Here is a 54,469-nt window from a genome sequence, read left to right on the forward strand (position 1 = left end):
GAGTATTGGCCTACACCTGCGACTGCGCGATCATCGACGTCTTTTCCGACCGCGGCCGCATGCCCGGGGCGATCGCCGAACTGGAAGCACGGGCCGGACGTCTGTCGCGCGGACTGCTTCGGGTGAACTTCGCGTTCTTCGACTACACCGTGCGGCCGCGGAAAGTTGACCTCGCGTTGCGCCGGGTTTGGGGACCGCCGCCGCCGGATTATCTTGCCCACTGGACGATTTCCGCGCCGCTCTACGGACGTGCTGAGTTGTACCTGGTCAATGCGCGGTAGAAGCCATGGCTCCCTTGCGTGGCGAACGGCTCGACGGCACCGCGCAGGAAGCTGCCGCGGCGCGAGGCGAGATTTTCGACATCGAATGGCCGGAGCCGCACCGGAAATGGATTGCGACGGTCGAGGACACCTCGCAGTCGGGGTTTACTGGCTGGGGCACCGGACAGACGCGGGCGACCAGGCGGTGCTCGTCGGGAGGATCGCCGAGGTTCTCGACGGTCCGCTCGGAAAGTTGACGAACATCGTCGAGCCGGTCGCCGCGATGCCGGATCGCAGCCGGGCCGGGGCGGAGGTGTGGCAGTTGACGCGGCAGTCCCGCACTTCGCCGGGTCGTGGCTCACCGTGCGCGATCAGGCGCAGCTCGTCGCGGTCGGGAGCGGGTTTTCCCCGGCGGGGCCGCGGTTCAGCAGCATCAGCGGCGAAGAGTGCGGAGTGGACTTCACCGCGCCGTTGCGTCGGTCGCCGGTCTGGCAGATGCCGCGGCCGGAGACGGCGCACGAGGACCTGCGGAAGTTCTGAGACACCTCCCGTTCACCTGCCCTGCTTAAAGTCGGCCGCATGTTGCGGGACGTGCGGGAGTACATCGATCGGCTTGAGATCGACGGGCATTCGGTCGGCGAGGATCACGATGACGATCCCGTGTTGATCGACGCGTTCGGCAAGGCCGTCGACACCTGGCGGGAGAACTATCCCTACGACGAGCGCATGTCGCGCGAGGAGTACGACGAGACCAAGTATCTGCTGCAGGTCGAACTGCTCAAGCTGCAGAACTCGATCAGCGAGACCGGCAGCCGGCACGTCATTCTCTTCGAGGGACGCGACGCCGCGGGCAAGGGCGGCACCATCAAGCGGTTCATGGAACACCTCAACCCGCGGCACGCTCGTACGGTCGCGCTCGCCAAGCCCAGCGACCGGGAAGCGCACCAGTGGTACTTCCAGCGGTACGTCCAGCATCTGCCGACCGCAGGCGAGATGGTGTTGTTCGACCGGTCCTGGTACAACCGGGCCGGGGTCGAGCGGGTGATGGGGTTTTGCTCGCCCGAGCAGTACGAGCAGTTCATGCACCAGGTGCCGCTGTTCGAGGAAATGCTGGTGGAGAGCGGGATCACGGTCACGAAGTTCTGGTTTTCGGTGACCCAGGCCGAACAGCGCACCCGGTTCATCATCCGGCAGGTCGACCCGGTGCGGCAGTGGAAACTGTCCCCGATGGATTTGCGGTCGCTCGGCAAATGGGACGACTACACCGCGGCCAAGGAGGCGATGTTCCTCCGCACGGACAGCGATCTCGCGCCGTGGATCACGATCAAGAGCAACGACAAGAAGCGCGCCCGGATCAACGCGATGCGCTACTTCCTGTCCCGGTTCGAGTATGCGGGCAAGAACGAAAAGATAGTCGGGGAACCGGATCCGCTGATCGTGAAGCGCGGGCGGGACGCGGTCGGCGACTGAACCTCGTCAGTCCAGCACGTCGGGTTCCTGCTCGACAATCAGGTCCTCCAGCAGGCGGAAGTTGTTGCGCGCCATGTTCGCGCTGCCGAATTGCCGGGCGGCGAGCGCGGCTTCTTCGGCGGTCATCACACGAGGAGTGCCGGCGGCTTCGGCGAGGAGTTGCATCTGGCAGGCGCGTTCCATCGTGATGAACCACCACGCCGCCTCGCCGACGCTTCGGCCGACGGTCAGCAATCCGTGGTGGCGAAGGATCGCGGCGCGTTTCGAACCGAGCCGGGCGGCGATGCGCACGCCCTCGTCGCGTTCCAGGACCAGGCCCTTGTACTCGTCGAAAAGCACGTGATTTTCGTAGAACGCACAGGATTCCTGGACAATCGGGTCCAGCACACGATTCAACGCCGACCAGGCGCGGCCGTGGATCGTGTGTGCGTGCGCGACGGCGACGACGTCCTCGCGGGCTTCGTGGATGGTCGAGTGGATGGCGAAGGCGGCCTTGTTCGTGCGCCGCGTTCCCTCGACCACTTTTCCGTTCTCGTCGAGGAGAAGCAGATCGCTGACTTTGATCCGGGAGAAGTGCACCGCGTACGGGTTGACCCAGAACCGGTTCGGGAATTCCGGGTCGCGCGCGGTGAGGTGCCCGGCGATGCCCTCGTCGAAGCCGTACCGGGCGAACAGCCGGAAGGCGACGGCGAGCTGGCGTTTGCGGTGCGCGCGTTCGGCGGCGGCGGACTCCAGGTGTTCGGGCAGGGTGTCGAGGTCGAGTTCGGCTACCGGGGCGTCGGTCATCAGCATCTCCCAATGTTGCCTGTCTGGCAAACAGGGTGCCTCGGAGGCACAATGAGAGTCAAGCGATCACGACGAGGACTTCCGCGTCCGGCGCGCCGCGCAGGGTGTGGTCGGTGCTGCCGGGGAACTGCGCGGAGTCACCGGCGGCCAGGAGGTGGGTTTCGCCGGCCAGGGTCAGTTCGAGTTGACCGCTGACGACGTGCAGCCACTCTTCGCCGCGATGCCGGGTCGGCCGCGGTGGGACGGACTTGCCCCGCAGCGTCACCAGTGTCGCCTCAAGAGCAGACGACGGCGGGGACAGATGGGTCATGGAAGCGCCGCGAGTGCCGTACGTGACGGCGTCCTCGCGCTTGACGATCGGCGAGCGGCGTTCCTCGGAAGCGACGAGATCGGCGACGCTGACGTCGAGCGCCCGCGCGAGAACCACCAGCGTGCCGAGACTGGGCACCCGCTGGCCGCTTTCGACCCGGGACAGATAGCCCGGCGTGAGGTCCGCGGCGGCGGCGACCTTGTCCAAGGTGAGGCCGCGTTCCAGGCGAAGCTCACGCAATCGTCGCGTGATCCGCTGCTCGGCTTCTTCCGCCTCCTGGCTCATCCCCACACTGTATGCGGGCTCAGCCCTCCAGGAACTCCAGCCGGTTGCCGGCCGGGTCGAAGGCGTGGAACCGTCGCCTGCCTGGGATTTCCGCGGGATCGGCCCACGTCACGGGCCGTCCGGAGGCTTCGATCGCGGCGGCGACGGTGTCCACGTCGACCACGAACGCCGGGTGGGCCTTGAGCGCCGGACGGAAATCCGCCTCGACGCCGACGTGCAGTTCGCCGTCCGGGCCGCCGACGCCGGGCACCTGGAACCAGCAGCCGCCGCGAGCTGCCAGCAGCGGCGGTTTCGGCAGTTCCCTCCAGCCGAGCACGCCGGTGTAGAACGCGCGTTCGTCGTCCTCCGCGCCCGCTGGGCAGGCGACCTGCACGTGATGGATCATGCCTCGAAACCTACGCCAGCTCAGCGGGTTTTGGTTCCGGGAAAGCGTAGAACCGCACCGCCAGATCACGCGCCTCGCCGGACGGGCCGGGTTTGCGAGCGGCGTAGCGGTGCACCAGTTCCAGGTACTCCGCTTCGAACTCCTTCAAGTCCTTGTGACTCAGCCGGATGCCGGCGCGGCTGCCGGCGGTCCAGCCGTCGAAGGTGTCGCGGCGTTCAGCGGCCCAGGCCATCAGGCGCACCTCGCGGTCGTACTTCGCGTCGAGGTAGGCGGCCAGCTTCGGCCGGTCCTCCTCCGGGAAGTCCTCCGGCTTCGCTTCGTTCGTGCTCTGCGGGACGGAGTGCCAGCGGCCGTCGCGGGTGCGGCGCGTGTATCCGGCGTGGGTGAGCGTCAGCAGCGCGGCCGGGACGTCGATCGACGGGATGTGCGCGCGCAGTTCGGCCGAGGTGGCGGGCATCAGCCGGAGCAACCGCTGGTAGTTCGGGTTCGTGTGCACGGCGATGTCGCGCATGGTCAGCGGCCGCGGTCGCGCGTTGCCGGCGAGCAGAGCGCGCGCTCGCAACATCAGGAACACCGCGATCGGCACTTCCGCGAGCAGCGCGGTGCCGAGGCTGGCCCACTGGTCGGGACCGCCCCAGTCGAGGACGACGTCGAACCAGGCGTCGCAGCACAGCAGCGCGGCGGTCGCGGCCAGCATCGGCACCGAGGCGCGGCTGCGGCGCATCCCGAGCAGCACGGACGCGGCGAAACACAGCAGCAGGACGAGGTCGAAGCCGACCCAGGCGACTCGCCACTGGCTCGTGTCGAAGTGCTCGGGCAGGGTCAGCCCGAGGTAGACAGTCCACGGAACCAGGAACACCGCGATACCGGCGAGGATGGCGAGAAGCACGCGTCGGAACACTCGATCGACGCTAGCCGTGCCGGGGGCGGGCGGCATCCGGGATGATCCCGGAGATCAACCCCGGGAAACTGTCTACTGTGGCCGGTCGGCGGCGAGGGCCTGCCAGTGGTCGGCCTCGGCGGTCGCGCCGCGGGCGCGCAGCATCCGGGTCAGGCTCAGCATGCCCTGGACGTCGCCGGTTTCCGCGGCGACCCGGAAGCAGCGTTCGGCCTGTGCCAGGTCGCTGCGGGCTTCGGCGAGATGTCCCAGGTTGGTGAGCGCGGGGATGCTGCCGTGCTCGGCGGCCTTGCGGTACCAGGCCGCGGCCTCGCCGTCGTCGCGGCGATTGCGGGCGAGGACCCCGAGGTTGGTCATCGCCGCCGCGTCGCCCGCCTCGGCGGCTTCGAGGTACCAGTTCTCCGCTTCTTCGAGGTCGCCCCGGCGATGCAGCAGCAGCCCCAGCCGGACCTTCGCCTCGACGTGCCCGCCCTTCGCGCCGCGACGGAACCATCGCTCGGCGTCGCCTTCCCGGTGGGCTCGTTCCGCTTCCCGGCCCAGCAAGCAGGTCGCGGAGAGTTCGCCCGCGTCCGCCGCGGCTCGCCACCAGTGCGCCATCTCCTCGGGTGCACCGAGTTCGCGCAGGACAGCGCCGAGGTCCAGCATCGCTGTCGCGTCGCCCGCCTCGGCGGCCGCGCGGCACCAGCCCTCGGCGTCGGAGAACCGGCCGTCTTGGACCAGCAGGTGGCCCAGCAGTCCGGCCGCCTCCGTCGCGCCGGCTTGGAACGCGGCGGCGTACCAGTGCTCGGCGTCGCCGAGGTGACCCTGGTTTTCGCAGGTGCGGGCATATCCGAGCATCCCGTGCGGCTCGCCGGCCTGCGCGGCTTCGTGATACCAGCGGGCGGCTTCGTCCTCGGCTCCGCGTTCGGCCAGCAGGTGGGCCAGCGCGGTCATGGCGATCCGGTCACCGCCGGAGGCGGCCCGCCGGTACCACTCCTCGGCCTCCGCCGCATCCCCGCGTTCGCGCAGGTCAGCAGCGACCCGCGTCATCGCTACGACGTTGCCGCCCTCCGCCGCTTTCCGGCGCAGGTAGTCATCGACGCGGGTGTTCCACTTCCGCAGCCGCCCGGGCATCTCGCACCCGCTCCTTTCCGGCTCCCCACTGAAGTCAATCGTTTCGCAACGCGCGTGCGTGACACCTTCGCGAGCGTTATCCACCCCCGCTGATCTGGGCTTTTTCGTTGGCGGGCAACAACTGGTCCGACGTGGTCCTTGCCACGGCTCGGGCGCTGCCGAGAGTGTCTGCGCGATTACCGGCCCGGTGACAGGCATACTCCGGCTCCCCGAAGTCCCCGCCCGAGAGGATCCCGCGCACCATGGCCCGGCCGTTCCCCACCAAGCGCACCGTGCTGCTCGCGGTCGTGCTGCTCATCGCTGTCGTCGGGTTTTGGTACGGCCAGCGAGAAGTCGGCGACACCCAGTCCGAGGCGGCACCGGCGTCCGCCGCGGACGCGACCAAGCAGCTGTCCGAGCTGAAGATCGGCGCGCGCGGCACCATGACCGGCTATTCGCGCGACAAGTTCAAGCACTGGGACAGCCAGGGCGACAACTGCGACACCCGCGAGGCCGTTCTCAAGCGTGCGGGCAAGGACGTCAAGGCGGGCAGCGACTGCAAGCCGACCTCAGGCACCTGGCTCAGCGTGTACGACGGTCAGACCTGGACCAAGGCGACCCAGCTCGACATCGACCACATGGTCCCGCTCGGCCAGGCCTGGGTGAGCGGCGCGCGCGACTGGACGCAGGAGAAGCGCGAGCAGTTCGCGAACGACCTCACCCGGCCGCAGCTGTTCGCGGTAACGGCGAGCGTGAACCGGCAGAAGAGCGACAAGGCTCCGGACGAGTGGAAGCCGCCGCTGGTGTCGTTCTGGTGCACGTACGCGACCGACTGGGTCACGGTGAAGCACTACTACGGGCTGACGATCACTGACATGGAGAAGAACGCGCTGCAGGACATGCTGAAGCACTGCTGAGCCACGACGAGCGGCGGCGGCTGGCACCTGGTCGGCGCGCGGCTGCCGGACGTGCCGACGAAGGTCCTGCTCTTCCGCGACGACCAGTTCTTCTCCGCGGACCTGCTGCGCCGGGTCGCGCGAACGCCTCGGGGGCGGACGAGATGGCCGGTTCCCATCGCTGTTGAGCCGTCCGGACGAACTCGCTGACCGCCTAATGGCGTATTACGCGACAGTGGCTGGCTAACCAGGCGCTGTCCCAGTTGCGACATGTCACAACCGCGACACCGCGAGCTAGTGACGTGAACCCCGGCTCGCCCCGAATCTTGTGCGATGACGTGGAGATCACGAGCTATCACTCTCGGCTGCACGGGCGCACTGGTCGCGGCACTCGGCCACGCGGCGCCCGCGGCGGCCGAGCCTGCGAGCGGTTCACCGGCGCCTGGCCCCGGTGAGCGGCACACGGTCACCTTGCTCACCGGTGACGTCGTGCAAGTCGAAAGCGTCCAAGGCGGCAGGCAGATCGCGACGGTCCGGCCGGGCGAGGGGCGGGAGAACATCCGCTTCACCCAATCCGAAGTGGACGGCAAACTGCAGGTCATCCCGGCCGACGCGGTGTCGCTCGTGGCGGACCACCGCCTCGACAAAGCCCTGTTCAACGTCACCGACCTGATCGCGCAGGGGTACGCCGACGAGTCGAGCCCGACGGTGCCGATGATCGCGCACTACGCGAAGGGCGTCTCGATCGCTGCCGCGCCGACGCTCGCCGCCACTACGCTGGGCGCTGAACTGCCCAGCGTGAACGGCCGTGCGGTGCGGGAAGACAAGAAGCGCGCCGGCGAGTTCTGGCAGTCCTTCACCGGTCCGCACGCGGCTTCCGGTGCGGTGGAACGGATTACGCTGGACCGCAAGGTGCACGCGTCGCTCGACCGCAGTGTCCCGCAGATCGGGGCGCCGGAGGCGTGGGCGGCCGGATTCGACGGATCCGGCGTCGCGGTGGCCGTGCTCGACACCGGCTACGACCCCAACCACCCGGACCTCGCGGCAAGGTCGCCAAGTCGGCCAACTTCTCCACCAGCCCGGACGTCGTCGACCGGTTCGGCCACGGCACGCACGTCGCGGCGACCATCGCGGGCAGCGGCGCGGCCGCGGGCGGCACGCGCAAGGGCGCGGCTCCCGGCGCGAAGCTGTACGTCGGCAAGGTGCTCGGCGACGACGGCACGGCCTCGGCTTCCGAAGTCCTGCAAGGGATGGAGTGGGCCGCGACGTCCGGTGCCAAGGTGATCAACATGAGCCTTGGCGGCGGCGCGACCGACGGCACCGACGATCTCAGCGCCGGCCTCAACGAACTCACCGCCCGCACCGGCGCGCTGTTCGTGGTCGCCGCGGGCAACGACGGCCAGGATGGCGCGTCGACCATCGGCACGCCTGGTACCGCGGACTCCGCGCTGACCGTCGGCGCGGTTGACCGCAAGGATGAGCTGGCCCCGTTCTCCAGCATGGGCCCGCGCCAAGGCGACCAGGCCGTGAAGCCGGACATCACCGCGCCTGGCGTGGGAATTGTCGCGGCGCGCGCGGCTGGCACCTCGCTCGGTGAAGTAGTGGATCAGTACTACACCGCGGCGTCCGGCACGTCGATGGCGACGCCGCATGTCGCTGGTGCGGCGGCGATTCTGGCGCAGCGGTATCCACAATGGACGGCTCAGCAGCTCAAGGATGGCTTGGCCAGTACGTCGAAGCCCTCCGCGGGACTCAACGCGTTCCAGCAGGGCGGCGGACGGGTGGCCGTCGCGGCCGCGGCGGTGCGTCCCGGGGTCTTCGCGACCGGTACGCTGAACCTCGGCCCGGTCACCAACGACAGCGGACCGGTGCGCAAGGAAATCACTTACACCAACACGACTTCCGCGCCGATCACCATCACCCCGAAGCTCGACCTGCGCCGCGGTGACGGTGCCACGCCAGGCGACGCGGTGAAGCTCGAAAAGTCCACTGTGGAGGTTCCGGCCGGCGGGACCGCGACGATGGCGATCACCGTCGACTCGGCCGCGCTGGTGCCCGGCAACTACACCGGCAGCGTTCTCGTCGGCGCGGTGCACACGACGGTCGGTCTGGTGAAGGAACCGCCGAAGCACAAGGTGACCGTCACCGGCATCGGCCGCGACGGCAAGGCGCACCCGATGGACCTCCAGATCTTCGGCGACGACATGCGCTACGACATCGTCCGGGACGTCGTCAGCGACCATCCGTTCGTCACCGAGCTTCCGGAGGGCACCTACTACGCCCGCGCGATGTTCCACACCGGCCTGGCTCCGGACGAGGAACTCGCGATCGTGCTCAAGCCCGAGTTCACCATCACCAAGGACCTGAACCTGGTGATGGACGCGCGGAGCGCGGTGCCGGTGGAGATCAAGACACCGCGGCCGTCGACGCTGGAAAACATCATCAGCAGCTACGCGCACCGCGAATTCGGCTCGCGCAAGATCTCGAACTACGTCATGGAATTCCCCGGCGTCCGGCACATCTACGTGACGCCGACGCAGAAGGTCAAGAACGGAACCTTCGAATTCGGCACCCGGTGGCAGCTCACCGCGCCGATGCTGACCGCGACCACGTTGCCGTGGGTCGCCGTCAAGACCGAGCTGTTCTACTACGCGTCTTCTCCGGCGATTTCCGGGTTCAAGTGGCTCGGCGTCGTTCCGGTCGACGGCGGCAAACCGGAGCAGTTCGCCAAGGCGCGCGGGAAAATCGCACTGGTGATCCCCGCGAAGGACGGCACCAATCCGGATACCGCGGCCAAGCAGGCGGCCGCCGCGGGCGCCGCGATGGCGATGGTTGTCAGCCTTCCCGGCGAGCACACGTACGCACACTGGCAGCCGCGCGGCAATCGCCTGCCGATTCCCACCGTGCGGATCACGAACGAACAGGGCATGAACCTGGCCGACCGCGCCAGATTCGGTTTCACCAGCATGTTCCTCCAGGGCACGCCGGTGAGTCCGTACCTGTACGACATCATGCAGGTGACACACGACCAGATTCCGCAGAAGATCGTCTACCAGGTCAGCGAACGCAACAGTGCGACGGTCACCGCGAATTACCACGCGACCGGCAAGGACGAGTGGCTTTCCGAGCAGCGGTTCGGCTGGCGGCCGTGGGAAAAGACCGCGATCAACCAGTACCAGCGGTACGCGCACACCGGAACGGCTCGCGAGGAAATCGTTTCGACCGACGAAACGATCTGGCAGCACCGAGTGAACAACAAGCTCAGCTGGGACACTTTCCAGCCGCTGGCGGTCGGCATGCTCGACCAGCCGCACACGCTCAGCCCGGGACAGCGGGCGACGGAGAACTGGTACGCCCCAGTGGTCCGCCCGGCGATCCCGCGCGGAGCCGGACTGGAAACCTCGCGCACCGGCGACACTTTCGCCTTCCGCATCCCGGAGTTCGCCGATCCGGAAACCTCGCACTACGCGTTTTCCGAGTCGGGGATCGGCGAGGAGCCGGATCAGGTGAGCGCGAAGCTTTATCAGGACGGAAAACTCGTCAAGGAAGGCCCGGCGGCGTGGGGCAAGTTCCCCGCTTCGGCGGACCCGGCGAAGTACCGGCTCGACCTGTCGCTGACCAAGTCCACGCCGGACTGGGCCTACGGCACGCACACCGAAACGTCGTGGACCTTCGGGTCGAAGCGGCCCGCCGAAGGCACCACGGACTTGCTTCCGTTGCTGCAGGTGGATTACGGCGTGCAGACCGATCTGACGCAGAAGGCGCGCGCCGGGCGTTCGCTGCCGGTCGAGTTCACCGTCCGCAACCAGGACGGCATGGCCGCGCCGAAGAATCCGCAGCTGACCGTCGAAGTGTCCTATGACGACGGTCGCACGTGGACGAACGTCAGGCGGATGGACAGCCTCGGCGGCGGCCGCTTCCGCGCCGTGGTCGACCAGCCGCGGCTGGACCGGACCAACGGATTCGTCGCGTTGCGCGTGCACGGCTCCGACGGTGACGGGAACGCGGTGCGGCAGACGGTACTCCGCGCCTACGGGCTCTCCTGAGAAAGAGGCAGCCGGATAGCCCCTCGCGGTTATCCGGCTGCCGCGGGCTCGTCGAGCCAGCCCTGCCTGCTGACCTCCCACGCCAGCTGCATCCGGGTCTGCACGTTCATCCGGGACATCAGGTCGTGGATCCGCCGCTGCACGGTCCGCTGGCTCACCGCGAGCCGCGTCGCGATCGCCTTGTCGGTGACCCCCGCGACCAGCAACGACAACAGGTGCAACTCGTCCCGGTCCGGACCGGCGCCGCCGGCAGCGTCCTGCGGAGTCCCGTCCGCACGAAGCGGCCACGCGCGTTCCCAATAGCTTTCGAACAACGCGATCAGCGCGGCCAGCAGACTGCTCTCGCGGATCAACGCGGCGGTCGGTTCGCCGGAGCCGTCGAGATTCTGCACCAGCGGGCACAACGCGATGGTGCCGTCGGCGATCGCCAGCCGCACCGGAACCACGGTCGAGGACCGTGCCTCCTCGCCGTGCCGGATCCCGTGCGCGACGTTCTCGATCATTCCGGGCTCTTCCAGCATCGCCCGCTCGTAGACGACCCGGTACCGCACGCCGCGAGCGAGCGCGTCGTACTCGTCGGCGTTCTCGCCCGACGCCATCGCGATGTGCCCGGCCCGGCAGAACCACAGCAACTCGTGCCGGGCGCCGACCTGGATGTTCGTCAGCTGCTGCCGGATCGCCGCGCTGCCGGTGATCACCTCGACCAGCTGGGTCGCGTCGCGGCGCCGCGCACCGCCGCGGTACTCCTCGGCCATCCGGCTGACCGCGGTGCGCGCCCATTCCAGGGATTCCTGCCCGCGCATCAGCAACGGCCCGAACGCGACGTCCGGCGGCGACGGCGCGTACCTCGGCTCGTCCCCGGCGACCAGGCTGACCAGCCCCTTGGCGTGCAGCGAACGGAGGATCGCCGACACCTCTGCCGCGCTCAGCCCCAGCTGCTCGGCCACCTGACGCGGTCCGGCGTCGAACATCCCCACGAGGAGCCGGTAGACCCGCTCCTCGTCCCCAGTCACCCCGATTGCGTCCAGCATCCGGCGAGCGTAAGGCAGCCGCAATGCGGCGAACGGGATAGAGCGGAACAATGCCAGTTCGGACGCGGCCCGGACACACCGAACTACGCTGCCGCCTCGGCAACTCGATCAGGAGGTACGACGATGGCTGACGGCCCGGTTCCCCCGGCCTCCCCCGACCCGCGCGATCAGGAGTTCGTTGACCGGCTTTATCCGCGGCGCAGTTCCGCTCAGCGGCTCACGCTGGTGGCCTGGCTCGCGGCCGCGGCGGTCTTCGTCACCGGAATCGTCTTCTTTGTGCTGCCGGTGACGACTGTCTACTACCTCGACCGCGGCGAACGTCCCATCGATGTCCGAACGATCTACGGCACCCGAAGCGATCAGGCGTTGCTGCTGCCCGCGAATATGTTCGGCGAAGGCAACCCGCCCAGGACCGGTACAAGTTACCGAATCGGCTGCGGCACGGCGCTCAACTCCCCGGACAGCAAGCTGGCCGCGGAGTCGCGCGGAGCGGAAGCCTGCTCGATCGCTGAACGACCGCGGATGATCGTGGGCTGGCTCGGGGTCGGAGCAGGGGTGCTCGGCGCGGCCGGGCTCGTGGTGGGCCGACGTCGTCAGCTGAGGGCGAACGCCGCCCAGACGCACTTCCCGCCCTCAGCCGGGTCATAACCCCAGCGGCGGGACAACGCGCGCACCAGCTGAAGTCCCCGGCTGCGCGCCGCGGACGGGGCGACCGGTTCCTTCAGCTGCGGAATGGCGGCAGACGTGTCGAAGACCCGCACCATCAGTTCGCCGTTCTCCAGCCGCAGTTCCAGCCGGTCCGGCCGGTCGCCGTGCTCGAAGGCGTTCGTGACCAGCTCGGAGGTCGCCAGCAGCACGTCGTCGCGCAGCTGGGCGGGAACGTCGAGCTGCGCGAGCGCGGCGCGAACCTGGGCCCGCGCGATGGCGGGCGCGGTGACGTCGTCCGGAAGCTCCAGCAGCACGGTGGCGGCAGTCGCCCCGGTGCTCCTGGTCGGCATCCTCGACGTCGTCATGGCTTCTGCACCTCCCGGCCGCTGTGCTCGCATGTGGTGTTTACCCAACTCGGCCGAAGGCGAATCAGGTGCCCTCGGTGATGTCAGTCTCGGCCAGTCCGGTCCGGAGTTTTTTCAGCGTCGCCGCGAGCAGCCGCGACACCTGCATCTGGGAAACCCCGACGCGGCGCGCGATGTCTGACTGGCTCATCCCGGACCCGAAACGCAACGCCACGATCTTGCGCTCGCGCTCGGGCAAACTGTCCAGCATCGGCCGCAGCGCCTCGCGCAGTTCCGCCTGGCCGAGGTTCGCGTCCGGCGCGCCGAAGCGCGTGTGCGCGGAGTTCTCCAGCAGGTTGTCCAGCGAGGCTCCGTAACGGCCTTGACCGGCCCGCAGGCCCTCGTAGACGTCCTCGATCGGCACGCCGAGATGACGCGCGATCTCACTGGGCTTCGGCGCGCGCGAGAGCCGCACGGTCAGTTCTTCGCGGGCGGCCGAGATCGTGGCGTTGAGTTCCTTGAGCCGCCTCGGCACCCGGACCGACCAGCTGTTGTCCCGGAAGTGGTGGCGCAGTTCGCCGGAGATCGTCGGCACTGCGAAGGCGAGGAAGTCCGTGCCCTGTGTGGGGTCGTAACGGTCCACCGCGTGGATCAGGCCGACGGTCGCGATCTGCACGAGGTCGTCCATCGCCTCGTCGCGGTTGCGGAACTTCCGGGCGAGGTTGCGTGCCAGTTCGAGATGCTCGCGCACCAGCCGGTCCCGGATCTCGTCGCGGCGGGGCGCGTGCTCGGGCAGCTGCGTGAGCTCGTGGAACAGTGCTGCCACGTCGGTGGGCTTGTCGCCGCCGGCGGGGATCGTCACGAGCTGGCCGCCTCACTCTCCCGGACCAGTTGCACCCGGGAGAGATACCGGCCGTTGGCCGGGGTCACGGTGCGTCGCGCGGAGGTAGCGAGCGCGGTCAGCAGCTGCCAGGACAGGCCGGTCTCGTCGCCGTGCTCGGCGCGGTCGGAGACGACCGACACCGTGACCTCGATCCGGCCTTCCAGCCAGGAGAACACACAGGTCAGTTTGCCGTCGGCGGCCGAGGGCAGCAGCATCGAACAGGCCTCGTCCACGGCCATCCGCAGGTCCTCCACCGCGTCCAGGTCGAAGTCCTGGCGCATGGCGATGTCGGCCACGATGGTGCGCAGGGTGGGCACCACGTGCGGGATAGCCGCCGTCCGCACCTCGATGAGCTGTGCGTCCTCGCGCTCAAGCGGGGCGTTCTCCTCCACGTGCTGTCCTCTCTCCGGCGTCCCACGCCAGTCTTTCGTGCCCGATCTGCCACATGCCCGGGGGGTGAGCAAACCAAACCCGGGTTTGACCGCCGCGACCGGCGGGCATGTAGCGGTCGAGCGCTGATCCCGGGAAAGGTGGGGACGACATGGCTGACGTGAGCCGACTGCCGAACGTGGTGGCCGAGGAGTGGGAGTGGCAGCTTCAAGGCTCGTGCCGCGGCGCGGACAGCAGCCTGTTCTTTCATACCGACAATGAGCGAGGCTCCGCGCGCGAGCGCCGCGAGTCCCGTGCCAAGGCGATCTGCCACACCTGCCCGGTGCTGGCCCAGTGCCGCAAGCACGCGATGACCGTCGAAGAGCCGTACGGGATCTGGGGCGGGCTCGGCGAGATCGAGCGCCGCGAGCTGTTCATGCGCGAACGGCGCGCGAAGCGCAAGACAGTGTCCGCCTGAGCTGACTGGCCCCCGCGACCCGCGCGCCCACCTGCGGTGCGCGGGGTGCTGTGTGTCCGCCGTCGCCCGCGCGCCAAGGCGTAGCCGTGTGCCGACGCGGACTCAGTCACCCACTGGGTTAGGGTTGAGTCTCCAGATGCTTGGGACCGTGACACGGTTGCCGCTTGAGACTACAGGCGCGTACCGGCGCAGGAGCAGCGCCTGACGAGGAGAAACTGCATGCCCGCAGCCGACCAGAACGCCACTCCGCCCGGATTCGGCATCACGCTGGACACCGCGGCCGCCGAGCCGAGGGTGGTGGTCACGGGTGAGCTCGATCTGCTCACCAGCCCGCAGCTGCAGGAAGCTCTTGCCGGATTGATCGCGGACAAGAATTCCCGTCGCGTGGTGGCCGACCTCACCGGGGTGACCTTCTTCGACTCATCGGCGCTGAACGTCGTCCTGCACGCCCAGCGGCAGGCCGGGGAGCAGGACGTCGAACTCGAGGTCGTGCCGAGCCCGGCGGTCAGCCGGGTGATCGAGCTCACCGGCGTGGCCGAACACCTGAGCGTGTCGGAGGAACCTCCGGCCTGATCGCCCGATACGGTCGCGCGGACTGACTGTGCCGATCGTTACTGATCCGACCACAGTCACGGCCTAATGGCTTCGTAGCAACGGTTACGTGCCGTGCGGGGTCGGCCTGCTTGTGGCCGGATTAGTAACCTGGTCCGCGACCTGGGGGATAACCATCATGATGGGGCGCACGCACGCCCTGACCGGCTGGTGCGCGGGGCTCGCCCTCGCGCCCGCGGTCGGTGTCGGCTCGGTGCACCAGGCGGTGGTCTTCGCGGCCACCACGGCCGGATTCGCGCTGCTGCCGGACCTGGACCATCCCAGCGCCAGCGCGACCCGCCTGTTCGGCTGGCTGACCGGGGCGCTGTCGTGGCTGCTGCGCCGGGTGTCCGCGGCTGTATACGCCCTGACGAAGGGCCCACGCGACGAGAAGGTGACCGGCACGCACCGGCACCTCTCCCACACCCTCTTGTTCGCCGTCGCCCTCGGCGCGGCTACCTCCGCCGGCTGTACCGCCGGTGGGGCTTGGGCCGTGCTGGGCGTGCTGCTGTTCGGCTTGCTGCTCGCGGTCGCGGCACTGGGCGACTGGCTGCTGCTGCCGTATGGCGGCGCGGTGGTCTGGTGGTACTTCACCGCGCCGGACGACCGAGTAGCCCAGCTGGCGGACATCTCCGGCTGGCTCGGCGTCGCTGTCGCCGCCGGCTGCTTCGTGCACTGCCTCGGCGATTCGCTGACCGAGTCGGGCTGCCCGTTCCTGTTCCCGCTGCCGATCGCGGGGGAGACCTGGTACGAACTCCGCCCGCCGAAGCCGCTGCGGCTGCACACCGGGAAGAAGGTGGAGGCGCGGCTGGTGTTCCCGGTGTTCGTGCTGGTGGGGATCTTGCTGGTGCCGGGGGTGTGGGACTGGACGGTGGCGACGGTGGAGCACCTGTTCGCGCCCCCGGCTTCGCAGACCGCGACTCAGTAGCGGCTCATTCCGGCTCGGAAAACACCGGTGCCCCGGAGTAGTCGCGGGAGTGCGCGATCCGCCCCTCGCGCACCGTCAGCACCATCACGTATGTCGACACGTACGGCTTGCCTTCGTACTCCCCGTGCAGGTCGTATTCGGCTACCAGCACTTCCGGATCGCTGGTCTCGTGCACCACGACCCGGTCCGCCTTGGTGATCCGGCGGCGCTCCCCGGCCTGGTGAAAGCGTTTGCGCAGCTCCTCCCGGTCACGCGTCACCTTCGGCACTCCGGCCGGGGCGAACGGGATTTCGATCACGACGTCGTCGGAGTACAGGTCGGCGAGATCGTCCCAGCGGTTGTCGACGGCCGCGTCGAGGAAGCGCTGGAAGACCTCCTTCGTCCCGCGCAGTGCGGTTGCCGCGCCGGTGTTCGGGTAGTCGCGGTACCGGGTGACCTCGCCGTTCCGCACGGTCAGCAGTCCGGCGGACGACGGGAGCCGGTAGCTGTGCCCGGTGTGCGGGTTGCGGCCCTCGGCGACGAGCTCGACAGCGAACCCGGCCGCGGTTTCCGTGGTCGTGACCTCGACTTTCTCCAGGCCGATCCGGGTCGCGACGGTGCTGCCCGCGCCGAGCGTGGCCAGTACGGCGTCCCGGCCGGTCGAGCGGTGGCCGGTGAACGGGATTTCGTAGACGGCGTCCTCGGCGAGAACATCGGCGAGCGACGCGGCGTCGAAGGCGCTCAGCGCGTTCGCGACGATCTCAGCTACTTCGGACACGGTGCGGGGCATCAGAAACCTCATGAGGGAAGACCAGCGGATAATCGGAACGGGGCACCCGCTTCCGAAGATACGGAGTATCAACTCCGGTTGTCAACGACGGCCTGGAGATCTGAGACACGGTCAGAAGCGGCGGAGATCGTTCCAAGGAAGAATCGGACGACCGCACCACTTTGAGATCAGAGGAGATAGCCGGTGGAGAAGCCTGCGCTCCGCGCGGACGCGCGCCGGAACCGCGCCCGTGTGCTGGCTGCCGCCGAAGCAGCGTTCGCCGTCGACGGGCTCTCGGTGCCCCTCGACGACATCGCGCGATTGGCTGGCGTAGGCGCGGGCACTGTCTACCGGCACTTCCCCAGCAAGGAAGCACTGTTCCAGGCCGTCGTCGTGGAGCGGCTGGAGCAGTACGGCGTCGAGGCACAGGAGTTGATCGACTCCGACGAGCCAGGCGAAGCGTTCTACGACTACTTCACGCGCGTCATCGAGCAGGCGTCGCGTAACCGTGCGATCTGCGAAGCGCTCGGTGAGACAAGCGGTTCTGCGTACAAGGCCGAAGCAGCGGAGCGGTTTCGCGTGAACCTCACTGCGCTTCTGGAACGCGCGCAAGCCGCAGGCGCTGTACGCACGGACATCGACGGCGAAGACCTTCGCGCGCTCATCGTCGGCGCGCTCGCGGTGGAGCGCTTTACGCCGGACAGTCGACACCTGGTGCGCGTACTGCTGGACGGTCTGCGCAAGGTCTAGCGGCGGCCGGTGCGCAGGTGGATGCGTTCGCCGGACTTGCTGAAGAGGCTGAGGATTTCGACGTCGCCCTTGCCCGCGGCACCGAACCAATGCGGGATGTGGCAGTCGAACTCGGCCGCTTCGCCGTGTCCCATGATGAAGTCGTGCTCGCTCAGGCGTACGCGTAGGCGTCCGCGGAGAACGTAGAGCCATTCGTGTCCGTCGTGGGTACGCAGGTGGGGCTCTTCGTCGTGCGCCGGGATGAGTTGTTTGTAGGCGCGGATTTCGCCCTGGTGCCGGGACAACGCGATCAGCACGCGCCCGTCCTTCTTGGCCGGTTGCTGGGGCACGCGCGGGTCGACGATCCGAGGCGCGGCGACGATCTCGTCGAACGGTACGCCCAGCGCCGCGGTGATCGGCAACAGCAGTTCGAGGCTCGGCTTGCGCTGCCCGGATTCCAGCCGGGACAACGTGCTCGTCGAGATGCCGGTGGCTCGTGCGAGGTCGGCCAGGCTGACGCCCTGGTTGTCCCGCGCCTGCCGCAGCCGGGGCGCGATCTGTTCGAGCACGCTGTCGACGGTGGGGTGGTCGCTCATGCGGCGCAGTCAACCAATGCGTCCCGGAAACGGCAACGTTTCTTGCCGCTTCCGGTGGTGGATTCCGATCCTGGTCGCGGAGGTGCTTGTTTGATGAGCAAGACCATCGAAACGTCCGCACGCCTGCCCGTCGGCGTCTATCTGCTCTCCTTCAGCCTGTTCGCGATGGGCAGCGCGGAGTTTCTCCTGGCGGGCGTGCTGCCCGCGGTGGCCGGCGATCTCCAGGTTTCGTTGTCCTCCGCCGGTTTTCTCATCACCGCGTTCGCGCTCGGCGTCGTCATCGGCGGGCCGCCGTTCGCCGTGCTCAGCCTGCGCTGGCCCCGCCGCACCGCACTGATGGCCACCCAAGGAGTGTTCGCCGCCAGCGTCGCCGCCGGGCTGCTGGGCGACTACCCGGTCTTGCTGGTGAGCCGGGTCGTCTCGGGCGTGGCCTACGCCGGTTTCTTCGCCGTCGCGTCGGTGACCGCGATCAGCCTCGTCACCCCGGACCGCAACGCCCGCGCCTCCGGGGTCGTGGTCAGCGGCCTGAGCGTGGCCATGGTCGCCGGCGGACCGGCAGGCACGTTGCTCAGCCATTTCACCCAGTGGCGCGGCGGATTCTGGGCCGTGGTCGCACTGACGCTCGCCGCGGTCTTCGCCGGTTCGCTCGGGATCCCCGCGGCGACCCGGCCGGCGGCTCGGCCAAGCGTGGCGGGAGAGCTGGCCACGATCGGCAAACCGCGGCTCTGGGGCATTTACGGGATCACGATCCTCACGACAGCGGCGTACATGATCACGTTCAACTACCTCTCCGCCATGCTCGCCGAGATCACCGGCGTCCCCACGGTCTGGATCCCCGCGGTCCTCGCCCTTTTCGGTATCGGCGCTTTCGTCGGCCTCTCCGTCGGCGGACGCATCTCCGACCGGCGACCCCACCCCGCGCTCCTCTCCGGAGCTGTGGCGATCGCGGTTCTTTCGGTCGTCATGATCATCGCGATCCACCACACGTGGGCGATGCTTCCCACGGTGTTCCTGCTCGGAGTAGCGGCTTTCGTGCTGAATCCCGCGATCTACGGCCGGGTCTTCGCCATCGCCGCCGACGCTCCGGCACTCGCCGGGGCGACCACGGTTTCGGCTTTCCAGTTGGGGATCAGTGCCACTCCCGTTCTGGCGGCAGCCGCGCTTACCCAAGGCACTGCCCTCGCCTGGGTCAGCCTCATCGGAGCCGTCCTAGCCGCGCTTGCTGTCCCCCTAATCGTTCTTGACCGCACCCTCAGCTAGCGGCAGATCGCGCATCTTGCGAAGCGGCGAAGCGATGAGAATCGCTGACGCGGCAAGGATTCCGATGCCGCACACGTACAGCGTGACCCGGGTCGAGGTGAGTTCGGCGATGAAGCCGCCGAGCAGGCTGCCGAGCGGGGCAATGCCGAAAACGACCGTCTGCGACACCGACGAGACACGGCCCAACAGTTCGTGCGGGGTGACCGCCTGCCGGAAGCTCGTCTCGAACACGCCGAGCACGATGATCCCGAAACTCGACCCGAAACCGCCCGCTACCCACCAAGCGAGGCCCCAGCCTTGGGTCGCGAAGGCGTTGAGCAGGAACGAAACGCTGTACACGGCGGCACCGAAATACAACGCCCGCGCGGCGCCGAAGCGCGCGCCGAGCCGTCGCGCGATTCCGCTCGCGAGCAGGGCTCCGATCAGCGAGATCGTGCCGAGCAAGCCGATCATGAACGGTGCGACGTGCAGGTCGCGGACCATGAACACCGTCGACACCGCCATGAACATCGACTGGAACAGGCTCGACACGGCACCGTGCAGGGCGATCGCCCGCAGGAGCGGATTGTGCACAACCGTCCGCAGTCCCTCGCCGATCTCGCGGCGGAGGTTCCGCTCCGCGGGCTCGGGCCGCGCGTCCGGCATGCGAATCCGGCGCAGCCAGGCGGCGGACCACAGGTAGGTCAACGCGTCGACAGCCATCGCGCCCGCACCGCCGACGAACTGCACGATCATCCCGCCGAGACCCGGCCCGGCGATCGCGGCGACGGACAGGTTCGTCTGCAGCCGGGCGTTCGCGTCGGGCAGTTCGCCGCGTTCGACGAGGTTCGGCAGATAGGTCTGGTGCGCGACGTTGAAGAAGACGGTGAACCCGCCGGCCAGCAGCACGACGACGTACAGATGGCCCAGCGTCAGCGATCCGAAGACCGCGGCGAGCGGCACCGAGCCGATGAGTGCCGCACGGGCGAGGTCGGCGGTGATCAGCACCGGCCGGTTGCGCATCCGGTCGCACCACGCGCCCACCTGCAGTCCGAGCAGCAGGTACGGGAGTGTGCTCAGCGTCCGCAGCAGCGAAACCTCGGCCACGGACGCGGCGAGTGTCGTGGTCGCCAGCAGCGGGATCACCAGGAAGTCGATGCGGTTGCCGACCTGGCTGAGGACGTCGGCGAGCCAGAGCCGCCGGAAGTCCGGCGAGCGGAGAATCCCCCTCACGCGGACAGTGTTACATAAGTTGAGTCTGTATATGTCAAGTTGCACAGTGCGTAACGAGGCTTATGATCAACGCGACGAAACCCTCGTAGCCGAGTGACCGTGCGGCGAGGAGGTGCCGGATGTCGGACACCGCTCCCACCTGGGGTTATGTCGTCGTGACCGGTCTCGCCGGGCTGGCGGGCGGGCTGCTCGTCGCCGCGCTGCTGGTCGCCGGTCGCACTCCGCGTCCGGCCGGAGAGTCGTCGCCGCCCACTCCGCCGCCCGTGCAGCAGGTGACGGTCACGGTGACCGGCCTCCCTCTGCCGCCGATCACCGTGACCCATCGCCCGCCGGCACCCCCGGCCCCGCCGCCGCGCACGACCACGGCCACGGTGTCGGTCACCCCGGCTCAGCCGAGCCCGTCGGCACCCCCGCCGACCACGCTGCGCCCGTTCTTCCGCGACGAACGCTGACCTCAGCCGACGTCGCGCCGCCGCCAGCCGGTCAGGCCCACCGCGAGCACCACCGCCGAAACCGCCAGCAAGACGACCAGCGGCAAAGCGGTGAACACCTCGCCGGGCACCTTCGGCGGATGCTGGAACGGCGAGACGTCCAGCAGCACCTGCGGCGCGTTGACGACCGGCCCGAACATGCTGATCAGCAACGCCAGCGCCGCCACGCCCCAAGCGGCGGTCGCCAGTTTCGGCAGCAGCCCGAAGATCAGCGCGGCCACCGCGACGATCACCCACGCCGCGGGCACCTGCACCGCGACGGCCGCCACCATGTTCCCGACCGAGCGGCCGACGTCACCGCTGCGCAGCCCGTTCGACAGCCCGAGCAGCACGCCTCCGACGAGCACGAGCAACGCACTGCCGACGAACGCGAACACCAGATGGCTCGCGGCCCAGCGCAGCCGTCCAACCCGTGTGGCCAGCAGCGGTTCCAGCCGGATCGAGGTTTCCTCGGCGCGCATCCGCAGCGTCGCCTGCACGCCGTAGAGCGAAGCGAGCATCGCGAACAGGCTGACCATCGTGGCGAGGAAAGCGTCGACCAGTCCATGCGATCCGCCGAGCCGTTCGAAGATCTGCCTGCTCTGCTCGGTGCCGCCGACCAGGCCGGAAATGCCCTGCGCGATCGTCCCGAACAACGCGCCGCCGACCGCGAGCCCGACCAGCCAGCCGAACAACGGACCGCGCTGCAGCCGCCAGGCCAGCGAGAACGGAGACCGCAGCGACGGCACGGCTTCGCTGGGGCCGAGCCGCGGCGGAAGCAGGCCGACGCCGACGTCACGACGCGGCAGCAGCGCGTAGGCCACGGCACACAGCACGAGCGTGGTCGCGACGGGCAAGATCAGTACCCACCAACGTTCCTCGGCGAACGGCCGGATCTGCTGCGCCCAGCCGAGCGGCGACAGCCACGACAGCCAGTGCGCGTCGGTGGTCGAATCACCCGCGCCACGCAACAGAAACGCGGCGCCGAGCACGGCCGTGCCGATGCCGTTCGCGGTGCGCGAGTACTCGCCGAGTTGCGCGGCGACCGCGGCGACGCCGGTGAAAACCAGCCCGGCGAGCGCAGTGCTCGCGCCGAGCGCGACGGAACCCGCCGCGGGAACCTTCGCCGCCAGCGTGATCGCTTGCAGCACCCCGATGAGCACGCTCGCCCCGCCGGTCACCGCGAGCGCGGCGGTGAGCGGCGCGTATCGACCGACCACAGTGGACGCCAGCAGTTCGGCGCGGCCGGTGTCCTCCTCCGCGCGGGTGTGCCGGGTGAGCGTGAAGACCGCCATCAGGCCGGTCAGCAGCGCCAGGAATCCGCCCATCCGCCAGGCGATGAACCCGCCCGCCGTGGCGAGATTGAACGCCGGGCCGTAGAGCAGCGCGAACGACGGGTTCGCGGCGGCCGACGCGACGAGCCCCGCCCGGCTCGCCGCGGTCGGATAAAACTGGTCGTAACTGCTGATCGTGGCCACCGGGATGAGGCTGAGCAGGACGATCCAGATCGGCAGGATGATCCGGTCGCGGCGAAGGGCGAGCCGGATGAGCGGCCCGGTGCCGTTGAGCGCGCCGCTCATTTCCCGGCCTCGAGTTCGTCCGCGTAGTGGCGCAGGAAGAGTTCCTCAAGCGTCGGCGGACGGCTCTCCAGGCTGCGCACTCCGATCTGGGTCAGCTGGCGCAGCGCGTCCTCTAGCGAGCGTGTTTCCACGTCGAAGCGGACGCGGGTGCCCTCCATTTTGAGGTCGTGCACGTCGGCGAGTTCGGCGAGGCCGTTCGGCGGTCCGGCCAGCTCCGCGGTGATCGACGTGCGGGTCAGATGGCGCAGTTCGGCGAGCGTGCCGGATTCGACGGTGCGGCCGCCCCGGATGATGCTCACCTTGTCGCACAAGGCTTCCACCTCGGCGAGGATGTGGCTGGACAGCAAAACGGTGCGGCCCTGCGCGCGTTCCTCCTGGATGACCTCCTGGAAGGTGGCCTCCATCAACGGGTCGAGGCCCGAGGTGGGCTCGTCGAGCAGCAGCAAGTCCACAGTGGATGCGAGCGCCGCGACGATGGCGACCTTCTGCCGGTTGCCCTTCGAGTACGTGCGGCCCTTTTTGCGCGGGTCGAGGTCGAAGCGCTCGACCAGTTCCTCGCGGCGCTTCTGGTCGAGCCCGCCGCGCAGCCTGCCGAGCAGGTCGATGACCTCGCCGCCGGACAGGTTGGGCCAGAGGTTGACGTCGCCGGGCACGTAGGCGAGCCGGTGGTGCAGGCTCGCCGCGTCGCGCCACGGGTCGCCGCCGAGCAGCCGGACCTCGCCTGCGTCGGCGCGCAGCAGTCCGAGCAGGACCCGGATCGTGGTGGACTTCCCGGCGCCGTTCGGGCCGAGGAATCCGTGTACTTCCCCCGCGGGAACCTGAAGATCAAGGCCGTCGAGGGCCTTTACCCGGCCGAATGCCTTGTGCAGGCCGGAGATCGCAATGGCGTTTCCCATGGTTCGGAAGCTACACTCTTTTCATGAAGTTGTGAAGTTAAGAAAATGTCTGGACCGAGTGATCATCCAGACGCTCGTGGGAGAGGATGGACGGATGACGACGCCTGAGACGAAGAGGGACGAGGACGCCGTCCGCCGCTACGTCGAAAGCCTGGGTCTGGTGATGTCCCAGATCGGCATGCAGCGCATGTCAGCGCGGGTGTTCGCGGCCCTGATGACGACCGACTCGGGGCAGCTGACGGCTGCCGAACTGGCGGAACAGCTGTCGGTGAGCCCGGCCGCGATCTCCGGCGCGGTGCGGTACCTGGACCAGATCGGCCTGGTGCGGAAGGTGCGCGAACCCGGCGAGCGCCGCGACCACTACCAGCTCTACGACGACCTCTGGTACGCGACTTTCCTCAAACGCGACCGCTTCCTGATCATGTGGCGCGACGCGGCCACCGACGGCGTCGACGCGCTCGGCCCGGACACTCCCGCCGGGAAACGGCTGGCCGAGATGCGGGACTTCCTGGCGTTCATGCTGGTCGAGGTCAACAACCTGTACGACCGGTGGCACGAGCTGCGGAAGAACCGCGACTAGCCGAGCTGTTCCAGGGTCGCGCCGAGCCGGTGGGTGAGGTCTGGTCGCGGCGGGCGTTCCTCGAAGGACGCGAGGAACGCTTCCTGGAAACACGCGCCGAGCAGCAGCCTGGCCGCGGCCTCGACGTCGAGATCGGCCCGCAGTCTGCCCAGCTTGACCTCGGCGGCGAGATAGCCTGCGACGTGCTGGATCGGCAGGTCGGGCCCGTTTTCGAGGCTGTCCCGGTGGGTGCGGAGCAGGTCGCGCGAGGAGAAGAGCGAAACGGAGATTGGGAAGCTCGCGCAGTAGAAGGCCAGCGCCGTGGCAGTCAGCTCGGCGAGATTGTCGCCGAGCTCGGCCTTCCCGGGATGCTCGGTGAGTCTCGCCGCCGTGGCGGCAAGGTCGGGCAGCTCCTCTTTCAGCACCGCGAGGAAGAGTGCGGTCTTGTCGCGGAAGTGCTTGTACAGCAAGGCTTCCGAGTAACCCGAGGCCTGCGCGATCGCCTTGGTCGTGGCGTGCGCGTACCCCTGCTCCCGCATGACCGCCGCTGCTGCGGCGACGATCTCCTCGCGGCTTCCCATGCGTGCTCCCTGAGGCCCTTCTCAGTGCGGTGAGTGTTCACTTACCCTAGCCGGTAAGTGTTTACTCACCCCTCCTTGGAGGTCTCTCATGAAGATCACCGTCCTGGGCGCGAGCGGCCGGATCGGCGGCCTGGCGGTGCGGGAAGCGCTGGCGCGCGGATGGCACGTCACCGCCGTGGTCCGCGACCCCGCGCGGTTGACCGTCCCCGCGCATCCCCGATTGGACGTCGCGGTTCACTCCCTGACCGATGCCGGCCTGGCTCATGCGGTGACCGGCCGTGACGCGGTCGTCCTGGCCCTCGGCCCGTCGGATCTCAAGCCGACGACGGTCAACTCCGACGGCACCCGCTCCGTGGTCTCCGCACTGCGCGGTTCCCGGACGCGGTTCGTGGTGGTGAGCGCGTCCGGCCTGCCCGCCAAGGGCGACAGCCTGTTCTCGAAGCTGGTGCTGAAGCCGTTGCTGGGTGCGGTGTTGCGCAATGGATACGCCGACCTGCAACGGATGGAGTCGATCCTGCACGACGCTCCGGACGTGCGATGGACGATCGTGCGCCCGACGAGGCTGACGGACAAGCCCGCTCGGGAGCACGTGCGCAGCGAGGTGGGGCGTGATGTGCGGCGGAGATTCCAGATCCCGCGCGCGAACGTGGCGCGGTTCTTGCTGGATGCGGCCGAGGACGATTCTCTGACCGGGAAGACGGTGTCGATCGCTCAGTGACGCGGGTGTCTGCGGTTGCCGACACCCGCGGGGGCCTGCGGATAGTGGCGGGTGTGGCGGGGTTGCCTGCGGATGCTGACGGGTGTGGCGGGGTTGCCTGCGGATGCTGGCGGGTGTGGCGGGGTTGCTCGCCCTGCTGCCCGCGATGGGGTTGTCCGCCGACTCTGCCACCTGCGGGGGTGTGCCCGCGCCCCCTGCCATCTGCGGGGGTGTGCCCCCGCCGCCCGCCGACACGGTTGCCTGCGGACCCTGCCGTCTGCGGTGGGCTCACCTGTCGGACCCTGCCGTCTGCGGTGGGTTTGCCTGCGGACTCTGCCATCTGCGGGGGGTGTGCCCCCGCCGCCCGCCGACACGGTTGCCTGCGGACCCTGCCGTCTGCGATGGGCTTGCCCGCGGACCCTGCCACCTGCAGCGGGGTTGCCCGCAGCCCCTGCTGCCCGCGTCTGACGGTTCTGTCGGCAGTTGCAGACATGCTGCTGGCGGAGGGTTTCCCCAAGCTGTCCCCAGGGTTGTCCACAACTCACATCCCCTGTGGACAACTCCCCTCGACGCCCCGGATCTGTCGTAGCCCCTCGTTACTGTCGGAGGCATGGCAGTTCTTCGGCTGTTCCTCCTTTTCCTGATGGCACCCGTGCTCGTCGCGCAGGCTGTTCGGGTGCGTCGGGCGACTCCGCGGCTTCCCGGGGCCACGGGTCCGATCGAGGGCACTCTCGGCACCGGGCGTCCATTGCGGCTCACCGTCATCGGCGAATCGACGGTGGACGGCGTCGGCGCGCTCACCCACGCCGACGCGCTCACCGGCCAGCTCGCGGTGGGGCTCGCCCGCGCGTATCCGGACCGGGAGGTGCGATGGCACGCGCTGGGCATCACCGGCGCGTCGGCACGAGTGGTTCTCGACGAGCTGGTTCCGCGTGTCCGGGAGGCGGACGTCGTGGTCGTCGTCCTCGGCGTGAACGACACCCTGGAGCTGCACTCGGCAGCGCGGTACCGGCGCGATCTGCTGGCGATCATCGTCGAGGTGCGGCGAAGGGCCGGCGATGTCCCGGTCGTTCTCGCGGGCGTGCCTCCAATGGCGAGTTTCCCGTCCTTGCCCCGGCCGCTCCGCGACTTGCTGGGCGCGCGGTCGGTCGCGCTCGACCAGGCGGCGCGAGGGTTGACCCGGCTTCCCGGGGTCACGCACATCCCGCTGGCACCGGGATTGCTCCGTCCGGGAATGTTCGCTGCTGACCGTTTTCATCCCGGCCCGATCGGTTACCGCGCGTGGGCCGCCGCGCTCTCGGAGGGGTTACCGATCGTCACTGACGGTTGGCATCCGGGGGAGGTGGCGCGGCCATCCTGACCGGCAGGTTCACAAAATTCCCAAAAACTTTGGCGCTCCGTGTATCTAGGCGCACTCTGGATGCGTCCTATGGGGCGAACCAAGGAAAGGGAGGGCCACATGCCTGCGGATCAGAAGGACGAGCGGCAGCCGCGAACCACCGTTCCGCCCGTCAAGACGAGCCCCGCGCCTGGGGCGAACCGGGGAGTGCAGCCGGACGGCAACCACGAGCCGCTCGACGACACCGGTACTGCCAAGTAGCGAGACGGGCGGCGCCCGGGAGCCGAGGGGGCTGCCGGACGTCGTCAGCCGGAGGGGTTCGGGGAGGAATCCCCTCCGGCGGGGCCCGAAAGGGGAGCGGGCTCCCCTGGGGGCGGGAAGCACCGGTCGGCACGAGCGAACACTTCACGCCGGCCGGTGCGCACCCGCACGAACGCACGAGACCCGGCGACCTGCTCGGCACAAGGGGGGGCGAGCAGGCCATCGGCCAGTGCGAAGCGACCGACGCACATGACGACAGGGGCTGGCCACGCCGCCGGTCCGGTTCCGCTCGGCCCGGGTCTGGGGGACCCGGCCCGGCCGGACGGGTTCTGAGGGGACCCGACCGGCTGCCGAGCCCACCGGAACAGCGGCAACGGCCACACCCAAGCGGACCGGCTCGCGGGCTGGCGCGGCGGGACGGGTCTGGGGAGGACTTGTCCGGCTGGCGGGTTTCGCGGGTTGGTTCGGCAGGACTGGCGGACCGGCTTGCGGGCTGGCGCGGCGGGACGGGTCTGGGGAGGACTCGTCCGGCTGGCGGGTTTCGCGGGCTGGTTCGGCGGGACTGGCGGGTTGGCCCTGCTGACCTGTCCGGCTGAGCGGATCTCGCGAGGGGTTCGTGGAGCTGGCGGGTCACGCGGGCTGGTCCGGCGGAAGTGGCGGACCGGCTTGCGGGCTGGCGCGGTGGGACAGATCCGGGGAGGGATTTGTCCGGCTGGCGGGCTTCGCTCGCTGGTCCGGTGGGACTGACGGGTTGGCTTGCCAATCCTGTCCGACCGAGTGGACTTCGGGGAGGGGGTTCGCGCGGTCGGCGGGTTGTGCGGGCTGGCCCGGCTGGGGGTCGGGCTTGCGGCTCGGTCCGGTCAGGCGGTTCGGGGAGGAATCCGCTCGGCCGGACCGGGTCGGTGAGCTGACCTGATCCGATCCGGGGGAGGGGTCCGCTTGTCGGCAGGGTGGCGAGCAAGGACCGGCGGGCCGGAGGGGTCCAGGGGAGGGATCGGTCCGGCGGGGCTGGTGAAACAGTTTCCGGGCTGGTGCGGGCGGGCGGATTCAGGGGAGGGATTCGTCCGGCTGACCCCAGCCCGGCGGGGCGCGATGGGTCGTTGGGGGACCCGTCGGGTCCGGCGGAGCTGCCGGGACACGGCCGTGCTGGAGGGGGAGCCCAGCCGGTCGGGTCCTGGGGTCTGGCCGGTGACCTGCGCGAACCTGCCGCCGACCCGCAATCGAACGGCATGAAAACCGCCCCAACCGGCTCCGCGAAAAAACTTACCCGGAAAAGTCAGAGATCGATGTATCCCAGAGCCAGTTGTTCGCTCCTCAACCAAGAGCCCACCCACGGGGCACCCACCGTGCCCCTGGACATCATCCGCATCACCGACACCACTGAAAGAGCGCGCACTAATCACGATCGATCCGGTACCCGACCGGAGAGGCGACCCGCGACGGGTCCGGACGTGCCGACACGACCGGAGGCTTGCTCGCCCAGGTCGGCCCACCTCCGGAGTGAGGCAGCTACGGTGACCGACGTGCACACCACCGAGGTAGACCCGCCCTGGGAAGGCTTGACCGGCGCCGACTTGCACGCCGCGTGCATGGAAGCGGCGCGGGGCGGCGATCGGCGCGCCATGGCGAAACTCGTCGACGAGCTGACGCCGCTCGTGTGGCACGTCGCGCGCGCCAACGGGCTCGACCGGCAACTGGCCGAGGACGTGGTCCAGACCGTGTGGCTCGCTCTGTTCAGTCAGCTCGCGAAGCTGCGCGACCCCCGCGCGCTCGCTGCTTGGCTGATCACCACGACTCGCCGGGAGGCGACCCGTCCCTACGGCAGGCGCGCCCAGCCGGTGCCGCTGTCGGACGAGGTCGCCGCGACGCTGGAAAGCGATCATCCCGCGCCTGAGGAGGAAGCCGTCCGCGCCGACCGGGATCGCCGGGTCTGGCGCGCCTTTCTCCGGCTGCCCGCACGCTGCCAGGAGCTGCTGCGGCTGACCGTTCTCGCCGGCCGCGCCGAGTACCGGGCGGTGGCCGAGGCTATGCAGATGCCGCGCGGCAGCGTCGGGCCCACCAGGGGCCGCTGCCTCGACTCGATGCGCGATCTGCTCGCAGGAGAAGGGGGTGCCCGGTGAGCGACGACATCGGCAGGCCGGGACACGGCCACGCGGTTCCGGACGACGAGGCCATCCTGGCCGATATCGGCCGGTTCCTCGACGAACTCGACCCGCCGCCGGACGATCTGGTGCAGCGGGTCCAGTTCGCGCTCGAACTCGAGAACCTCGACGTCGAGGTCGCACGCTGGGAACGGCTCGACGAACTGGCAGGCGTGCGCAGCACGGCGACCGGCACGATCACGTTCACCGTCAGCGATCTGACCGTGATGATCAACCTGACCAAAATCGGGAAGGTGCACCGGATCGACGGCTGGCTCGCGCCCGCCGGCGAGTACGACGTGGAGGTCCGCGTCGCCGATCACGGCACGTTCGCGACGGCGACCGACGAAGGCGGCCGGTTCGTGCTCGAACGCGTCCCCTGCGGAACCACGCAGATCCTCGTGCACCTCGGCGCCGGCCCGCACCGCCGCACCGTCGTCACGCCGACCGTCGTGCTCTGAGAAACCCGGACGGGCGTTATGGACAGTGGCGGAGGTGTGCTCCCATAGAGTCCGTGTCCGCGCCCGTCCATGATCGAACGATCGCGGCGGCGTCCGATCTGTACGCGCGCGGCCGGGCCGCCGCGTCCGACCAGCGGCCCGGTATCGCGGTGCGGTTGTTCCGCAGCGCGATCACGCGGCTGGCGCGCGTTGCCGAACCGCTGCCCGAACACCGGGAACTGCAGGTCCGCGTCCTGGTGAGCCTCGGCGCCGCCGAGGCCGAGGTCGCCTCCACCGACGCCGGTCTCGTGCACCTGGAGACCGCGCGCCAGCTTCGCGACCAGCTCCCGGAGAGCAAGGTCGCCCGCGAGCTGGGCTTGCTGGTCACCGGCCAGCGCGCGGTGGTGCTGATGCGCGGCGGCCGGTCCAGCGAATCGCTTTCGGTGTACGACGCCGTCATCCCCGGAATCGAGGCCGAGTTCGACGACAGCCGCCGGACGCTGGTCGTCATGCTCCTGAACCGCGCTCTGGTGCAGATGGCGTTGAACCATCCGAACGCCGCGCAAGCCGACTTGGAGCGCGCGCTCGGCTTCGCCCGCGAGAACGGGCACACCCTGCTGGAGGGCAAGATCCGGCAAAACCTCGGCGATCACGCGCAGCTCATCGGCGACGTCCCGCAAGCCTTGTCCAGCTACGAACAAGCCGCGCGGATCCTCGTCACCGAATCGCCCGGTTCGATCCCGTTGATCCGGCTCGACCAGGCTCGCGCGCTGCTCACCGCGGGTCTCGCCGACGAGGCGGGCAGGCACCTCGACGAGGCGCTGCCGGAGTTGCGCGCCAACGGATCCGGCCAGCACATCGCGGAAGCCGAGGTGGCCCGGGCCGCGGCCGCGTTGCTGGAGGGCGATTTCGCGCTGGCGCGAAAGTCCGCGTCGGACGCGCGGCGCCGATTTCTCCGCCGCGGCAATCGAACGTGGGCCGAGATCGCCGGCCTGGCACGGTTCCGGGCGGAAGCGCAGCAGGTCCTGTCGGACCGCAAAGGGCGCTCTACCTCGCGGTTGCCTGCCGAACTCGTCTCGATCGCCGAACGCTTGGCCGCACTCGGGCTGCGGGACGAGGCGGCGGTCGCGCGGCTCTTCGCGGTGCGATTGTTGATCCGCCGCAAGGAAATCTCCGAAGCCTCGCTCGTTCTCACGCACGTCCCGGCACCGCGGGCGACGTCGCCGGTCGACCACCGGATGCTGTTCCGGTTGTGCCGGGCGGAATTGGCGGTGGCCGAGGACCGGCCGCGCGCGGCGCTCGCGCAGGCTCGCACCGGACTGCGCGAACTCGGCACGATCCGCGACCGGATGGGCGGGCTCGACCTGCTGTGCGGCACGGCCGTGCACGGCGAGGAACTCGGCAGGCTGGCAATGCGGCTCGTGCTGCGGCGCGCGCGGCGGAACGCGGCCGGCGCGCGCCGGATGTTCGCCTGGCTCGAACGCACCCGGGCGCAGGTTTACCGGTACGAACCGCTGCCGGTGATCGAGGATCCGGTGCTGGCCAAGCACATCAACGAAATGCGGCACGTCCAGCGCACCATTCAGCGCGCCCGGCTGGAAGGCGAGCCGGTGAAGGCGCTGGAGCAGCGGTACGCCGAACTGCAGCGCGAGGCGAGCAGGCTCGGCTGGTACACCAGCCAGTGGGGCCGTCCGCGGCCGGTCGCGACGCCGGACGAGGTCGTGGCCGCGCTCGGCGATCGCGTGCTGGTGAGTTTGGTGCCCTACAACAATCAGCTGTACTCGGTGGTCGTCGACCGCGGGACGTTCCGGCTGCTCAAACTGGGTCCGCTGGACGACATCGTGGAGACCGCGACCCAGCTGCACGCCGACCTCGACGCGCTCGCGCCGGACCATCTGCCGCCGATGCTGGCCGAGACGGTGTCCGCGTCCGCGCGGCGGCGGGCGGAGAAGCTCGACGCGCTGATTTCCGCGTCGCTGGTCAAAACGCTCGATGACCGCGAGCTGGTGATCGTTCCGATCGGCCAGCTGTACGCGATGCCGTGGGGCGCATTGCCGTCGCTGCGCGGGCACCCGGTGTCGATCGTGCCGTCGGCGACCGCGTGGATCACCGCGAAGCGTCCGGCCGAGGACGGTCCGGTGCTGCTGGCAGGTGGTCCTGGCGTGCCGGGCGCGGTCGGCGAGGTGAGCAAGCTGCGCTCGGTGTACCCGGACGCGCAGCTGGTCGAGGGCGACGCCGCGACGAGTGCGACGGTCCTGACCGCGTTGGACGGAACCCGCTTGGCGCACCTGGTCGCGCACGGCGCGCACGAGCCGGCGAACGCGCTGTTCTCCCGTGTCGAACTGGTGGACGGCCCGCTGTTCGCGCACGAGACGACCCGGCTCGCGAACCCGCCGGAGCGCGTGGTGCTGGCCGCGTGCGAGCTGGCGATGAGCCACATCCGGCCGGGCGAGGAGGCACTGGGTTTCGCCGGAACGCTGCTGGCGAGCGGTTCGAAGACGGTCATCGGCGCGGTGGCGCGGGTCGGGGACAGGGCGGCGGCGGACACGATGGCGGACCTGCACCGGCGGCTCGCCGAGGGGACTTCACCCGCGCTGGCCCTGGCCGAAGCGGTGGCGGTGGACCCGATGCGGCGGCCGTTCGTGTGCCTCGGGGCTGGCTGAGCGCGGAGGGGGTGGCGGCAGCCTGCGTCGTGAGTGTTTAGCCCGGTTCTAACCGTGATCGCCACGCACGACGCTGGCGAAGCAGCGAGGCGGCACCTTCGCGATGCGCGGTGGCACGAGGGGGAGTGGCGGGTCAGCCTAGGAAGTCGGCCAGCGGAACCGGCGTCAGGCCGTCCTTCTTGGCCTGGGCGATGAACGCTTCGTAGTCTTCTTTGAAGGTCTTGCGGAAGTGCATCAGCACGATGTCGCCGGGGCGGAGCTTGTCTCCGGACTGGAACTGGACAACGCCGTCGTTCACCGAGGCGGTCCACAGGACACTCGCGCGCATGCCGCACATCGCGGCGGCCTTCAGCGTGTTCTGGTCGTAGTTGCCGAACGGCGGGCGGAACAGGGTCGGGCGGATGCCGAGCGAGGACTGGAAGTCGTCGGCGTCGTCGCAGATTTCCTTCTTCTGGAAGTCCAGCGGTTTGCCCTTGAGGTTCGGGTGGTTCACCGTGTGGTCGCCGAGCACCGCGCCGGTCGAGTCGAGGATGGCCTTGAAGTACGCCTCGTGCCCCTTCACGTACCGGTTGTTCAGGAACAGCACCGGATGGCCGCCGGACTGCTGGATCAGGCTCTGCGCCGACGGGTCCTTCACCGCGCCGTCGTCCATGGTGATGAAGACGTACGGTTTGTCGGTCTTGATGCGGCGGATCAGCGGAACCTTGCCGTCTTCGATCGCCGGTGCCTTCTGCTGCACGGTGCCGAACGGGTACGGCCCGGGTGGCGGACCCGGTTTCTGCGCGCCCGGCGCGGGGTTCGGCTGTTCCGGGGGTTGACTCGAGTCCGGGCTGGAGCACGCCGACAGCACCAGCAAACCGGCGAGCGCCGCCGCCAGCCACCGTTTCGCCATGCCGCTTCCTTTCCCTCGGGGTCACCCGAGGGGATGACGTCTGTACTCCGGCATGAGTTGATCGCTGTGGTGCAGCGCACCCGGTCAGGCAGCGTGAGTGCCCGCTTTGGCCAGCTGTGTGGCCAAAAATCCGATCACGCTGCGCAACGCTGAGAGGGCTGCCAGACCCGTTCCGGGGATGCGTTCGGCGAACGAACCCGACCACCTGAGGTCCGTGCCGCCGGCGGCGTTCGGCGTGAACGTCACCTCCGCACGATAGTCGCGGACCGGGCTGAAACCGTCGAAGGTGTAGACGTGCCGCCGATCCGGTACGTATTCGAGAGTCCGTTCGCGGACCCGAACCGGCCACAACCCGACTTCCCGGACAGCGCCGACCCGGCCGTCGTCGCCGAGCGTCGCCCAGCGGGCCTGCCAGACGAGCGGCCGCGCCCACGTCGACCACTGAGTCCCGTCGCTTTCCAGCCGGAACAGCACCGGCGGAGCGGCGGCGCTCACCCGGTTCACCTCGAACGAGTACCTGCGACCCGGCATGAAAGCTCCCTGAAGACGTTGTTGACCGCGCGACAAATCAATCCCGGACGGCCCCGGTAGGTCAAGATGGTGCGGTGAGCCGCCCCGACTTCGCCGCGCCGCACTGGCTGACGCAGCTTCTCCGTTCCAAACCGGTTCCCATTCCGTGGAACATGGTCGCTCGCGCGGTGGTCGCGTTGGCCACGCCGCTGGCGGTCGCGTACGCGGCGGGCGACATCGCGGTGGGCGCACTGATCTCCACCGGCGCGCTGCCGACCGTGCTGTCCGAAGCGGCCGGGGCCTACCGCTATCGCGCGCGCCGGCTGGGCGGCGCGACGTTCGCGGCCGGGCTCGGGTATCTCGTCGGGCTGCTGACCGGCGGCATGCCCGCCTGGTCGATCCCGGCGATCGTGGTCATAGCGGCGATTTCCGCGCTCATCAGTGCCGCGGGCAGCAACGCGTCGGTTGCCGGGCTGCAGATGTTCGTCTTCTGCGTGCTCGGCACCGCGCAACACGCGACCGGCGTACGCACTGAAGTGCTCTTCGGCTACTTCTGCGCGGGCGCTGGCTGGGGACTGCTGGTCGCGCTCGGCACCTGGACGCTCCGCGCGACGAGCCCCGAACGCACCGCCGTCGCACAGGTCTACATCGAACTCGCGGCGATGCTGTCAGCCGAGGACGAACCGACTTCGCGGGTCGCGCGCCACCAGCTGACCACCGCGATGAGCACGGCGTATGACCGGTTGCTGGTCGCGCGCTCGTGGCTGTCCGGCCGAGACGCGGCGTATCGCCGGCTGCTGAACCGGTTGTCCGCGACGACGCCAGCGGTCGAAGCGTCGGTGGCGATGGTCAACGCCGGGCAGCGCGCGCCGGACGAGGTGATCGACTACCTGACCCGCGTAGCCGCGTCAGTGCTGGCGAGCCAGCCGCTGCCGCCCGCGCCCGAGCTGTCGGACGAGAACGCCGACGCGGTGGTCAGCGCGCTTTACGCCGGGCTGGCGCGGATCGGGAAGCTCGACGACCGCAAGCGCCGCAAGAAGGTCTCGCTGCTGCGTCGTGTGCGCGAGTGGGCGAGCGGTCTCTCCGGGCCGCTGACGTGGCTGGCGACGCTGCGGCTCACGGTGTGCGTCGCGGTGGCCGAAGTGGTGGCGCTGATGGTGCCGTTCGAGCGGTCGTACTGGATCACGCTCACTGTCGGCGTGGTGCTGAAACCGGACTTCGGCTCGGTATTCGGCCGCGCGGTGCTGCGCGGGATGGGGACGGTCGCGGGCGTCGGGATCGGCGCGGTGGTGCTCGCGTTCGGCGCGCGCGGCTGGGTGCTGGTGGTGCTGATCGCGGTGTTCGCCGGTGGGGCCGCAGTCGGGAAGGTGCGCAACTACGGGATGCTCGGCACGTTCGTGACACCGCTGATCATCCTGCAGATGGACCTCGCCAACACTGGCAGCTGGACCGTCGTGCTCGCGCGGCTGGTCGACACCGTGATCGGCTGTGTGATCGTGCTCGTCGTCGGCTATCTGCTGTGGCCGGGTTCGCGGCGGCCGACCGTCGGCGGACGGCTGGCGGACAGTTTTGACACGGTCGCCGAGTACGTCCGCACCGCGATGGTGCTGAACTCGACCAGCGAATCGCGGCTCGCCCGGTCGCGGGCCCGGCGCGGGGCGTACCGCGCGCTCGCGGACCTGCGGACGGCGTTTCAGCAGGTGATCGTGGAGCCGTCGCCCGCGGGCAGGCAGGCGGTGGCGTGGTGGCCGGTGATCGCGGGGCTGGAGCGGGTGACCGACGCGGTGACCGAGGTCGGCGTGACCATCGGCGAGGGTGCGCCCGCTCCGTCGCCCGCGGACATCGAGCTGCTCACGGACGCGTTGGCGGAGCTGGCTTCCGCGATCCGTGAGCAGCGGGACCCGGATTCGGTGCCGATGCCGGACAACCCTCGGCTCGCCGGGGTGGTGGACCAGCTCGGCTCGACGTTCGACGCGGTACGCGGACCGGACCTGGTGGAACGATCGCCGCTGCGGCTGGTGCGCCGGTTCCTGCCGTACCACCGGCGCACCTGAGCCGCGCGCTTATGCCGAGAGCGCACCCAATGCCGCATCGGGTGCGTGGGATGCACCGAATGTGGCGTTGGGTGCGCCGGATGCATCCAATGTGGCATTGGGGTGCAGCGGATGCGCCGAGCGCGGCGCCGGATGCAGAGATGCGCCGAACGCGGTGCTGGGCGGAGCGGATGCGCCGAACGCGGTGCTGGCGGAGCGGATGCGCCGAACGCGGTGCCGGGTGCAGCGGATGCGCCGAATGCCGCATCAGGTGCTCCGCTCTTGCCCCCCACCGCCTCCCCAGGCGGAGGCGCTGCACCGCAGGGCTAATTCGTGCAGCCAATGCCGCAGTGGGGCGCGACCCAGGCCCAACCTGGAGGCGGAGGGATTACTGCTGTCCGCCGGGCTGGCCGCCCTCGGGCTTCGGGCCGTCCTCCGGCTTCTCGCCGCCTTCTTCGTTCTTGCCGGTGACCTTGCCGAGCAGGTCCTTGGCCTTGCCGACGCCGCCGTCGATCTGCGAGTCGTGGCCGCTGACCTTGGACTTCGCGAATTCGGCCGCCTTTTCGAGACCCTGCTCCAGCTTGCCGCTGTTCTCGCGCAGCGCCTCGGTCGCCTTGTTCTTGAGCTCGTCGAAGTTGATGCCCATCGAATGCCTCCCCGGGGTTGGGATTGAGAGGATTCAATCGTCACACACCAGGCGTTCCAGGCAAGTCAAGACACTTCGCCGAGTGCGACGGCTCCGTCCAGTCCGGTGATCCGGCCGCCGCGTTCGCCGAGTGCGACGAGTCCCTCGCGGGCGTCGGCGGCGGTGAGGTCGATGCGGACGCCGGACAGCGCCGCGTCGCGGGCCGCTTCCAACGCCAACGCGCCCTCGTGACCTGCGTTGATGGTCGCGGCGAGGCCGCCGGTGGAGGCGAGTGAACCGCGGGCCGCGCCGAGGCGGCCGAGGGCGTCGTCGACGATCGGGAGCAGGGCGTCGCGGTTGCCTTCGGTCATCGCGCGCACCAGGTCCGGCGACGATCCGGCGACGCGGGTGCCGTCGCGGAACGAACCGGCGGCCAGCGACATCGCGAGCGGGCCGCCCTGTGCGCCGACCGAGGCGAGGATCGCGGCGAACAGGTGCGGCAGGTGCGAGATCCGGGCGACCGTCTCGTCGTGCGAATCGGCGGGCAGCGGCACGGCGTGCGCGCCGACGTCCAGTACGAGCCGGGTGACCTCGGCCCACGCCGTGAGGTCGGTTTCCTCTTCGACACCGACGACCCAGGCCGCGTCGCGGAAGAGCATGGTGTCGCCGGCGAGCCAGCCGGAGTGCGAGGTGCCCGCCATCGGGTGTCCGCCGACATAGCGTGTGTATGGCGCGCGCCTGCGGACCGCGTCGAGCATCGGGCCCTTCACGCTGACCACGTCGGTGAGGATGCAGTGCGACGCGTGTTGCGCGACCAGTCGCAGCAGGTTCTCCACCGCGGGCAGCGGCACGGCGATGACCACGATCGCGTCCGCGGCCGCCGCGCGGTGCAGGGCGGCTTCGGCGTCGGTGGTGACGTCGTAGCCGCCGCGGCTCGCCGCGTCAGCGTCCACTTCGGACACGGTGGTTCCCCATACGGTCCTGCCGCTCGCCGCGGCGGCTCGCAGCAGGGAACCGCCGATGAGCCCGAGCCCGATTACGCATACGTCTCGCACGGGGCCATCCTGCCAGTGCGCGCAAGCGGCTACAGGACGGCGGCCAGCCGGGTGCCCTGGTCGATCGCCCGTTTGGCGTCCAGTTCCCGTGCTTGGTCAGCCCCGCCGACGAGGTGCACCGGCACGTCGCCGAGCGCGCCGGCGAGCTCGCGCACGGATTCCTGGCCAGCGCAGACGACCACGGTGTCGACTTCCAGCAGCTGCGGTTTCCCGTCGACCGTGACGTGCAGACCGGCGTCGTCGATCCGGTCGTAGGAGACGCCGCTGATCTTTTCCACGCCCTTGGCGCGCAGGGCCGCGCGGTGCACCCAACCAGACGTCTTGCCGAGCCCGGCCCCGATCGGCGACTTCTTGCGCTGCAGCAGGTAGACCTGCCGAGGCGACGGTTCCGGCTTCGGCTCGGCCAGCCCGCCGGGCGCGAGTGCGGGGTCGGTGACGCCCCATTCGGCCATCCAGGCGTCGCGATCCAACGCGGGCGACGAACTGTGCGTGAGGAATTCGCTGACGTCGACGCCGATGCCGCCCGCGCCGATCACCGCGACCCGCTCGCCGACGGGTTTGCCGTGCCGCACGACATCGACGTACGAGAGCACCTTCGGATGGTCGATCCCGGGCAGCGCCGGGACTCGCGGTGTGACGCCGGTGGCCAGCACGACCTCGTCGAAACCGGTCAGGTCCGCGGCGGTCGCCCGGGTGCCGAGGCGCACCTTCACGCCGGTGACCTCCAGCCGCCGCAGGTAGTACCGGATGGTCTCGGCGAATTCCTCTTTGCCCGGAATCCGTTGTGCGATACCGAACTGGCCGCCGATTTCGTCGTCGGCCTCGAACAGCTCGACGTCGTGGCCGCGTTCGCCGAGCCCGGTCGCGGTGGCGAGCCCGGCCGGTCCGGCTCCGACGACGGCGATCCGCTTGGCGCGCCGGGCCGGGAGCAGGTTCAGGGTCGTCTCGTGCCCGGCGCGGGGATTCACCATGCAGGACACCGGTTTCCGGCTGAACGCGTGATCGAGGCAGGCCTGGTTGCACGCGATGCAGGTGTTGATCTCGTCCGCGCGGCCGGTTTCGGCCTTGTGGATCCAGTCCGGGTCGGCGAGCAGCGGCCGGGCCATCGAGACCAGGTCCGCGTCGCCGTCGGCGAGCGCTTGTTCCGCGACGTGCGGCAGGTTGATCCGGTTGGAGGTCACCACCGGCACGGAAACGTGCGGCTTCAGCTTGCCGGTGACCCAGGTGAACGCGCCGCGCGGCACGGACGTGACGATCGTCGGCACGCGGGCTTCGTGCCATCCGATGCCGGTGTTGATGATCGTGGCTCCGGCCGCTTCGACCTCGCGGGCAAGCGCGACGACGTCGTCCCAGCTCTGTCCGCCTTCGACGAGGTCGAGCATGGACAGCCGGTAGACGATGATGAAGTCCGGCCCGACCTTTTCCCTGGTACGGCGGACGATCTCGACCGCGAACCGGCGACGCTTCGCCGCGGTGCCGCCCCAGGCGTCGGTGCGCCGGTTGGTGCGTTCGGCGAGGAACTGGTTGATCAGATAGCCCTCGGACCCCATGATCTCGACGCCGTCGTACCCGGCGTCACGGGCCAGCGCGGCGCAGTCGGCGAACGCGCGAATGGTGCGGTGCACGCCGTACGCGGTGAGCGCGCGCGGGCGGAACGGGTTGATCGGCGCCTTGCGGCTCGACGCGGAAACGCTCAGCGGGTGGTAGGCATAACGGCCGGCGTGCAGGATCTGCAGCGCGATCTTGCCGCCCTCCGCGTGCACCGCGCTGGTGAGCAGCTGGTGCTGTTTCGCTTCGGCGGACGTGGACAGCTTCGAGGCCAACGGTAACAGCCACCCGGTGCGGTTCGGCGCGAACCCGCCGGTGACGATCAGGCCGACGCCGCCGCGCGCGCGTTCGGCGTAGTACTCGGCCAGCTGCGGGAAGCGGGACGCGCGGTCCTCCAGACCGGTGTGCATCGAACCCATCAGGACGCGGTTGCGCAGCTTCGTGAAGCCGAGATCGAGCGGGGACAGCAGGTTCGGGTACTCGGTCATGTCAGTCCTTCTCGTCGGCCCGCAACGCGGTCAGGATTTCTTCCAGCCACTCGACCTGGCCTTCTTCGACCCGGATTCCGCCGCGCAGCACGAGGTATTGGTGCAGCGGACGGCCGCGGAGCCGGTCCGGGGCGGGGAAGTCGCGCTTCTCGATCTGCCGGTACAGGTCGAGCCGTTCAGCGTGCGCGTCGCGATGCCGGGCGATCTCTTCGGCGACCGCGTTCGCGTCGCCGAACGACGCTCCGCGCAGCTTCACCGCCACCTCCTGCGGACCGGCTTGCGGCGACGGTTCGGCGAGCCAGCGACGCAGTTCGACCCGGCCCGGTTCGGCGACGGTGTAGACCTTCTTGTCCGGCCGCCCGTCCTGCGGGACCACATCGACGGCGACCTGGCCTGCTTCCTCCATCCGCTTCAGCACGCGGTAAATCTGCTGGTGGGAGGCACTCCAGAACAGCCCGATGGACTTCTCGAACCGGCGGGCCAGCTCGTAGCCCGAGCCGGAGCGTTCCGACAGCGAGACGAGGATCGCGTGCTCCAGTGCCATGCCGGACAGTGTCATATGCAACTAGGTGCAGTGCAACTGAGTGCAATCCAGGTCACCCCGCGGAGGGGGCAAATCGGGTCGATCGGAGCCGGAAACGGGATCAAGATGGAGGAGTGCACCCGGTCCTAGAACTGCTCACCACCCGAATCGCCGAAGGCAGCGTGCCAGGGCGGCGAACAGACGACCGCCGGCTGGCGCTCGCGGTCGAAGGTGGCAGCAGTCGCGGCACGTACTCCAGCGGGATGGTGCTCGCGCTCGACGAGCTTGGGGCCACCAGCGCGTTCGACGACGTCTACGGTGCCTCCGCCGGTGCGCTAAACGCGGCGTGGCTGTTGTGCGGGCGCTCGCGGACCGGCGTGCGGACCTGGTGGAATCCGACCGTCATGCGGCGGATCATCAACCCGCTGCACACCCTGCGCGGCCGGGCGGTGATCGATCTCGAGTATCTCGTGCACCAGGTGTACTCGGTGCTCGAACCGATGGATTTCCCGGCGATACTGGCGAATCCGGTCGGCTTCCACCCGCTCGCCACCGACGCCGACACCGGCGAGTCCACCGATCTGCATCCGTTCATCGAGGACGTCGACGGGATCAAAACGGCGCTCGCGGCGTCGTCGTGCATGCCCGTGCTGGCCGGGCCGCCGATCGCGATGGGCGGGCGGCGGTTCGTGGACGCGGGGATCGCCGAGCCGNGAGCCGCTGCCGTTTCGTACTGCGTTGGCCCAGGGTGCGACGGACGTGCTGGTGTTGCGGACCCGGCGCGAGGACGAGCATCCGGTGCCGCCGCCGCGTGTGCAGGACGTCGTTGTGCCGCGGTTTCTGCGCCGGCACGCGCCGGGCACCATCGACGCTTGGCGGACGCAGTATCACCGGGATCTGGAGGATGAGCGCCAGTTGCGGGAAGATCCGCGGTTGGCGAGTGTGCGCCCGCCCGCTGGCGCTCCGGATGTTGTTGTGCTGGAACGGGATCCGGTGGTGCTACGACGTGCGGTGGAGTTGGGGCGGGGAGCGGTTTATGCGGCGTTGGAGGGCCTGCGCAGGGCGTCGTGACTACGAGAACGTACTGTTACTCGTTGGGCGAAAAGCGAAACCGCGAGATAGGGCAGGATTGACGCCCCGCCACGGGGTTCCGCCGGTGCGCCAGATGCGCATGGTGTACCCGCGGGCCACGCCGAAGCCGCCAGCTACCGCGAAACCGGCGATGAGCAACAGGATCGCCGCCGAAGTCGGAGTGGTCTTCGCGATCGCCGCGCCGAGTGCGGCGGCACCCAGTGCGCTGATGACGAGCAGGACCACTGGCGGCCGGTCGGCGCGACGGGCTTGCAGTTGTCGCCACATCAGCCAGGTCAGGACGACCAGGCCGATCAGGATGTTGTCGAAGGTGTTCGGCACGGGGGCCACCGTGCCGGGCACGCGCCGGGTGGGAAAACCCTGTCAGGCCTGCGGTTTGCGGGCCACGCCGCCGATCACTCGCGATTCCGACGGCACCTTCGCGAACACAGTGTCGGCGTCCGGATGCCACGCCGGCGCGTACACCAGGCCCGGTTCGAGCAGCGGCCAGCCGCCGAAGAACCGTTCGAACTCCGCCTTCGTGCGCAGGATGCCCGGGTTCGTGGTCGACTCGTAGTAGTTGATGATGTCGACCAGTGCCTGGCGTTCGTTGTCGTCCACCGGGTTTTCGTTGGTCATCTGGGAGAGGATGAGCAACGAGCCCGGCGCGAGCTGTTTGCGGTAGAACTCGAGGATGCCGTCCGGGTCCTGCTCGTCCTTGATGAAGTGCAGCACCGCGTTGACGATCAGCGCCACCGGCTGCCGGGCGTCGATCACGTGCGAATCGGCGACCCGGTCCCACAATTCGGCGGGCTGCAGGAGATCGGCGGCCATCGCCTGGTGCCGGTCCTCGTCCGCGGTGTCGGCGAGCAGCACCTGCGAATGCGCGAGCGCCACCGGCTCGTTGTCCAGGTACAGCACGGAGGTGTCGTGCTCCGGGCGTTCGTCGTCGGCCACCTCGTGCACATTGCCCGCGGTGGGCAGGCCGGAACCGATGTCGACGAACTGCCGGATGCCCTCGCGCACGCTCTGGCGCACCGCGCGGCCGAGGAACTGCCTGCTGGTTCGGCAGTACTCGCCCATCAGCGGCAGCCGTTCGCGCACCTTCTCGGCGAAGATCCGGTCGATCGCGTAGTTGGTGGTGCCGCCGATGAAGTAGTCGTAGACGCGGGCCGCCGACGGCCGGTCCAGACTGGCTTCCACCGCGCGCAGTGCTTCGTCCTGTGTGCTCATCGCCGTCCTCACGCTCGCCCTGGCGCTCATGCTAACCATGGCGTCGGGTTCAGTTCGGCCGGTAGGACTCCCGGTAGGTGTTGACCGAAGCCGTCAGCTGATCCATCGCGGCGCGCATCCGGCCCAGTTCGGCGTTGTCCAGGCCCATCGCCGCGCCGATGTGCGGCGGGATCCGTTCCGCCTTGGCGCGCAACGCGGTTCCCTCGCCGGTCAGCCGGATGCGGACCGAACGCTCGTCGTCGGATTGGCGCTCGCGCTTGATCAGCCCGGCCTTCTCCAGCCGCTTGAGCAGCGGCGAGAGCGTGCCGGAGTCGAGGTTCAGTGCGGATCCGAGTTCCTTGACCTGCTGCTCGTCCTGCTGCCACAGCGCGAGCATCACCAGGTACTGCGGATACGTGAGGTCGAGCGGTTCGAGCAGCGCGCGGTAGAGCGCGGTGACTGCCCGGGAAGCCGAGTACAGGCCGAAGCACAGCTGGTCGTCAAGGAGCAACGAGCCGGTTTCCCCGGTGTCTGGGCTGGTCATCGGTGGCCTCCCGTGAGTTTCTTCCGCCAGCTCTCCATCCTCTCTCGGTTGGGCGGGAAGGGCAACTCAAGTGCTCTAGATCTCATTGGGCAAGATTAAGTTGTGTACAACTGAATTGCGAGTTATGTTTGTGCGGTCCGACCGATCCGCTACCGGAGGAACCCATGACCGCGAACCCGCAGAACCTCGTCCTCGAGCCGGCCGCCCAGGCGTTCGCCGAGGCCACCGACCAGCCGCCGTACCTTTTCCAGCTCCCGCCCGCCGAGGGCCGCAAGGCGGTCGACGGCGTCCAGGACGGCGACATCGAACTCGCCCCCGCCGACATCGAGACGCTGACCGTCCCGGGTGGACCGAACGGCGACGTCGAGGTCCGGATCGTGAAGCCGCAGGGCGTCACCGGGGAGCTGCCGGTGCTCGTCTACGTCCACGGGGCCGGTTGGGTCTTCGGCGATTTCCACACCCACGAGCGGCTCGTCCGCGAACTCGCCGCCGGAACCGGTGCGGCAGTCGTTTTCCCGGAATACAGCCGTTCCCCCGAGGTTCGCTACCCCGTCGCGATCGAAGAGAACTACGCGGCCGTGAAGTGGGTTGTCCAGAACGGTGCGGAGAAGGGGCTCGACGCCACCCGAATCGCGATCGCGGGCGACTCCGTCGGCGGAAACATGACCGCGGCGCTGACGCTGATGGCGAAAGAGCGCGGGGACGTGAAGTTCCTTCAGCAGGTGCTGTTCTACCCGGTCACCGACGCGTCCTTCGACACCGAGTCGTACGCCAAGTTCGCTGACGGCTACTTCCTTAGCCGGGAAGGCATGAAGTGGTTCTGGGACCAGTACACGACCGACGAAGCGCAGCGCGCCGAGATCACTGCTTCGCCGCTTCGCGCCACTGTGGAGCAGTTGGCCGGACTGCCGCCGGCGCTCGTGATCACTGGTGAAGCGGATGTCCTTCGCGACGAAGGTGAGGCGTACGCCGCGAAGCTGCGTCAGGCGGGCGTGCCGGTGACGGCGGTTCGGTACCAGGGCGTGATCCACGACTTCGTGATGGTGAACGCGCTTCGTGAAACGCACGCGGCGGAAGCGGCGATCACCCAAGCGATCACGGTGTTGCGCGGCGCATTCGGCAACTAACCGGGGACTAACGGGCAATCCTGAGGTTTCGCTGAGTTTGACGGGGCCATTCTGGCGTGATCGACGTCACGTGATCACAACGAGAATGGCCCCTCAAACGTGTTTAGAGCAGCGGGTCCCGCCTTCCGGGCGCGCGATCGGTCCTGGAGGTTCCCGTGCACCTGAGCGCAATCAGGTTGGATTCGCCCGTCATGCTCGCGGCGGTCGGCGTGCTCGCACTTCTCGCGGTCGTCTCGGTCCCGTGGTTTTGGGACAAATGGCGCAAGCGCAAGCAAATTGGCCGCAGTGCCACGGTGGTTGTCGCGCTGTGTCTGGTAATCGTCACCCTTGGCCTGACCGGCAATATGATCGGCGGATTCTTCCCGACGCTCGGCTCGCTGCTCGGGACCGGCGCGTTCGCCGCCGAGGGCATCGACGTCGAGGGCGGCGACAACGGCGTCGACCTCGGCCGGGCGCGCGACCTCGGCGTGGCGCACGCGCGGGTCGGCAAGGGGACCATCGCGCACGTGACGGTGACCGGGCGGCGCACCGGCCTGACCCGCGACGTGACGGTTTACCTTCCGCCGCAGTACTTCCAGCATCCGTACCGGTCGATGCGGTTCCCGGCGATCATCTGGATCCCGAACTACCCGTCCGGCCCGGAGGTCACCACCGCCCCGATCGGGTACCACCTGCCCGAACAGCTTGACGCGGCGATCTCGAAGCACCTCCTGCCGCCGGTGATCGTGCTGATCCCGGACCCGACCGGAACGCCGAAAATCGGCCACGACACCGAATGCGTCGACGAGGTCAACGGAAGCCCCAACGACACCTATTTGTCCGCGGACGTCCGCGAATGGGGAATCCAGCGCCTCGGCATCAATCCGGACCGCCGGGCCTGGACGATCGCGGGATGGTCGTCCGGCGGCTATTGCGCGCTGAACCTCGTGACGCGGCATCCGCAGTGGTACGCGCAGGCAGCGAGCGTGAGCGGCTACGAAAAGGCGCAAGTGGACGGTGAAACCGAGAACCTTTTCCGCGGCCGCAAGGACATCGAGGACGCGAACAACGTCAAGATCAACCTCCGGCAGCATCCGGCCCCGCTGGAACTCCTCGCGATCTCCGGGGAGAAGGAGGCGAACGAAAGCCGGGCGGTCGACCAGATGCGCGCCGCCGCGCAGCCGCCGGTGCAGTTCACGACGTGGCGGATTCCGGACGCGGGGCACAACATGAACACGTTCAAGGCGCAGTTGCCGGACGTGCTGACGTGGATCGGGCAGCGAATCCCCGGCCCGTCGGCTCCGGGGCAGCGGGCCGACGTGACCGGCGGGGTGAAGCCGTGGCCGTTGCCGAGCACGGGCGCGCGGGGCGCGCTGACCGCGGTGGAGCAGTGACGCTCAGCGGATCCCGGGAAGGTGCTTGACCACCTCGGTGACCTGAGCTTCGGCGTCGTCGTAGCTGACCGAGCGGGGATTCTCGGTGAGGACCGTGACGATGTACCGGTGGTCCTCGACCAGGCCCGAGGTGTGCAGGATGCGCCCGGGGTTGCAGCAGGACCAGCCTTGTTTGACCGCCCAGGAAACGTCGCCGAGAGCGTCCGGGATGCCGAAGTACTGGCGGAATCCGTCGGCACCGTTTTCGGTGGCGCCGCCGAGTGCGTTGAGAATCGTCGTGCGGTGCTGGGCCGGCGCCCGGTCCATCAGGTAGCGGTAGACGCGCGTGATGTCGGCGGCGGTGATTTCCGTGTCGCCCCAGCGCCCCGGGTTTTTGGGCGGCCTGGTTTCGGCGAGGCCCATTTCGGTCACCGCGGCTCGGACGATCCTCGTCTCGCCGCCCTGGACCCACAGCTTGCTGGCGGTGTCGTCGTCGCTGCGCGACAGCATTTCCCGCACGATTCCCGGATTGCTGCCGCGATCGAGCGCGTCGAGGGCGATGAGCAGCTTCACGAGGGACGCGGAGGTGTAGCGCCGATGCGGGTCGAGGGAGACCGGCGTCGTCCCTTTGGCGCGGTCGAAAACGACCACGCTGACGTGCCCTTGCGGGACGAGCGCGGGGAGTTCGGTGCTGAGTTCAGGCCCTTGCTGGGGCGCGGAGCTGCCGGTGCTCAGTTCCGGACTGGGGCCGGGCGGGCTCGACTCGGTTGCCGCGGAGAGGACGCCCGGCCCATCCGCCGGTCCGGCGGCGGTGACCACCTGCCGGTACGGCTCGGCCTCGGTGGCAAGAAACGCGATGACCGCACCGAGAACGAGGCCGAGCAAGAGGAACGTATTCGCCCTGCGCATGCCCCGACTTCCCCGATCGGGTGATCAGGGTTCGCCGAACAGGGCGGATTTGTGGGATGGGTCTCGGTACCGGCCAGTACGCGTGACGCTCGGGCGGGCTGCGGGCAAGCAGCGGTGGATCAGGCCACGACGAGGCGTTCCACCAGCAGGTCGATGCGGCGCTCGGCGAATTCCCTCGGCAGCCGTCCCGCTCGGGTCAGCGTCGCGATCCCGTGCAGGGACGCCCAGAACAACTCGGTGAACAGACCCGGTTCGACGCCGTCCCCGGCGACCTCGCCGAGGGTTTCCAGCAGGGCGGCGAAGGCGTCCTTCAGCGGTTCCGGGGTGTCGTCCCGCGCGAACGCGAGGCCGCCGTCGAGCTGGAAGATGGCGTCGTAGACCGCCGGGTGGTGTTCGGCGAAGTCGAGGTACGCGCGGGCGAGGGCGGTGACCCGGGTGCGCGGATCGGCCACGCCGAGGGTCGCGGTCCGCACCGCTGCCGCCAGCTCGGCGGCTCCTTCGAGAGCGACTGCGCCGATGATCTCGCGCTTGCCGCGGAAGTGGCTGTACAGAACGGGCTGGCTGTACTCGATGCGCTCGGCGAGCCTGCGGGTGGTGACCGCGTCCCAGCCCTGCTGCTCGGCGAGCTCGCGGGCCGTCGCGACGATGAGGCGCTCGCGTTCCGCCTGTTCGCGCTGTTTGCGTGTGTGTACCGACATGACCTGAGTCTAGCACCGCTAGACAATCGAGCGGCAGTAGTACTAGCATCGCCTCATCAGCTAGCAACGCTAGATTTTGGGAAGGTCATCATGCTCAGCGCACTCGCGGTCTGCACCATCGTGGTTGTCGGCGTGATGGTGGGGGTGGAATTCTGTGTCGCCTTCGTCATCAACCCGATCCTCAACGGGCTCCCGGACGACAGCAATCAGCAAGGCCGTGCGCACGGCGGCCGGATGCTCGGCGCGATCATGCCGTTCTGGTACATCGGCTCGCTGGTGCTGAGTGCGATCTGGGCGATCGCCGCGTGGGATCGGCCGGGCATCAGCCTTGTCGTGATCGGTGCCGGACTGCTGATGGTGAGCGTGGCGATGTCGATCCTGCTGCTCGTCCCGATCAACGACCGCGGCAAGACGTGGACCCCGGAGAACCGGCCCGCGGACTGGAAGGAGCAGATGAGCCGGTGGGACCGCTACCACTACGCGCGCGTCGCGGTGATCATCGCAGCCTTCGCTCTGCTGGTCACCGCGCTCGTCTGAGCCAGTGCCCCACTCGGCCATCGCGTGGCTCAGCAGCCCCAGCAGCCCCGATCTTGCCCGGCGGGCGGGTTCAGGACGGCCGGATTCGGGTTTCGGCCCGGTTTGGGCGGGGGATTCCTTCAGGGTTGACCCACCGTCATCTCGGTACGGGAAGGACTGGAGTCATGGTTCGTGCGCATCGAGCCCGCGTCCGGGTGGAGGGACTGCAGCCCGCCCAGATGCTGGCCGTTCTGCTCGGGGTCCTGTTTCTCGCCTACGGCATCATCGGGCTCGTGAAGTCCGGGTTCGGGGATTTCACCGGACACGGTGTCACTTTGTGGAGGTTTTCCGCCAATCCGCTGAACAACGTCGTCCACGTGGTGACCGGCGTGATCGGCCTGCTGCTGGCCCTGGGTTCCGGCCGCGCGCGGACGTTCGGCTGGCTGCTCTTCATCGGTTACGGCGCGCTGTTCGTCTGGGGCCTGATGCTGTCCGGGACGATCTCGGTCAATCCGGTGTCCGGCCTCGGCAACCCGCTCAACCTCGCCGACGCGGACAACTGGCTGCACCTGGGCATCGCGGTACTCGGCCTGCTGACCGCGGTTCTCCCGGCGCGGCACGGGGTTCTGCTTCCCGACGACGAGGAACCCGTCGAGGTCGACCCGGCCGCCCAGCCGCGTCGGCCCGAGACCGGTGGGCATGGCTTGGCCCACTAGGCCTGGTTGCCCAGTCGGGTCGATCTGAGACTGGTGGGCATGGCTTGGCTCACTAGATCTGGTTGCCCAGTCGGGTCGATCTGAGACTGGTGGGCATGGCTTGGCTNGTGGGCATGGCTTGGCTCACTAGATCTGGTTGCCCAGTCGGGTCGATCCGAGACTGGTGGGCATGGCTTGGCTCACTAGGCCTGGCTGCCCAGTCGCGTCGGCCGAGACCGGCGGGCTGGCCTGGCCTACTAGCCGGTCCACCGTGGAGTAACTGAGCAGCGGGATCGCTTGCCGGGATCGCCTTTCTCCGGCAGCGATCCCGCTCATTCCGCGGGATCTTCCAATGCCCGGTCCACCAACCGCCGCGCCGCCCCGACGTACTGCGCTGGGTCAAGGAGATCGGCGAGGGTCGCGGGGTCGACGACGCCGGTGACCTCCGGTGTGTCCGCCAGAATCTCCGACAGCGGACGGTCTTCCTCGATCGCGCGCTGGGAAGCGGTGCCCAGCAAGTCTTTGGCGCGAGCCTTGCCCACCCTGGGGGCCAGCGCGGCCGACAGTCGTTCCGACACGATCAACCCGTTGGTCAGCTCAAGGTTCTCCCGCATGCGGTTCGCGTGAATGTCCAGCCCTCGCACTAAATCCACGGTCGTATGCGTCGCTCCGCCGGTCAGCCGCAGACATTCGCGCAGCAGCTGCCATTCGGCCTGCCAGACCCCAGCCGAACGCTCGTCCTCCGCCAGGCCGGCCTGCGTAACTCCTGCCGCCAGCACTGGTACTTGCAGCGCCGCCGAGCGGACCAAGGCCGACTGCACCGGGTTCTGCTTGTGCGGCATCGCCGAGGACCCGCCGCCGGTCGCCTCGGTCGCTTCGCCGATCTCGGTGCGGGCGAGGACTTGAACGTCGACCGCGATCTTGCCCAACGCCGTCGTCACCCCAGCCAACGCGGAAACCAGTTCGGCCACCGGAGTGCGATCCGCGTGCCAGGGCAAAATCGGCGCGGTCAAACCGGTTTCCTCGGCGAAAGCGCCGACTAACCGTTCCGCGTAGTCGGCGGTGCCGTCGCCGTACTGGACATACGCGGCCAATGTTCCGGCCGCACCGCCGAGCGATACCGGCAGTCGCAGCTCAGCGATCCGGCGAGCGGATTCCTGGACGCCCTGCCGCCAGATCGCCGCTTTCAGGCCAAAAGTCGTCGGAACCGCGTGTGCGGTAAGGGTGCGCCCGGGCATGACCGTGTCGCGGTGGGCGCGCGCCAATTCGGCGAGCGCGTCCGCGATCGCCGTCAGGTCTGCGGTGATCAGCCGCAGAACGTCACGTGCGACGGCCATCATCGCCGTGTCGACGATGTCCTGACTGGTCGAGCCACGGTGCACGTAATCGGCGACGTCCGGCACCTTGGCGGACAGCGTGCCTACGAGGCTGACCACCGGGTTCCCGGTCGCGCGCGCTTCACGGGCCAGCTGGACGACGTCGAGTTCGCCCTCGCCCAGCACACGAGCGGCCGCGGTGATGCGCTGGGCTGCCTCGGACGGAACCGTGCCGAGCCGAGCCTGCGCCCGTGCGAGCGCGGCCTCCGCCTCCAGCATGGCGGCGGCAAAGGCCCGGTCACTGGTCGCCGCTTCAGCCGGGGTTCCGGCGCGCACCGGGGAGAGCAGGCCGGAGTCAGGATCGGCGATCATGTCGTTCAGCATCGCACGCTGGGCGCTTTGGGGAGGGACGGCCGCCGGCAGCTCGCCGCGTGGGTGGGGCGACGTAACCGGGGGCACGAGCTTCGCTGACCAGCTCCGATGCCGCTGTCGCCGACCACTGACGGTGCCCGCACGGCCGGGTGCTGACGGCGTGACCGAGCTGCAGCTGGCGGCGTGCGGACGGCTGGATGAGGGCGGCGCGGGCAGGACGAAGCTGACTGCGTGCGAGCGGTCGGGTGTCGGCGGCGTGATCTGGTTGGAGGTGGCGGTGTGCGCGGGGCTGGGTGTCGGCGGCGTGATCCAGCCGAAGGTGACTGCGTGCGAGCGGCCAGATGCAGACAGCTCGACCTAGCCGCAGCTGGTGGCGTGCGGAGGGCTGGGTGTTGGCGGCGCGACTCGGCCGAAGCGCGCGGTGCGCGGACGGCTGGATGACGACCGCGCGACCTAGCCGCAGCTGGCGGCGCACGAACAGCCGGATGCTGCCAGCACGACACAGCTGATGCTGCCAGCTCGCCAGCCCGACACAGCCGATGCCGCCAGCCCGCCAGCACGACACAGCCGAAGCTGCCAGCGAAAGCGCGGTCGGAACGGTCGCCGATCACCCGCGAGCAAGCCGCGACCTCACCGCATCGCCTCCACTCAGGACTCGGGTCAAGCCCCAGGTCGTGGTGCCGTCGCACTCCTCATCGGACGCAGCATCGGACGCGGCCACGACTCTCCACCGCATCACCTCCCGTTCGGGCCCGCAGCCGAAACACCAAGCAGCACCCCATCAACCTCCCCGTCCGAGACCTCACTCACCTCATCGCCCAGTGGCTCCGTCCGTCACCTCCCTCAGCAAATCCGCATGCCCGTTGTGCCGGGCGTACTCCGCGATCATCGACAGCAGCATCCACCGCAGCGAGAACGGCTCTCCCGTGGTCTTCCCGATCCCCTGCGCGTCCAGCGAAGCCGCTGCCGCCACGATTTCCCGGCTCCGGTCGCACTCCGCGCGCCACAAAGCCAGTGCCTCGCCGAAATCCCCGTCCAGGCGGTCGAAGTCCTGGTCCGGGTCGTCGTCCGAGTAGTGCAGCAGTGGGACGTCCTCGCCGGCGAACTGGATGCGGAACCACCATCGTTCGCAGCCCGCCAGGTGCCGGACCAGGCCGTGCAGCGACATTGTGGAGGGTGGCACCGCGCGCGCTGACACGGCTTCTTGGCTCAGGTCCGCGCACTTCAGCGCGAGGGTTTCGCGGTGCCACTCCAGATAGGCCAGCAGCGTCGAGCGTTCGTCGGCGACGCGGGGGATGGGCGGGCGCTCGCTCTCGGCCACCTTGGACAGATGCTTCGGGGTCGGTGTCATGAGACGAGCGTCTCACCCGCCACCGACAATTTTCGGCGCCGTCGCACTGCATCGGGTGCACGGGACACCGTCCGGGCGCAGCAGTGGGATAGGCCACATGGCGGGGGTGGGTAGCTGCAGGATCCGTTCCTGTCGATGCGGAATTCAGGTGAATTCCGGTGTTGATCAGCACACTCAGGCACGGTTTCCGGACGGTGTTGTCGCTCCGTCAGAGGTATCGTGATCGGCATTCCGGGGATTAATCTTCTCGGCGGCCCGTGAACGCCCGCTACGCCGAACGGCGGATGCTTCGCGGGGCCGAACGCACGAATGAAACGGTGAATACAGCGCCATGGTCGGAGCGAGTGTGCCGATGGTCGAGTTGTCGATGTACAGCCACGCCGGTGGTCAACTCGACCGGCTGTGCCGGGCAGTGGGATTCGATCCGGAAGAACGCCGTCACCTGGATCTTCTCCGGTTGTTGCTCGGCGAGTCCGGGGAAATGACCGTCGACGCTCCGGCGCAGTTCCCGTGCAATGTGGCGGACGACACTACGCCCGTTGAATTCTCGGTCGCATTCGACGCCAATGGCGAATGTGTGGTACGGGTTCTCGGCGAGACCGTCGGGGCTCCGGACCCGCGCGGGTTCCTCGCTCAGGTGGCTGGCGAGTACGGCCTGGTCACCGACCGGCTCGACGCGGTGGCCGACCTCTTCCTCCCGCACGAGGAGCGCCGCGGGCCCTTCACGCTGTGGTACTCGCTGATCTTCCGCAACGGCTCCGCGCCGAAGATCAAGGTGTACCTGAACCCGCAGATCAGCGGGCAGACCATGGCGGATTCGCTGGTCAGCGAGGGGTTCCGGCGGCTGAATCTCGGCGAGGCGTTCGACCCGGTGGTCGAGCACGCGCTGCGCCGCGGCGAGCGCGACAACTTCACCTTCTTCGCGCTCGACCTCGACGACGACCCGCTGTCCCGGGTCAAGGTGTACGTCTCGCACGACGCCGCCGAGACCGAGGACGCGGTGCGCGCGGCGGAGCTGGTGCCGGGCACGGATCCGATGCTGATCCGGGAGTTCCTCGCCGTGCTCGGCGGCGGGAAAGGTCCTTTCGAAGGTCGCCCGCTGGTTTCCAGTTATTCATTCGTCGAGGGTATGGGTGGCACTCCGGGAAACTACAGTCTTTACCTCCCTATTCGGAGTTACGTGCCGGACGACGAGGTAGCCCGCGCCCGCGTGCACGCCATTCTCGCGCAGTACGACTTCGACCCGACACAACTGGACAAAGCGCTGGCAGCGGTTTCGGAAAGGCCGCTGCGCGACGGCGTCGGACTGATCGCGCACGTGTCGCTGAGAATGGGTGAGTTCGGCTCCGGAATCACGGTCTACCTGTCGTCGGAGGCTTATGCGGTAGCGCCGCCGAGAAAGCGGCCGGTGCTCGGCCGGATGACCTGACGCGGTAGTTTTGGGCTGTCACCCACAACTGGAGGAAATACCCTGATGCGGACCTTCCCGCCGTACCGCTCCCAAGTCGTCGCCGAAATTCCGGTCACTACTCGTGCCGAGCGGGAACAAGCACTCGCCGCGGCGGGCTACAACGCCTTCAACCTGCCCGCGAACAAGGTCAGCATCGACCTGCTCACCGACTCCGGCACCGGCGCGGTCTCCACCGCGCAGGAGGCCGCCGCGGCCGCCGCGGACCGCTCCTACGCCGGGTCGGACTCGTTCTACCGCTTCCGCGACGCGCTGAGCGACCTCACCGGATACCCGCATCTCCTGCCGGTGCACCAGGGCCGCGCGGCGGAGCGCGTGCTGTTCTCCAGCGTGCTGGAGAGCGGCCGGATCTCGGTCAGCAACACGCATTTCGACACCACCCGCGCGAACGTCGAACTGCTCGGCGCCGAGGCGATCGACCTGCCCTGCGCGGAGTTCGGCGACCTCGACAGCCTCGAACCGTTCAAGGGCAACATCGACCTCAACGCGCTCGAACGCCTGCTCACCGGCCCGGACGGCGCCCGCGTCGGCCAGGTGCTGCTCACCATCACCAACAACGGCGGCGGCGGACAGCCGGTCTCGATGGCGAACCTGGTCGCGGCGGCGAAGCTCGCGCGAGCGCACGGCGTGCCGGTTTTCCTCGATGCCGCGCGGTTCGCGGAGAACGCGTGGCTGGTCATCCAGCGCGAGGCGGGCTACGCGGACAAGACGCCGCGCGAGGTCGCGCGAGAGGCGTTCGGCCTGGTCGACGGATGTGTCGCGAGCCTGAAGAAGGACGGCATCTCGCCGATGGGCGCGTTCATCGGCCTGACCGACCCGGAACTGGCGCAGCGCTGCGAAACCAACCTCATCGCCACCGAGGGCTTCCGTACCTACGGTGGGCTCGCGGCGCACGACCTCGACCGGGTCGCCAAGGGCCTTCAGGAAGTCGTCGACCCGCACTACCTCGCCGCGCGCGCGGGCGAGGCAGCTCGGCTCGCGAAGCAGGCCAACGACGCCGGGGTGGACATCGTGCAGCCGCCGGGCATCCACGCGCTCTACCTCAACGCGGGCCGCCTGCTGCCGCATCTGTCCGCCTCGCGGTTCCCGGGCCATTCGCTGGCCTGCGAGTTGTATCTGGCGGGCGGCATCCGTTGTGTGGAACTGGGTTCGCTCTATCTTGGCACGCTCGACGAGCAGAACGAGCTGATCACCCCGGCTCCGTTCGAACTGGTCCGGATGGCGCTGCCGCGGCGCGTGTACAGCCAGGGCCACTACGACTACGTGGCCGAAATCCTCGGCGACATCGCGAAAAACCCGGAGCAGGTGCCCGGCTACCGGATCGTGGAAGCGCCGAAGATCCTGCGGCACTTCAACCTCCGGATGGCCCCGGTCCATTAAGAACAGCAGAAAGCGAACGAGGGGGCTCCCCGCGCCGGGAACCCCCTCGCTGGTCTCACCGCCGCCGGTCGCGGCGCTGGGTCAGGCGGGTTGCGGAACCACCGTCATCGCGTGCTTCACCAGCCGGATCAGCGCGATCTTGCTCGAATCCCGCTGCCGCGCGTCGCACATCACGATCGGCACGCCGTCGGGCACCACGAGCGCCTCGCGGATCTCGTCGGGGGTGTAGCGCGGCGCGTTGTCGAAGCAGTTCACCGCGACGACGAACGGGATCTTCCGCCGCTCGAAGAAATCGACCGCCGCGAAGCTGGTCTCCAGCCTGCGCGTGTCGACCAGCACGACGGTGCCGATCGCGCCGCGCGCCAGGTCGTCCCACATGAACCAGAACCGTTCCTGGCCCGGGGTGCCGAACAGGTAGAGCACGTGCCGCGGCGAGATGGTGATCCGGCCGAAGTCGAGCGCGACCGTGGTGGTCTTCTTCTGCTCCACGCCGGAAAGGTCGTCGACGCCGGTGCTCGCCTCGGTCAGCACCTCCTCGGTGGACAGCGGCGGGATTTCGCTGACCGAGGCGACCATGGTGGTCTTCCCGGCGCCGAACCCGCCCGCGACGATGATCTTGACCGGGGTCGGCACCGACGCCGCGGCGTCTTCAGAGCTTGATGAGGCCATCGAGAACCGCCTGGAGAGTTTCGTGGTCCGGCATCTGGGCCGGCTGACGGGACGGGGCGCGGGTGATGACGAGGCCGCGGTCGATCAGGTCCCCGCACAGCACGCGCACGACGCCGAGCGGCAGCTTCACGTACACCGCGATCTCGGCCACCGACAAGGGTCTGCGGCACAGCTGCGTGATCGCCAGGTGCTCCGGGCCGAGCCCGACCGGGTCCGATCCCTGTTGCAGGGTCATCACCTGGG

General features: G+C 69.0%; 59 protein-coding genes (2 of these 59 only partly in view). 29 read left to right on the top strand and 30 right to left on the bottom strand.

The window, feature by feature from the left end:
* The 4 genes in view from A4R44_RS22135 to ppk2 are tightly spaced (at most 58 nt apart) and all read left to right on the top strand, a layout consistent with a single transcriptional unit that may run on beyond the window.
* Positions 1 to 281, top strand: partial view of a hypothetical protein gene (locus tag A4R44_RS22135; protein WP_232791714.1) — the 3' portion only. 1,168 nt of this gene lie to the left of the window's left edge; only the last 281 of its 1,449 coding nucleotides appear in the window; the start codon falls outside the window, past its left edge; the stop codon is at positions 279 to 281.
* 5 nt (positions 282 to 286) lie between these two features.
* Positions 287 to 517: a hypothetical protein gene (locus A4R44_RS22140; RefSeq protein WP_067583831.1), complete on the top strand. Its 231-nt coding sequence runs from the start codon at positions 287 to 289 to the stop codon at positions 515 to 517.
* Positions 518 to 575: 58 nt separating this feature from the next.
* Positions 576 to 800: a hypothetical protein gene (locus A4R44_RS22145; RefSeq protein WP_067583834.1), complete on the top strand. Its 225-nt coding sequence runs from the start codon at positions 576 to 578 to the stop codon at positions 798 to 800.
* A gap of 39 nt (positions 801 to 839) precedes the next feature.
* On the top strand, positions 840 to 1,730 hold the full coding sequence (gene ppk2 / locus A4R44_RS22150; protein WP_067583837.1) for a polyphosphate kinase 2: 891 nt from the start codon (positions 840 to 842) through the stop codon (positions 1,728 to 1,730).
* A gap of 6 nt (positions 1,731 to 1,736) precedes the next feature.
* On the opposite strand, the gene A4R44_RS22155 is transcribed toward ppk2, so the two are convergent.
* The 5 genes from A4R44_RS22155 to A4R44_RS22175 form a co-directional block, all read right to left on the bottom strand.
* Positions 1,737 to 2,516 carry a class II aldolase/adducin family protein gene (locus A4R44_RS22155; protein ID WP_067584078.1) on the bottom strand — a complete coding sequence of 260 codons (780 nt, stop codon included), beginning with the start codon at positions 2,514 to 2,516 and terminating at the stop codon, positions 1,737 to 1,739.
* A 58-nt stretch (positions 2,517 to 2,574) separates the two neighbouring features.
* Positions 2,575 to 3,111: a helix-turn-helix domain-containing protein gene (locus A4R44_RS22160; RefSeq protein ID WP_067583840.1), complete on the bottom strand. Its 537-nt coding sequence runs from the start codon at positions 3,109 to 3,111 to the stop codon at positions 2,575 to 2,577.
* 19 nt (positions 3,112 to 3,130) lie between these two features.
* Positions 3,131 to 3,496 carry a VOC family protein gene (locus A4R44_RS22165; protein WP_067583843.1) on the bottom strand — a complete coding sequence of 122 codons (366 nt, stop codon included), beginning with the start codon at positions 3,494 to 3,496 and terminating at the stop codon, positions 3,131 to 3,133.
* Between the two features lie 10 nt (positions 3,497 to 3,506).
* Positions 3,507 to 4,397, bottom strand: coding sequence for a hypothetical protein (locus A4R44_RS22170; protein WP_232791715.1), 891 nt, complete (start codon positions 4,395 to 4,397; stop codon positions 3,507 to 3,509).
* A gap of 72 nt (positions 4,398 to 4,469) precedes the next feature.
* Positions 4,470 to 5,507, bottom strand: a complete 1,038-nt coding sequence (locus A4R44_RS22175) for a tetratricopeptide repeat protein (RefSeq protein WP_067583848.1) — start codon at positions 5,505 to 5,507, stop codon at positions 4,470 to 4,472.
* Between the two features lie 242 nt (positions 5,508 to 5,749).
* Between A4R44_RS22175 and A4R44_RS22180 the strand changes: the two genes are divergently transcribed.
* Positions 5,750 to 6,403: an HNH endonuclease family protein gene (locus A4R44_RS22180; protein ID WP_067583850.1), complete on the top strand. Its 654-nt coding sequence runs from the start codon at positions 5,750 to 5,752 to the stop codon at positions 6,401 to 6,403.
* A gap of 941 nt (positions 6,404 to 7,344) precedes the next feature.
* Positions 7,345 to 10,428, top strand: coding sequence for a S8 family serine peptidase (locus A4R44_RS22185; RefSeq protein WP_232791716.1), 3,084 nt, complete (start codon positions 7,345 to 7,347; stop codon positions 10,426 to 10,428).
* A 29-nt stretch (positions 10,429 to 10,457) separates the two neighbouring features.
* Here the strand turns inward: A4R44_RS22185 and A4R44_RS22190 are convergent, their stop codons facing one another.
* Entirely contained in the window at positions 10,458 to 11,459 is a 1,002-nt protein-coding gene (locus A4R44_RS22190; protein WP_067583852.1) for a LuxR family transcriptional regulator, read from the bottom strand.
* Positions 11,460 to 11,582: 123 nt separating this feature from the next.
* On the opposite strand from A4R44_RS22190, the gene A4R44_RS22195 reads away from it, so the two are divergent.
* Positions 11,583 to 12,107, top strand: a complete 525-nt coding sequence (locus tag A4R44_RS22195) for a hypothetical protein (RefSeq protein ID WP_067583853.1) — start codon at positions 11,583 to 11,585, stop codon at positions 12,105 to 12,107.
* On the opposite strand, the gene A4R44_RS22200 is transcribed toward A4R44_RS22195, so the two are convergent.
* The 3 genes from A4R44_RS22200 to A4R44_RS22210 form a co-directional block, all read right to left on the bottom strand.
* Positions 12,053 to 12,472 carry an ATP-binding protein gene (locus A4R44_RS22200; RefSeq protein WP_067583855.1) on the bottom strand — a complete coding sequence of 140 codons (420 nt, stop codon included), beginning with the start codon at positions 12,470 to 12,472 and terminating at the stop codon, positions 12,053 to 12,055. The genes A4R44_RS22195 and A4R44_RS22200 overlap by 55 nt on opposite strands.
* A gap of 64 nt (positions 12,473 to 12,536) precedes the next feature.
* Positions 12,537 to 13,313: a SigB/SigF/SigG family RNA polymerase sigma factor gene (locus A4R44_RS22205; RefSeq protein ID WP_067583858.1), complete on the bottom strand. Its 777-nt coding sequence runs from the start codon at positions 13,311 to 13,313 to the stop codon at positions 12,537 to 12,539.
* The gene (locus tag A4R44_RS22210) at positions 13,310 to 13,726 is read right to left on the bottom strand and encodes an anti-sigma factor (RefSeq protein ID WP_067583860.1); all 417 of its coding nucleotides are present in this window, start codon (positions 13,724 to 13,726) and stop codon (positions 13,310 to 13,312) included. The genes A4R44_RS22205 and A4R44_RS22210 overlap by 4 nt, the downstream gene beginning before the upstream one ends.
* A 149-nt stretch (positions 13,727 to 13,875) precedes the next feature.
* Between A4R44_RS22210 and A4R44_RS22215 the strand changes: the two genes are divergently transcribed.
* From A4R44_RS22215 to A4R44_RS22225, 3 genes are all read left to right on the top strand, one after another.
* On the top strand, positions 13,876 to 14,181 hold the full coding sequence (locus A4R44_RS22215) for a WhiB family transcriptional regulator (protein ID WP_009086013.1): 306 nt from the start codon (positions 13,876 to 13,878) through the stop codon (positions 14,179 to 14,181).
* A gap of 219 nt (positions 14,182 to 14,400) precedes the next feature.
* Positions 14,401 to 14,754, top strand: coding sequence for an STAS domain-containing protein (locus A4R44_RS22220; protein WP_009086015.1), 354 nt, complete (start codon positions 14,401 to 14,403; stop codon positions 14,752 to 14,754).
* 160 nt (positions 14,755 to 14,914) lie between these two features.
* Complete coding sequence (locus tag A4R44_RS22225) at positions 14,915 to 15,700, top strand: metal-dependent hydrolase (protein WP_067584081.1); 786 nt, start codon at positions 14,915 to 14,917, stop codon at positions 15,698 to 15,700.
* Positions 15,701 to 15,704: 4 nt separating this feature from the next.
* Here A4R44_RS22225 and A4R44_RS22230 read toward each other — a convergent pair whose 3' ends face one another.
* Entirely contained in the window at positions 15,705 to 16,457 is a 753-nt protein-coding gene (locus A4R44_RS22230; RefSeq protein ID WP_232791717.1) for a nuclear transport factor 2 family protein, read from the bottom strand.
* A gap of 195 nt (positions 16,458 to 16,652) precedes the next feature.
* On the opposite strand from A4R44_RS22230, the gene A4R44_RS22235 reads away from it, so the two are divergent.
* Positions 16,653 to 17,198 carry a TetR/AcrR family transcriptional regulator gene (locus A4R44_RS22235; RefSeq protein ID WP_067583868.1) on the top strand — a complete coding sequence of 182 codons (546 nt, stop codon included), beginning with the start codon at positions 16,653 to 16,655 and terminating at the stop codon, positions 17,196 to 17,198.
* Here A4R44_RS22235 and A4R44_RS22240 read toward each other — a convergent pair.
* On the bottom strand, positions 17,195 to 17,773 hold the full coding sequence (locus tag A4R44_RS22240) for a helix-turn-helix domain-containing protein (protein ID WP_067583871.1): 579 nt from the start codon (positions 17,771 to 17,773) through the stop codon (positions 17,195 to 17,197). The genes A4R44_RS22235 and A4R44_RS22240 overlap by 4 nt on opposite strands.
* 93 nt (positions 17,774 to 17,866) lie before the next feature.
* Here A4R44_RS22240 and A4R44_RS22245 point away from each other — a divergent pair, with 93 nt between their 5' ends.
* Positions 17,867 to 19,033: an MFS transporter gene (locus A4R44_RS22245; RefSeq protein ID WP_067583873.1), complete on the top strand. Its 1,167-nt coding sequence runs from the start codon at positions 17,867 to 17,869 to the stop codon at positions 19,031 to 19,033.
* Here A4R44_RS22245 and A4R44_RS22250 read toward each other — a convergent pair.
* Positions 19,004 to 20,245, bottom strand: a complete 1,242-nt coding sequence (locus A4R44_RS22250) for an MFS transporter (protein ID WP_067583876.1) — start codon at positions 20,243 to 20,245, stop codon at positions 19,004 to 19,006. The genes A4R44_RS22245 and A4R44_RS22250 overlap by 30 nt on opposite strands.
* Before the next feature lie 119 nt (positions 20,246 to 20,364).
* On the opposite strand from A4R44_RS22250, the gene A4R44_RS22255 reads away from it, so the two are divergent.
* Positions 20,365 to 20,697 carry a hypothetical protein gene (locus A4R44_RS22255; protein WP_067583879.1) on the top strand — a complete coding sequence of 111 codons (333 nt, stop codon included), beginning with the start codon at positions 20,365 to 20,367 and terminating at the stop codon, positions 20,695 to 20,697.
* Positions 20,698 to 20,699: 2 nt separating this feature from the next.
* On the opposite strand, the gene A4R44_RS22260 is transcribed toward A4R44_RS22255, so the two are convergent.
* On the bottom strand, positions 20,700 to 22,295 hold the full coding sequence (locus A4R44_RS22260) for an ABC transporter permease (RefSeq protein WP_067583882.1): 1,596 nt from the start codon (positions 22,293 to 22,295) through the stop codon (positions 20,700 to 20,702).
* The gene (locus tag A4R44_RS22265) at positions 22,292 to 23,191 is read right to left on the bottom strand and encodes an ABC transporter ATP-binding protein (protein WP_067583885.1); all 900 of its coding nucleotides are present in this window, start codon (positions 23,189 to 23,191) and stop codon (positions 22,292 to 22,294) included. Before A4R44_RS22265 ends, A4R44_RS22260 begins: the two co-directional genes overlap by 4 nt.
* Positions 23,192 to 23,285: 94 nt before the next feature.
* On the opposite strand from A4R44_RS22265, the gene A4R44_RS22270 reads away from it, so the two are divergent.
* Positions 23,286 to 23,771, top strand: a complete 486-nt coding sequence (locus tag A4R44_RS22270) for a GbsR/MarR family transcriptional regulator (protein ID WP_067583888.1) — start codon at positions 23,286 to 23,288, stop codon at positions 23,769 to 23,771.
* On the opposite strand, the gene A4R44_RS22275 is transcribed toward A4R44_RS22270, so the two are convergent.
* The gene (locus A4R44_RS22275) at positions 23,768 to 24,331 is read right to left on the bottom strand and encodes a TetR/AcrR family transcriptional regulator (protein WP_067583890.1); all 564 of its coding nucleotides are present in this window, start codon (positions 24,329 to 24,331) and stop codon (positions 23,768 to 23,770) included. The two genes, A4R44_RS22270 and A4R44_RS22275, sit on opposite strands and share 4 nt — an antisense overlap.
* Positions 24,332 to 24,419: 88 nt before the next feature.
* Here A4R44_RS22275 and A4R44_RS22280 point away from each other — a divergent pair, with 88 nt between their 5' ends.
* The 6 genes from A4R44_RS22280 to A4R44_RS22300 all read left to right on the top strand — a co-directional run bounded on the left by A4R44_RS22280 (position 24,420) and on the right by A4R44_RS22300 (position 31,872).
* On the top strand, positions 24,420 to 25,049 hold the full coding sequence (locus A4R44_RS22280) for an NAD(P)-dependent oxidoreductase (RefSeq protein ID WP_067583894.1): 630 nt from the start codon (positions 24,420 to 24,422) through the stop codon (positions 25,047 to 25,049).
* A gap of 589 nt (positions 25,050 to 25,638) precedes the next feature.
* On the top strand, positions 25,639 to 26,388 hold the full coding sequence (locus tag A4R44_RS22285) for an SGNH/GDSL hydrolase family protein (protein WP_095213517.1): 750 nt from the start codon (positions 25,639 to 25,641) through the stop codon (positions 26,386 to 26,388).
* Between the two features lie 99 nt (positions 26,389 to 26,487).
* Complete coding sequence (locus A4R44_RS48160; RefSeq protein WP_157904962.1) at positions 26,488 to 26,628, top strand: hypothetical protein; 141 nt, start codon at positions 26,488 to 26,490, stop codon at positions 26,626 to 26,628.
* Positions 26,629 to 28,142: 1,514 nt separating this feature from the next.
* Positions 28,143 to 28,748 carry an RNA polymerase sigma factor gene (locus tag A4R44_RS22290; protein WP_067583896.1) on the top strand — a complete coding sequence of 202 codons (606 nt, stop codon included), beginning with the start codon at positions 28,143 to 28,145 and terminating at the stop codon, positions 28,746 to 28,748.
* On the top strand, positions 28,745 to 29,230 hold the full coding sequence (locus A4R44_RS49175) for a hypothetical protein (RefSeq protein WP_067583898.1): 486 nt from the start codon (positions 28,745 to 28,747) through the stop codon (positions 29,228 to 29,230). Before A4R44_RS22290 ends, A4R44_RS49175 begins: the two co-directional genes overlap by 4 nt.
* Before the next feature lie 53 nt (positions 29,231 to 29,283).
* Complete coding sequence (locus tag A4R44_RS22300; RefSeq protein ID WP_067583901.1) at positions 29,284 to 31,872, top strand: CHAT domain-containing protein; 2,589 nt, start codon at positions 29,284 to 29,286, stop codon at positions 31,870 to 31,872.
* Positions 31,873 to 32,005: 133 nt separating this feature from the next.
* On the opposite strand, the gene A4R44_RS22305 is transcribed toward A4R44_RS22300, so the two are convergent.
* Together A4R44_RS22305 and A4R44_RS22310 are read right to left on the bottom strand one after the other, a co-directional pair.
* The gene (locus A4R44_RS22305) at positions 32,006 to 32,764 is read right to left on the bottom strand and encodes a polysaccharide deacetylase family protein (protein ID WP_067583904.1); all 759 of its coding nucleotides are present in this window, start codon (positions 32,762 to 32,764) and stop codon (positions 32,006 to 32,008) included.
* An 84-nt stretch (positions 32,765 to 32,848) separates the two neighbouring features.
* A complete protein-coding gene (locus A4R44_RS22310; RefSeq protein ID WP_067583907.1) occupies positions 32,849 to 33,295 on the bottom strand; it encodes an SRPBCC family protein in 447 nt (148 codons plus the stop codon).
* Positions 33,296 to 33,369: 74 nt separating this feature from the next.
* On the opposite strand from A4R44_RS22310, the gene A4R44_RS22315 reads away from it, so the two are divergent.
* Positions 33,370 to 35,328 carry an FUSC family protein gene (locus A4R44_RS22315; RefSeq protein ID WP_067583910.1) on the top strand — a complete coding sequence of 653 codons (1,959 nt, stop codon included), beginning with the start codon at positions 33,370 to 33,372 and terminating at the stop codon, positions 35,326 to 35,328.
* Positions 35,329 to 35,695: 367 nt separating this feature from the next.
* Here the strand turns inward: A4R44_RS22315 and A4R44_RS22320 are convergent, their stop codons facing one another.
* The 4 genes from A4R44_RS22320 to A4R44_RS22335 all read right to left on the bottom strand — a co-directional run bounded on the left by A4R44_RS22320 (position 35,696) and on the right by A4R44_RS22335 (position 39,567).
* Positions 35,696 to 35,953 (bottom strand): antitoxin, encoded by a 258-nt coding sequence (locus A4R44_RS22320; protein WP_067583912.1) that lies wholly within the window; start codon positions 35,951 to 35,953, stop codon positions 35,696 to 35,698.
* Positions 35,954 to 36,018: 65 nt separating this feature from the next.
* Positions 36,019 to 36,987, bottom strand: a complete 969-nt coding sequence (locus A4R44_RS22325; protein ID WP_067583915.1) for a prephenate dehydrogenase — start codon at positions 36,985 to 36,987, stop codon at positions 36,019 to 36,021.
* 29 nt (positions 36,988 to 37,016) lie between these two features.
* A complete protein-coding gene (locus tag A4R44_RS22330) occupies positions 37,017 to 39,023 on the bottom strand; it encodes an NADPH-dependent 2,4-dienoyl-CoA reductase (protein ID WP_067583918.1) in 2,007 nt (668 codons plus the stop codon).
* 1 nt (position 39,024) lies between these two features.
* Complete coding sequence (locus A4R44_RS22335; protein WP_067584087.1) at positions 39,025 to 39,567, bottom strand: PadR family transcriptional regulator; 543 nt, start codon at positions 39,565 to 39,567, stop codon at positions 39,025 to 39,027.
* A gap of 113 nt (positions 39,568 to 39,680) precedes the next feature.
* On the opposite strand from A4R44_RS22335, the gene A4R44_RS22340 reads away from it, so the two are divergent.
* A complete protein-coding gene (locus A4R44_RS22340) occupies positions 39,681 to 40,454 on the top strand; it encodes a patatin-like phospholipase family protein (RefSeq protein ID WP_232791718.1) in 774 nt (257 codons plus the stop codon).
* A gap of 163 nt (positions 40,455 to 40,617) precedes the next feature.
* On the opposite strand, the gene A4R44_RS22345 is transcribed toward A4R44_RS22340, so the two are convergent.
* Genes A4R44_RS22345 through A4R44_RS22355 form a run of 3 tightly spaced genes read right to left on the bottom strand, consistent with a single transcriptional unit; the run spans position 40,618 to position 42,373 of the window.
* Positions 40,618 to 40,959 carry a hypothetical protein gene (locus tag A4R44_RS22345; protein WP_067583921.1) on the bottom strand — a complete coding sequence of 114 codons (342 nt, stop codon included), beginning with the start codon at positions 40,957 to 40,959 and terminating at the stop codon, positions 40,618 to 40,620.
* 42 nt (positions 40,960 to 41,001) lie between these two features.
* Complete coding sequence (locus A4R44_RS22350) at positions 41,002 to 41,850, bottom strand: SAM-dependent methyltransferase (protein ID WP_067583924.1); 849 nt, start codon at positions 41,848 to 41,850, stop codon at positions 41,002 to 41,004.
* 49 nt (positions 41,851 to 41,899) lie between these two features.
* The gene (locus A4R44_RS22355; protein ID WP_067583927.1) at positions 41,900 to 42,373 is read right to left on the bottom strand and encodes a MarR family winged helix-turn-helix transcriptional regulator; all 474 of its coding nucleotides are present in this window, start codon (positions 42,371 to 42,373) and stop codon (positions 41,900 to 41,902) included.
* A 164-nt stretch (positions 42,374 to 42,537) separates the two neighbouring features.
* On the opposite strand from A4R44_RS22355, the gene A4R44_RS22360 reads away from it, so the two are divergent.
* Both A4R44_RS22360 and A4R44_RS22365 read left to right on the top strand, forming a co-directional pair.
* Positions 42,538 to 43,500, top strand: a complete 963-nt coding sequence (locus A4R44_RS22360) for an alpha/beta hydrolase (RefSeq protein ID WP_067583930.1) — start codon at positions 42,538 to 42,540, stop codon at positions 43,498 to 43,500.
* 155 nt (positions 43,501 to 43,655) lie between these two features.
* Positions 43,656 to 44,873, top strand: coding sequence for an esterase family protein (locus A4R44_RS22365; RefSeq protein ID WP_067583933.1), 1,218 nt, complete (start codon positions 43,656 to 43,658; stop codon positions 44,871 to 44,873).
* A 3-nt stretch (positions 44,874 to 44,876) separates the two neighbouring features.
* Here A4R44_RS22365 and A4R44_RS22370 read toward each other — a convergent pair whose 3' ends face one another.
* Entirely contained in the window at positions 44,877 to 45,761 is an 885-nt protein-coding gene (locus A4R44_RS22370; RefSeq protein ID WP_067583936.1) for a hypothetical protein, read from the bottom strand.
* A 119-nt stretch (positions 45,762 to 45,880) separates the two neighbouring features.
* Positions 45,881 to 46,459: a TetR/AcrR family transcriptional regulator gene (locus A4R44_RS22375; RefSeq protein ID WP_067583939.1), complete on the bottom strand. Its 579-nt coding sequence runs from the start codon at positions 46,457 to 46,459 to the stop codon at positions 45,881 to 45,883.
* Positions 46,460 to 46,549: 90 nt separating this feature from the next.
* Between A4R44_RS22375 and A4R44_RS22380 the strand changes: the two genes are divergently transcribed.
* A complete protein-coding gene (locus A4R44_RS22380) occupies positions 46,550 to 46,996 on the top strand; it encodes a DUF1772 domain-containing protein (RefSeq protein ID WP_067583942.1) in 447 nt (148 codons plus the stop codon).
* A 164-nt stretch (positions 46,997 to 47,160) separates the two neighbouring features.
* Positions 47,161 to 47,691: a DUF4383 domain-containing protein gene (locus A4R44_RS22385; protein ID WP_067583945.1), complete on the top strand. Its 531-nt coding sequence runs from the start codon at positions 47,161 to 47,163 to the stop codon at positions 47,689 to 47,691.
* A gap of 311 nt (positions 47,692 to 48,002) precedes the next feature.
* Here A4R44_RS22385 and pcaB read toward each other — a convergent pair whose 3' ends face one another.
* Positions 48,003 to 49,358 carry a 3-carboxy-cis,cis-muconate cycloisomerase gene (pcaB, locus tag A4R44_RS22390; protein WP_067584090.1) on the bottom strand — a complete coding sequence of 452 codons (1,356 nt, stop codon included), beginning with the start codon at positions 49,356 to 49,358 and terminating at the stop codon, positions 48,003 to 48,005.
* A 160-nt stretch (positions 49,359 to 49,518) separates the two neighbouring features.
* On the opposite strand from pcaB, the gene A4R44_RS22395 reads away from it, so the two are divergent.
* Positions 49,519 to 49,719 carry a hypothetical protein gene (locus A4R44_RS22395; RefSeq protein ID WP_067583948.1) on the top strand — a complete coding sequence of 67 codons (201 nt, stop codon included), beginning with the start codon at positions 49,519 to 49,521 and terminating at the stop codon, positions 49,717 to 49,719.
* A 450-nt stretch (positions 49,720 to 50,169) separates the two neighbouring features.
* Here the strand turns inward: A4R44_RS22395 and A4R44_RS22400 are convergent, their stop codons facing one another.
* Positions 50,170 to 50,709 (bottom strand): DinB family protein, encoded by a 540-nt coding sequence (locus A4R44_RS22400; protein ID WP_067583951.1) that lies wholly within the window; start codon positions 50,707 to 50,709, stop codon positions 50,170 to 50,172.
* Positions 50,710 to 51,040: 331 nt separating this feature from the next.
* On the opposite strand from A4R44_RS22400, the gene A4R44_RS22405 reads away from it, so the two are divergent.
* Together A4R44_RS22405 and A4R44_RS22410 are read left to right on the top strand one after the other, a co-directional pair.
* Complete coding sequence (locus A4R44_RS22405; RefSeq protein WP_232791719.1) at positions 51,041 to 52,138, top strand: tryptophan dimethylallyltransferase family protein; 1,098 nt, start codon at positions 51,041 to 51,043, stop codon at positions 52,136 to 52,138.
* Between the two features lie 45 nt (positions 52,139 to 52,183).
* Positions 52,184 to 53,557, top strand: coding sequence for a tryptophanase (locus A4R44_RS22410; protein WP_067583954.1), 1,374 nt, complete (start codon positions 52,184 to 52,186; stop codon positions 53,555 to 53,557).
* Between the two features lie 81 nt (positions 53,558 to 53,638).
* Here A4R44_RS22410 and A4R44_RS22415 read toward each other — a convergent pair whose 3' ends face one another.
* The gene (locus tag A4R44_RS22415) at positions 53,639 to 54,226 is read right to left on the bottom strand and encodes an ATP/GTP-binding protein (protein WP_067583957.1); all 588 of its coding nucleotides are present in this window, start codon (positions 54,224 to 54,226) and stop codon (positions 53,639 to 53,641) included.
* A protein-coding gene (locus A4R44_RS22420; protein WP_067583960.1) for a DUF742 domain-containing protein crosses the window boundary here: on the bottom strand, positions 54,207 to 54,469 show its 3' portion. It continues 103 nt past the right edge of the window; only the last 263 of its 366 coding nucleotides appear in the window; its start codon lies off the right edge, out of view; it ends in the stop codon at positions 54,207 to 54,209. The genes A4R44_RS22415 and A4R44_RS22420 overlap by 20 nt, the downstream gene beginning before the upstream one ends.

The sequence above is a fragment of the Amycolatopsis sp. M39 genome (genome assembly GCF_001651785.1).
Lineage (GTDB): Bacteria > Actinomycetota > Actinomycetes > Mycobacteriales > Pseudonocardiaceae > Amycolatopsis > Amycolatopsis rubida.

Excerpts from the sequence above, each read along its gene's own strand:
- A4R44_RS22360 (WP_067583930.1), top strand. The coding sequence starts at position 42,538 with ATGACCGCGAACCCGCAGAACCTCGTCCTCGAGCCGGCCGCCCAGGCG.
- A4R44_RS22385 (WP_067583945.1), top strand. The coding sequence starts at position 47,161 with ATGGTTCGTGCGCATCGAGCCCGCGTCCGGGTGGAGGGACTGCAGCCC.
- A4R44_RS22200 (WP_067583855.1), bottom strand. The coding sequence starts at position 12,472 with ATGACGACGTCGAGGATGCCGACCAGGAGCACCGGGGCGACTGCCGCC.
- A4R44_RS22255 (WP_067583879.1), top strand. The coding sequence starts at position 20,365 with ATGTCGGACACCGCTCCCACCTGGGGTTATGTCGTCGTGACCGGTCTC.
- A4R44_RS22330 (WP_067583918.1), bottom strand. The coding sequence starts at position 39,023 with ATGACCGAGTACCCGAACCTGCTGTCCCCGCTCGATCTCGGCTTCACG.
- A4R44_RS22275 (WP_067583890.1), bottom strand. The coding sequence starts at position 24,331 with ATGGGAAGCCGCGAGGAGATCGTCGCCGCAGCAGCGGCGGTCATGCGG.
- A4R44_RS22220 (WP_009086015.1), top strand. The coding sequence starts at position 14,401 with ATGCCCGCAGCCGACCAGAACGCCACTCCGCCCGGATTCGGCATCACG.
- A4R44_RS22160 (WP_067583840.1), bottom strand. The coding sequence starts at position 3,111 with ATGAGCCAGGAGGCGGAAGAAGCCGAGCAGCGGATCACGCGACGATTG.
- A4R44_RS22400 (WP_067583951.1), bottom strand. The coding sequence starts at position 50,709 with ATGACACCGACCCCGAAGCATCTGTCCAAGGTGGCCGAGAGCGAGCGC.
- A4R44_RS22155 (WP_067584078.1), bottom strand. The coding sequence starts at position 2,516 with ATGACCGACGCCCCGGTAGCCGAACTCGACCTCGACACCCTGCCCGAA.
- A4R44_RS22405 (WP_232791719.1), top strand. The coding sequence starts at position 51,041 with ATGGTCGGAGCGAGTGTGCCGATGGTCGAGTTGTCGATGTACAGCCAC.
- A4R44_RS22190 (WP_067583852.1), bottom strand. The coding sequence starts at position 11,459 with ATGCTGGACGCAATCGGGGTGACTGGGGACGAGGAGCGGGTCTACCGG.
- A4R44_RS22225 (WP_067584081.1), top strand. The coding sequence starts at position 14,915 with ATGGGGCGCACGCACGCCCTGACCGGCTGGTGCGCGGGGCTCGCCCTC.
- A4R44_RS22265 (WP_067583885.1), bottom strand. The coding sequence starts at position 23,191 with ATGGGAAACGCCATTGCGATCTCCGGCCTGCACAAGGCATTCGGCCGG.
- A4R44_RS22410 (WP_067583954.1), top strand. The coding sequence starts at position 52,184 with ATGCGGACCTTCCCGCCGTACCGCTCCCAAGTCGTCGCCGAAATTCCG.
- A4R44_RS22270 (WP_067583888.1), top strand. The coding sequence starts at position 23,286 with ATGACGACGCCTGAGACGAAGAGGGACGAGGACGCCGTCCGCCGCTAC.
- A4R44_RS22355 (WP_067583927.1), bottom strand. The coding sequence starts at position 42,373 with ATGACCAGCCCAGACACCGGGGAAACCGGCTCGTTGCTCCTTGACGAC.
- A4R44_RS22245 (WP_067583873.1), top strand. The coding sequence starts at position 17,867 with ATGAGCAAGACCATCGAAACGTCCGCACGCCTGCCCGTCGGCGTCTAT.
- A4R44_RS22240 (WP_067583871.1), bottom strand. The coding sequence starts at position 17,773 with ATGAGCGACCACCCCACCGTCGACAGCGTGCTCGAACAGATCGCGCCC.
- ppk2 (WP_067583837.1), top strand. The coding sequence starts at position 840 with ATGTTGCGGGACGTGCGGGAGTACATCGATCGGCTTGAGATCGACGGG.
- A4R44_RS22280 (WP_067583894.1), top strand. The coding sequence starts at position 24,420 with ATGAAGATCACCGTCCTGGGCGCGAGCGGCCGGATCGGCGGCCTGGCG.
- A4R44_RS22175 (WP_067583848.1), bottom strand. The coding sequence starts at position 5,507 with ATGCCCGGGCGGCTGCGGAAGTGGAACACCCGCGTCGATGACTACCTG.
- A4R44_RS22180 (WP_067583850.1), top strand. The coding sequence starts at position 5,750 with ATGGCCCGGCCGTTCCCCACCAAGCGCACCGTGCTGCTCGCGGTCGTG.
- A4R44_RS22285 (WP_095213517.1), top strand. The coding sequence starts at position 25,639 with ATGGCAGTTCTTCGGCTGTTCCTCCTTTTCCTGATGGCACCCGTGCTC.
- A4R44_RS22140 (WP_067583831.1), top strand. The coding sequence starts at position 287 with ATGGCTCCCTTGCGTGGCGAACGGCTCGACGGCACCGCGCAGGAAGCT.
- A4R44_RS22310 (WP_067583907.1), bottom strand. The coding sequence starts at position 33,295 with ATGCCGGGTCGCAGGTACTCGTTCGAGGTGAACCGGGTGAGCGCCGCC.
- A4R44_RS22375 (WP_067583939.1), bottom strand. The coding sequence starts at position 46,459 with ATGTCGGTACACACACGCAAACAGCGCGAACAGGCGGAACGCGAGCGC.
- A4R44_RS22305 (WP_067583904.1), bottom strand. The coding sequence starts at position 32,764 with ATGGCGAAACGGTGGCTGGCGGCGGCGCTCGCCGGTTTGCTGGTGCTG.
- A4R44_RS22370 (WP_067583936.1), bottom strand. The coding sequence starts at position 45,761 with ATGCGCAGGGCGAATACGTTCCTCTTGCTCGGCCTCGTTCTCGGTGCG.
- A4R44_RS22260 (WP_067583882.1), bottom strand. The coding sequence starts at position 22,295 with ATGAGCGGCGCGCTCAACGGCACCGGGCCGCTCATCCGGCTCGCCCTT.
- pcaB (WP_067584090.1), bottom strand. The coding sequence starts at position 49,358 with ATGATCGCCGATCCTGACTCCGGCCTGCTCTCCCCGGTGCGCGCCGGA.
- A4R44_RS22415 (WP_067583957.1), bottom strand. The coding sequence starts at position 54,226 with ATGGCCTCATCAAGCTCTGAAGACGCCGCGGCGTCGGTGCCGACCCCG.
- A4R44_RS22165 (WP_067583843.1), bottom strand. The coding sequence starts at position 3,496 with ATGATCCATCACGTGCAGGTCGCCTGCCCAGCGGGCGCGGAGGACGAC.
- A4R44_RS22320 (WP_067583912.1), bottom strand. The coding sequence starts at position 35,953 with ATGGGCATCAACTTCGACGAGCTCAAGAACAAGGCGACCGAGGCGCTG.
- A4R44_RS22380 (WP_067583942.1), top strand. The coding sequence starts at position 46,550 with ATGCTCAGCGCACTCGCGGTCTGCACCATCGTGGTTGTCGGCGTGATG.
- A4R44_RS22215 (WP_009086013.1), top strand. The coding sequence starts at position 13,876 with ATGGCTGACGTGAGCCGACTGCCGAACGTGGTGGCCGAGGAGTGGGAG.
- A4R44_RS22335 (WP_067584087.1), bottom strand. The coding sequence starts at position 39,567 with ATGGCACTGGAGCACGCGATCCTCGTCTCGCTGTCGGAACGCTCCGGC.
- A4R44_RS22195 (WP_067583853.1), top strand. The coding sequence starts at position 11,583 with ATGGCTGACGGCCCGGTTCCCCCGGCCTCCCCCGACCCGCGCGATCAG.
- A4R44_RS22350 (WP_067583924.1), bottom strand. The coding sequence starts at position 41,850 with ATGAGCACACAGGACGAAGCACTGCGCGCGGTGGAAGCCAGTCTGGAC.
- A4R44_RS48160 (WP_157904962.1), top strand. The coding sequence starts at position 26,488 with ATGCCTGCGGATCAGAAGGACGAGCGGCAGCCGCGAACCACCGTTCCG.